Source organism: Streptomyces sp. NPDC004647, assembly GCF_040609575.1.
GTDB lineage: Bacteria > Actinomycetota > Actinomycetes > Streptomycetales > Streptomycetaceae > Streptomyces.
On record NZ_JBEXKU010000001.1, the window covers coordinates 173,015 to 229,470 of the forward strand.

Sequence of the window (56,456 nt, forward strand, 5' to 3'; positions counted from 1 at the left end):
CCGGCCGCCCCCCGACAGGAGAGCGGCGGCCGGCCCACAAACCCACTCGCCCCGTACAGCGACGAAAGGCTCCCCACAGTGCACACAACGGAAGCGCCGCCGATATGCGCGGGGAGCCTCGGCCAACGGATCGCGCCGGAGCTCTGGGACACCTGGGCAAATGAAGGCCGCGTATCCCACCTGATCACTGACAGGGAAGTGGACTTCTTCCTCCGTCACATCACTGATCGTCGAGGCCGGACTGCGATCGACGCCGGATGTGGCATCGGGAAGTTCAGCCGCCAACTGCGCGCCTTCGGATACAACGTGACCGGGCTCGACTTCTCCAAAGTCTCGCTGGACGTGGCCCGCCGCATCGGCCACGGACCTGGCCTCGCTTACTTGCACCACGACCTTGACGCCGGTGCTCCGCCCGGCCTGCCCGTCCGCGGGATCGACCTGGTGGTGGCCCGCACGGTCATCCCGTTCCTCTCCGACCCCGTGGAGTGGCTGCAACAGGTTCGTACGCACTGGCTCAAGCCCGCCGGCCACCTGTACCTCGTTGTGCCCATCGGCGACGAACACCGCTTTCAACGGGGGCAAATGACGCGGATCGACATTGCTCGACTCTGCGATGGATGGGAGTCAGTCGTGCACACCGATACGGGTTCCTTGGCCTGCATCATCCTGCGCAACTCCACCCACTAACCCCGCCTCCAACGCCCTTGACGAGGACTGCCAATGTGCCAGCACAAGCCAGCATGCCCGACATCCGACTCAGCCGACCGGGAGGCGGCGCGCCTCGTGGCGCACCACCCGGAGCAGGGCTTTGTGCTGTGCAACGGCGTCCTGCTCTTCGAGGACACCGGCGAGCTGCTGCCGGACGGGCAGATCGTCGCCCCTCACCGCCCCGCCGTGTCGACGGGGACAGCTGCATGACCGCCACCGCCAACCGCCTGATCCCGTACATCACGGCCCGCGAGGGGGAGGAAGCCGACTCGCTCCTGGCTCTGCGCGCGAGCTTCGGCACCGACGGCCGCTCCTGCCTCGGCTACTGGGACGAGACGCGAGAAGACCGGGACCTGCGGGGCGCCCTGTGGGGTCGGTGCTCCCAGTCGATCGGCCTCGATGGGATGCCGGAGGGGTCGCCGCGGTGGCGGCTGGTACACCCTGCCCGGCAGCGGGAGACGATGAAGATGCTCCGCTGCCAGGTCTGCGTCGGACCGGCCAAGACGCCCGACGGATATCTGTTCCTGGAGAGCGCCAAGGACGGAGCGCCCCGGCCGGGCGCGACCGTCCGCACGGCGCAGCCCCCGGTCTGCCTGCCGCACGCCCGCTACGCAGCCGAGCATTGCCCGCACCTCGACCGGCACGGACACGTCGCCCTAATGGTGCGGAGCGCGCCGCTCTACGGCGTCATCGGCACCCCGTACCAGGGGAGCAGCGACGGGGTACAGGCCCTGGCCGGTGACGACACACCCGTGCCGTACGGCGACACCGCCTTGCGCTGGTTCCTCGCCTCCCAACTTGTCCGCACGCTACGGGACTTCATGGTCGTCAACCTGGACGACCTGGTGGCCGCCGCCTAGCCGGCCGACTGGCCGTCTCCGCCCGCCGGGCCGAGACACCGGAAGCCTCATTTACCGAACCAGGAAGGCCAGCCGTGTACGAGATGCGCCCCACAACAGTCGACGACCGTCCTGCGATCACTGAGCTGATCCAGTCCCGGGTCGCCTGGATGCGTGAGTACGGGATCGACCCCACCGGCACCGACGACGGTGCAGTGAGAGATCTCGCTGGCGAGAGCGAGGATGGGCGGCCCTTTTCGTGGGTCTTCTGCGAGGACGGTGCGGTGCTCGGCTGCACGGCGTTCCTGCGCACGACGCCCGAATGGGGGTGGACGAATCAGCAGCGTGACGAGTCGACTCTCCTCATCACGGGCACCTACACGCACCCGGCATACCGCGGGGACAAGTTGGGCCGGCTCATGGCCTGGTGGACGCTCGACTAGTGACCTGGTCCGGAGATCCTGTCGCAGTAGTGGCGGATGCGGTCGATGATCTGGTCAGGGGTTTTGGTCCATTTGAAGGGCTGGGCCTCTTCGTTCCAGATCTTGATCCAGTCCTCGAGCGCCGTCTTGAGGTCGTCGAGTGAGCAGAAGACGCCGCGTTCGAGGCAGCGCCGTTGCAGTTCCGCGAACCACCGCTCGACCTGGTTGATCCACGACGAGTACGTCGGGGTGAAGTGCAGCTCGAAGCGGGGGTGCGCCAGCAGCCACTTGTGCACGACGGGCGCCTTATGGGCGGAGAGGTTGTCGCAGATCACGTGGACCGCCAGGCCGGGTTCGGTCTGTAGGTCGATCTCGGCGAGGAAGTCACGGAAGTCCACCGCCCGGTGCCGGGCGGACAGCTTCCCGATCACTTTCCCGGTGGTGGTGTTCAGCGCGGCGAACAGATCGACGGTGCCGTGCCGGTGGTAGTCGAAACTGCGCCGCTCGGGCACCCCCGGCAGCATCGGCAGCACTGGTGCGGTCCGGGCGAGCGCCTGGATCTGCGGCTTCTCGTCCACCGCGAACACCACCGCGTTCGTCGGCGGGGCGAGGTAGAGGCCGACCACATCCCGGATCTTGTCGATCAGCAGCGGGTCGGGGGAGATCTTGAACGTCTCGGTCCGCCACGGCTCAAGGCCGAAGGCACGCCAGATCCGCAGCACGCTCGTCGGCGAGATCCCCACCCGCTTGGCCAGCTCCCGCTTGGACCAGTGCGTCGCCCCCGCAGGCGTCTCCTCCAGAGTGCGCACCACCACCTCCTCCACCTGGGCATCGGTGATGGTGCGCGGAACCCCGGGCCGGGGCTCGTCGGACAGTCCCGCCAGACGCCCCCGCAGGAACCTCGTGCGCCATCTCGCCACCGTCTTGCGATCGGTGTCCAGCCGCGCGGCCACCGCGATGTTGCTCAGCCCGTCGGCACAGGCCAGCACGATCCGCGCCCGCTTCGCCAAGCCCTGCGCGGTCACACGCCGCTTGGCCCAGTTCTGCAACGTCAGCCGCTCAGCCTCGGATAAGACCAACGGCTCCAGCCTGGTATCGCCCATTTCCCAAGCACAGCGCGGAGAGACGAGCCAAGTCTCCGAAAGCCCAAGATCTGAAACGGAACACGCCTCATGAGGCGACCCGAGAACTCAAGACCAGGTCACTAGGCCGCACGCCACGCTGACGTGCAATGGGTGCGGCGCGTCACGTTCGCCACCCGGCTGATGCGCTATTACCGCGATGACCAAGGGTGGGATCTCGTGGACATGGTGGTACGCCGAGGAAGGCACGCTCACCTCATGCAGCGCCGCCCGGAGGAGATACAGGGACTCCGCGCCCTCGTCACTGGCCCTGACGAACTCGCGGCGGTAGCCCGGTGATCGCGCCTGGACACAAAACGCAAGCTCTCAGCCACCCTTGGCACGCAGCCCTCCCGAAGGGCAACCCGATGAATAGCCTCCTCCACGTGGACGCCGCACGGCACCAGCGCGGTGCGCAGATAGGGCCTTTTGGCCGCACCCGAGGGACACGGGTTGCGCGACGCCGACCTGCCCGCCCAGTGCGGCTGGCATCCTCCCCGCGGCGAGCGCCAGGGCGCGCGACTACCGCCGCCGAGGTGCCGCGACCTTCCGGTACCTGCCGACCGCCCCGCCCCCTGCCCCAGGGGACCGTGCCTAAGCGACACGGCACCGCCACGGTCACCTGGCACTAAAGCGCCGGGACCCGGCCGGGTCCCGGAACCCTGCACCGCCAGCCACTACCAAGGAGGCATGCATGACCGTCCACCTGGAGCAGCCGGTTGCTCCCGCGCAGCCGACCGCCGCCGACGCCGACGACCCGTTCCAGCTCGACATCACCTTCGTCGAGAACACGCCGGCGACCGAGACGGTGCTGATGTGCAGTACCGGCGACAACTGCGGGAGCTCCTGCCCGAGCGCCTGCACCACCTCGTAACGAGGTCAGTCCGGTGGTGCGGGCTGGACGGAGCTGTCCGTCCAGCCCGCGCCCCTCCTGCCAAGAACGGAGTGTGGGTGATGACGCGCTTACGACACAGCCTGTACCGGGGTGCCAGCGAAGGGATGCTGCGCGCCGCGGTGAACCTCACCGGGCCGGACATACCGCCCTGGCCGGGGCCCGCCGCTCCGCTCGAACACTGGCGTTCGTGGCTGACCACCGTGTGGGCCGATGACACGTTTCGACAGGCTGTCTCCAGCGCCAGCCCAGACCTGGCCCGCCAGGTCCAGGCGATCCTCGACGGGCGGTCTCCGAAAGTACGCAGGGTACGACGGGCGGCACTGGCCATCGCCCGGTATGCAATCCGGTACACGCGCCGCTCCACCCCGTACGGCCTGTTCGCGGGCGTCGCGCCGATCGAGTTCGGCGACACGGCCGTGGCACGCATCGGGGACCGGCACCAGGCTGTTACCCGGCCGGACCCGGCGGCGCTGGACGCGGCGATCAGCGCCTGGGAGGCGGACGGCGAGCAGATGGCCGACGTCGACGTATGCGTCAACAACCTTGCTCAGCAGCGAAGCGGGCGCATCTTCGTCCCGTCCGAGGGGGCCTCGGAGTTCTCGCTCGCGCTGACGCCTGCGGTCACACTGGTGCTCGACGCGGCCCGCTTACCCATCCGGTACTCGATCTTGGCAGACAAGCTCGCCGCCGAGTTCCCGAACACGGCCGAACACCACCGGGCCCGGCTGCTCGCGCAGCTCTTACGGGTGCGGCTGCTGCGGTCCTCGCTGCGCGCGCCCGCCACTGTGGTCGATCCGACCGAACCCCTGCCGCCCGCCCTGCGGGAGTCCACCCGGAACAACTCGGCGGCACCGGATTTGCGGCTGGACGCCACGGTGCGGCTGCCCAAGGCGATCTTGACGGAGGCGGAGACCGCTGCGACGCTCCTGACCCGGCTCGCCACCCATCCGACGGGAATTCCGGCATGGCGCCACTACGCCGAGCAATTCGCCGACCGCTACGGTGAGGGCGTCGAGGTGCCGTTGGAGCTGGTGACGGATACCGAGAAGGGCTTGGGCTTTCCCGACGGGTTCGGTCAGGTGTCCGAGCCTCCCCGCCCGATGACCCGACGAGACCGGCTGCTACTGGAGCTGGCCGGCACCGCGGCCGTCGAGGGCAGCAGAGCGGTGATCCTGTCCGGCGCAACCATCGAGCGGCTGGAGGCCGCCGCGGGTAAGCCCGCGGTCACCCCGCCCCACCTCGAACTGGGCGTACAGGTTCAAGCCAACTCGACGCGTGCTCTGGACCGCGGGGACTTCCGCCTTCAGGTGTCCACCGTCTCCCGCGCGGTCGGCTCGATGACGGGCCGGTTCTGGCACCTGTTCCCGGACGCCGGTGCGGCCTACGCCGACCTGCCCACGGTCGAGCCGGGCGCGGAGCTGGCCCAGCTCTCCTTCCACGCCGGTCGTGTCCCCGCCGAACTGCTCACCCGGGCCCCGCACGTGCTGCCCCGGCTGGTCAGCGTCGGCGAGTTCCGGCACCGCACCAAGGAGGTGCTCTTCCCATCCGACCTGGCCGTCGGCATCCGCGACGGCCGCCTCTACCTCACCGAGGCGGCCACCGGCACGCACCTGGAACTGCTCGCACCGACCGCGCTCAACTTCCTGTGGAACAACTACACCCCTCCCCTGGCCCGGTTCCTGGCCGAGATCATCCGGGCCGCAGCGCCGCAGGTGACATGGTTCGACTGGGGCGCGGCCTGGACGCTGCCGTTCACCCCGGCGCTGCACTACCGCCGTTCGATCCTGGTGTCCGCGCGATGGAAGGCGAGGGCCCGCGATCTGCCCGACCGCACCGCGACACTGGATGAGTGGGCTGGGCAGTTGCACGCCTGGATGGGCCGGTTTCGAGTGCCGGACCGCGTGCTCCTGGCCGAGGACGACCAGCAGCTTCCCCTCGATCTGCTCCAGGACATGCACCTGGACCTGCTGCGTGCCCACCTTGACGCCAGCCCGACCGGAGTCGCGACGCTGCACGACGCGCCCCCGCCGGACGCCGACGGCTGGATCGACGGCCGGGCCCACAACCTCGTCCTCCCGCTGAAGGCCCGCTCATGACGGCAACGACGACCCTGCCCAGGACGCAGGATCTCTCCGAGGGCGCGCTCGGGACGGCGCTGCTGCACATCGAGCGCGGTGACCTGCCCACCGCGCGACGCCACCTGGCGCAGGCAGTTGCAGGCGGCGTCAGCGCCGGAGGCAACGCGTCCCTGTTCCACGGCGCCCCGGCACTGGAGTTCGTGCTCAGCCGTGCCGGACATGCCGGCCGCGACGTCCGCGAAACCGTCGACCGTGTCGTGGACGCCCGGCTGGCCGCAGTACGTCGACGGCAGGCATCTGGGGAACTGCCGCACCTCGCGGAGTTCGACCTCATCCGGGGCCTGACCGGGCTGGGCGCGCTGCTGCTGACTCGCGGCGCGGCCTCGCCGCGGCTGGAGGAGGTGCTGACCTACCTAGTCTCCCTCTCGCGGCCGGTCCGCGTCGAGGACCGGGAGCTACCGGGATGGTGGTCCGAGGTCGGGCCCGGTGGCGAGGAGATGGACGGCGGGCATGGCAACAACGGCGTCGCGCACGGCATCGCCGGTGTCCTGGCGGTGCTGTCCCTCGCCGCCCGGTACCAGGTCCAGGTGCCGGGGCAGCATGACGCCATCGAGGTGTTCGCGCGCTGGCTGGACACGTACGGAGGCTGCTACTGGACCACCCACGACCAACTGTCCGCCCCAGCGCCGCCCGAGCCGGAGCCCGCGCGCCAGTCCTGGTGCTACGGCCAACCCGGCATCGCCCGCGCCCAACAACTCGCCGCGCTCGTCCTGGGCGACCCCGCCCGCCGGCGCACGGCAGAGGACACCGTCTTGCGCGTGCTGACCGACCCGGTCCACCTTGGGCGGATCACCGACGCCTCGCTGTGCCACGGCTGGGCTGGCCTTGTGACAATCGCCCGCGCCGTTGCCGACGACAGCCCTGCTGCGGACCGCTTCACGCTGTTGATCGAAGACCTGAACAGACGCCTGGCCGCCGACCTGGACCGGCTGCCCAAGCCCGGATTCATGGAAGGCCGCGGCGGCGCGCAACTGGCTCTGGACGGCACGAACACCACGGCCTGGACCAGCGCCCTGCTGATCACCTGACCCCTGCCTGCACCCCGAACCGAGCCTCACCGACGAGGAGAGCTACGACCATGGACGACGAGAACCTTCCGATCACCGCCGAGACGGGCTGGTGGCATGCCAGTGTGTCGTTTCCGGGCGGTGCAGTGAGCACCGAGGCCGCCCAGGCGCTGTCGTCCGCGCTGCACGACCAGCGGTTCCACTTCCTGCGCAAGGGCGGGAGGCTGCGCCTGCGCACCGAGCGCCCCGCTGCCGACCTGCTGAACAGTCTCGTCGCCAACGAGCAGGCCAGCGGCTGGGTCAGCGGCATCTACGAGCCGGAGACCGAGGCATTCGGCGGACCGGAAGGCATGGACGTCGCGCACGACGTGTTCTGTGCGGACAGCCGCGGCGCCCTGGCTGATATCAACAGCCCTGGTGCCCGAGAGCGCTGCGTCCTGTTGCTCTCCGCCATGATCCGCTCGGCCGGGCTGGACCCGTTCGAGGCCGGCGACGTCTGGGCGAAGCTCAGCGCCCTGCGGCCCCCCGTCACCCCGCCCACTGGCCCCGCACGCGACCAGGCGGTCACCGCCATGCGGCGCCTGATGAACGCCGACGCAGCCCGGCTGCCGGACGCCGAGCCCGGCTGGGCCGAGCGCGTCGCCGCCTTCGAGAACGGCGGCCGCCAGCTCCGCAAGCTCGCCGCTGATGGGCGGCTGATACGGGGCTTGCGCGCCGTCCTCGCCCATCACGCGATCTTCGCCTTCAACCGCGCCGGCGTGTCTGCCAGTGAGCAGGCCGCCACCGCGTGGCTGGGGCGCCAAGTCGCCTTCGCCGCAGGCGAAGCAGCCGACGTGTCTACTCGCCGGTCCACCCCTGCAGACCCTAACCTCGCCCGAATGGAGACCACCGTGACACCCGTCGCCGACCCCGCCGAACTGCGTGAAGCACTCGTGAACCGCCTCGTCGAAGGCGGCCACCTGCGCACGCCCGAAGTCATCGCCGCCTTCCGCAACACCGAACGCCACCGGTTCCTCCCCGGCGTCGACCTTCAGAAGGCGTACATCGAGGACGCGGTGCCCACCAAGAACGACGAGAACGGCGAGATGATCTCCTGCATCTCCGCACCCTCGATCGTCGCCACCCAACTGGAGCAGTTGGGCGCCAAGCCCGGCCACAAGGTCCTGGAAGCCGGGGCCGCCACCGGCTACAACGCCCGCCTGCTCGGAGAACTCGTGGCCCCCGGCGGCCACGTGTGGACTGTGGACGTCGACCAGGACCTCGTCGACGGCGCCCAGAAGAACCTCGCGGAGGCCGGGGCCTCGAACGTGACCGCCGTGCTGGGCGACGGCGCTGCCGGCCTGCCGGAGCACGCCCCTTTCGACGGCATCCAGTTCACCGTCGGCGCCGGCGACGTTCCGGTGAAGATTCTCGACCAGCTCGCCCCCGGCGGACGCCTGGTCCTCCCGATGCGGATTCGCGGCAGCATCTCGCGATCCTTCGCTTTCGAGCGCGACGGTGACACCTGGAAGACCGTCTCGTGTGAGATGGCGACGTTCGTGCCACTGCGCAAGGGCGTCTGCGACGACATCTACACCCTCGTGCCCATGGACGGTGAGGGCAACGTCCGCCTGGAGACTTTCAGTGAGCAGGAGGTGGACCGCGAAGCGATGCGCACCGTCCTGGACCAGACGCAGGCCAAGGTGTACTCCGGCGTGAAGTTCCGCCAGGGCGACCCCTGGGAGTGGCTGTACCTGTATCTGGCCTCCGTGCTGCCCAACGGCCTGTCCCGCATGCCCGGCCAGCGCCCCGGCTTCACCCCGCACTTCGGCTGGGGCTCCATGGCCGCGCTCGACGGCGACAGCCTGGCCTACCTGACCATCCGCGAGGGCGAGGACGACAAGGGCCGGTACTGGGAGATCGGCGTCATCGGCCACGGCTCCCGCGCCACTGAGCTGGCCGACCAGGTCGCGGGCGAGATCCGCGACTGGGACGAGGGCTGGGGCAACACCGCGCCCGAGCCGGGCTTCCGCATGGCTGTCGGTGACGCCCGCGACCAGCTCACGGTCGCTGAGCCGCGTTTCGTCATCGACAAGACGTACAGCCGTCTCGTCGTCGACTGGCCGCGCAAGAGCTGAGCCGATGATCCCATCGATAGCCAGCCGTATCCCGCTCGTCCGCCGACCCAAGGCGCCTGCGTTACCACTGGACGAACGCATCACCCACCTCACCGGGCTGGCTGTCGAGCCCGCTGGTGCGAGCCACCGCGATCTGGTGGCCCGCGCCAGCGGGGTCCTCAACTACGCAGCGCTGATTGCCTCCGACGTCGGGATGCCCGACCTGGCAGCCACGCTGTGCTGGAGGCAGCACCGGGTATTCGCCGACGCTGGAAACCTCACGGGGGACATCGCCGTGATGTCGCTCATGCCCCTGATCAACATCTCCCGGCTGCTGACCCGCGAGGGCGATGGCGAAGGCGCCTACGACGTACTCAGGCGGCTGTACCGCGCCGCCCAGCGCCGCGGAACAGCCGAAATCCGTGGCAACAACGTCGATCTGTCGGTGTTGATCGGCACGGAGGCGGACCACCGGAAGGTCTGCGAGGAGCTGTGGGTCACCGTCCTCATCGACGGCGCCAGGGCCCTGGCGCGGATCGGCCGCTGGACCGAGGCCGCCGAAGCCATGACCGCGCACCGTGGCGTCGGCAACCGTCTCCTCGACGGCCGCCAAATCATGATCATGTCGCTGATGGAACGTGGCCTCGACCAGCAGGCTCGCGCCACGATCGAGTCCACCACCCCTACAGAACCTTGGGAGAACGCCATCGCGGCCCTCCTGCGCATCTATTGCCGGCCCGCGACCTCACCCACGCCGCAGCCGGAGCTGGATCTTGCTCTGCAGCAGGCACTCGCGTTGATCGCCCCGCCCGACCCCGCGACCGCGGCATTCCAGGCCCGAGTCGGACTGACCGCGCTCGATCTGACCCGCGACCGAACCAGCCCCCGCGCCGCCCTTCTTCAGGACGTCGTCGTCGACGTGGCCATTCTCGACGCCTACGCCGCCCGCGACGTTCTGAACCACCACCTGGCGCGCTCCCACCTGACCAGTGAGCAGAGACAGAAACTCGACGCCGTCCTCACCGCATCAGGGCTCGGCGCAGGGAACCTCTCAACAGCCCACATGCAAGCCCTCACTGAGGCCGTGGACAAAGCCGAAGTCGCGCTCTGCGGGCTTCTGTAGCCCGCTCGTGGACAACCATCCGCCCGACGCGGGGACACTTGCACAATTGGGCAAGAATGATCTTGGTTGCGCGACCCGCCGAGCCGCCCCAGGACCTCTCGCTACACCTGGGTCGTCGCCGCCGAGATCGTAGTCGAGGCCGCCGTCGGAGCGCCGCGCTCCCGCGCTGCGTCCGGCGCGCTGACCGCTCGCGCAATGCGGTGCCCAACCAGGCGCTCGGCCACGGCGAGCGGGTACCAGCCAGCACCAGTGACCTCGGACTCCTGAATGGACCCCACATCCCCATGTGCCGTCGTGAACGAGTACCCGATGTCGAGGTGGTAGTGATCCGGCTCGCCCTTCTCCGGCCGCGCCGGAACCAGGCCGTACTCGATGTAGACGGGGGTCTGCGACGCTGGGAAGACCTTGCCGGGGTCAACACCGGTCTCCTCGGTCAACTCGCGCACTGCCGCGTCGATCAGTGTGGCATCGGTCGGCTCAAGGTGGCCTCCTGGCTGCAACGTGATCCCGTACGCGCGGTGCTCGACAAGCAAGATCTCGGCGTCCCCGCGGACCAGCAGCGCACCCACAGTCACGTGCATCGGAAAGTTCCGCCGTGAAGCAAAGTTCCTTCCCTGAGAGAGCAGTTGCGCTGGCTTAGACAGAAGCTCGGCCTCGTCCGGGTAGCGACTGAGGTATGCGGATAGCGCGCTCGAAATGTCTGAGTCACTGATCGCCACGGGGCACCCCCACACCAGCCCGAAAGCAAAGCTCTCCGTGACCGACTGCTCGGATGTGAGCGACGAGCACTGACACAGTCAGCTCCATAGAAAGAGCGTGGCGTACGAGGGGGTTCGCACCCTACAGGTTGGGCCCGACCGGTGCGCGCATTCCACGCCGAGCAAGGGGCGGCGTCGCAGGCTGAATGATCACCTGAAGCCCCGTGCCGACGGATGGCGCCAGGCGATGCGCGCCAGCCCCAGGTGTAACGGAAAGCGAGGTCACTCCGTCCATAGAGCTGACCGGGCGTTGACGCTCGGTATGGGGCTCGTGTATCGCCGGGAGGAACCACAACGTGCCGACACCTGTACTCGATCAGCTCGAATTTTCACTCTTCTCCACCGTCACCGCCGAGCCGGAGTCGGCTCCGGAACCCGAATCCCTCGCACACGCGTGGGTCGTCGCCGCTTGTACCACGTCGGTGCCGATGACCGGGAGCACCACGGTGCGCGATTCCCGGCTGGTGCTGAGCAGACGCGTGCACTTGCCCAACCGGCCGTCGGGTAAGCGCACCGTGTCCTTCACCAGCATTCGGTTTGCGTCCATGTAGACGACGTCGCCCGGTGTCATAGGCAACCGCAGGATCTCGATCGCGCCGCCACCGGGCGGACTGGTGAACAGGCCTGGGTCTGCATCGCGGAGCAGCGCGTACGCGGACTGCGGGTCGTCGGCCACCAGATCGCCTGACGTTGCAGCGGCGAGGTCGAAGAGAGACCGGGGGAGCGGGACGGCGGGGGTCACGCGGCGACCCGGCCGGCGGAGACGGGCGTCCACGCATGCCCGAGCGAACTCATCCAGGCCCACAGCAACAGGGCGGCGCGTACACCCTCGATGTCCAGGACGCGCGGTTCCCCCGGCGCAGGGCTAAACGCACCTGGGGGAGTGGCGTCATCGCCCTCGCGGTCTGATGGCAGCACCCCAATGCGCAGGTCGCCTTCGGGTATCAGTGTCAGGTTCGTACTCACGTCGCTGGCTCCATGGCGTCGGTGTCACGCACTGCGAGCCCATCCGTGCGCATCCGCCGTCCTCAGTTGGCCGACTCGGGGGAGACGCGCCCGCCGGACGGGAAGAACACCTCTGCGTTCCCTTCCTGTATTTCGTCCTGCGGAACCGTTCCCAGGCGCGCGCCGGTCAGGATTGGCTGCCGCGACGTGCGAGTCCTGCGCCAAACCGCATCGGCATTAGCAGCCAGCGAGGCCAGTCGATCCCCGCGGCCCGCGGCGGTCCCCTGTCGCTCGTGTCCAGCCCCGCCGGCCGCCGGTGCCTCGCTTCTGCGGCTTCCTCGTGATCTGTGGGGCCAGGTGATGCCAAGCAGGCGCCGCGTCGGACCCTCCAAGCGCCTGTGTGTGGTGTCCACATCCCGCACGGAAGGACAGATCCCGTGTGGCGGGACGGCACGAGAAGTCGCGGGATCCGCAGGCGGGACCTTGTCCGGGAGGGCATTGCTGAGCCTCATTCCAGCTGCGCAGGCTTCAAAGCGCGCATCCATTCGGCGCTCCAACTGCCCTGACCTCAAGGACGGTACGTCATGAAGTCCCTCCGCCGACTCGCCACGGTAACTCTCTCCCTGTCGCTCCTCACCGGCACCGCGGCGGTCCTGGCACCGACCGCCTCCGCTGCCAACTCCTCCGCGTGCAGCTACAACCTGTCGGACTTTCGCGCGGTTGTGGATGGTAATGGAGTGAACTACCGCCACGGGCCCGGAACCTCTTATTCGTCAAAGGGAAGGCTCTACGACGGGGACGACCTCCGGGTATTCTGCGGAAAGGGTAACTGGTATTACAGCAAGCTGATCCACCGTTCCAGGGGAGGCCTCGCCAAGAACACCCACGGATGGATACGCAAGGACATGCTGCTCTCCCTCGCTGGCTGATTAGCGGAGCAGATATCGCCTGTCCTGCCGGTTTCTAATTTCTCGTGTCAGATTCCCGTTTGGTGAGGCTCGAGCCAGGTCGGATGTGACATGGAAACGGGTGCTATTCCAGGGATCACCGAAACGGCACCGGTTCGCGGACGCGACGGGGCGTTCCAAGTCAGGCTTCAGGCCCTCGCTGTGAACCGCCCGTTGGTCGCCAGCGCGCGCCGCGGTGCCTTGTTCGCGGACCGACAACCACGGGTGGCGCATCCGCTGATCGTGGGTCTGCCTAGGAGCTGTGATGATCACACTCATCGCCCTCGGCCTGCTGGCAATCCTTGCCTGGGGACTTGAGCGCAACTACGGCCGTCAGCCGTATCCGCGGACATCGCTGAACGGCAGCACAGAAGTCCGCGACAGGGACGCCGAGCGCGTCCGTGACGAGCTGCGGGCCGCGGCCGACCGGGAATGCCTCCCGTAATGACCGGATGTGGTGGGTGCCGAAGGCCCGCGCGGACTGAATCCGGTGTGCCAGGGTCAGTACGCGGTTGGCGCGGAATCGGATATCACGCCAGTCGCAGGTCACGGTTGTGCCCCTTCGAAGCGCAGCGGTTCCGGAGCAGCTCGGCGGTCTGCGTCCCGATCCCCGCTGGAGCGACGGCCTGGCGGGCCATGACGGCCTGCTGGAACAGGTCCGCGCTGCAGAGCGCGCCGGTGACTGGTCCGGGGCCCAGGCCGCGGCCGCACGGCTGGCCAACCACTTTGCGGCCGAGTCCACTGACCACCTCTACGCCGTCATGGCCAGTGAGCTCTCGGGCTACTTCGCCGCGCGGCGTGGCCGCCGCGATACACCCGACGCGAGCCCCACCCGGTGTCAGCACTATGGAGGAGAAGGCATGACCACCCCGCCCCACCCAGGACATTCCCAGTTCGTGCCGCAGCCCGGCATGCCCCATCAGCAGCCCGGCTGCCGATTCTGCGGAGCCGTCCCGGCCGCCGAGACCACGTTCCGTAGCCACCAGGGCTTCCTGGTCATGATGCGCTCTCAGTCCCTCCGTGGCCCCTACTGCCGCATATGCGGCATCGCCATCTTCCGCGAGATGACCACCAGCTCACTGTGGCAGGGCTGGTGGGGGCCTCTCTCCCTGGTGCTGGCCAATCCGATCACGATCGCCCTCAACCTCGTGTCCCGCGCGCGGATCAAAAAGCTCGGCCCGCCGGTGCCCGGCCACCCCCGTCCGCAGGTGCCGCTCGGACGGCCAGTAACGCGTCGGCCAGCGGCCTTCGTGGCCGTGATCCCGCTGATCTGGGCGCTGTGGGTGATCTCCAACATCATCCGCGACGTCACATAGCCCTTCGACGTGACAGGAGACAAGCACATGGCCTATCCGTCTCACCATCAGATGCCCTATGCCCCGCCCACACCGCCACCCCCGCAGCCTCGCCGCAGAAGGACCGGCAGGATCGTCACCATCACCATCGGTAGCGTGGTGCTGGCCTTGGTGGCCCTCATCCTCGCGAAGCATTTCACCTCGAGCCCGCAGTACACCGACGAGGAGATATACGCAGGCAGTACGCAGAAAGTCTTCAACGACCTTGGCAAGGCACTGAAAGCCAAGGACGAAGCTGCTTTTGTCGCACCCTTCACCGGAGAGGCCAAGGAGCAGCAGCGTCAACTCTTCAGAAACCTGGTGAAGGTGCCTTTCACCGTCGCACGCTGGGAGCCCCTCCATCAGGGGGTCTACGGCAAGAGCGACATTCACGTGGGTTTTGTGCACCAGATCAAGGGCATTGATGTGGCGCCGGTCTACGAGCAGTACACCTTCACGTTCGCCAACCTCGGCGCCGACGGCCCGAAGAAGGTCTCAAAGATCACGGCCAGCGAGAAGCCCGAGGCCGGCCTGCCCGGGACGAACTACCCCGCTCCGTGGGACGTCTACGAGGACATGACCGTCGCGCGCAAGGGCCGGGTGCTGGTCGTGGGAGACAAGCGCCATGGTCAGGACATCAACCGCTTTGCTCCGCACGTGGCCCAGGGTGCGGATGACATCGTCACGGCGTGGGATGCCAACAGGCCCACCGGTGCCAAGGTGGCGGAGAACGCCCTGGTGATTCTGGAGCCGGACCGCAAGATTTTCAGCGCCTTCTACTCGGGCCGAACCGACGGCGGGGACCCCAACTCCTTCGAAGCGGGATACAGCCAGCCTCTCGCCGCTTTCAAGGCCGATTACGAGGACAAGATCCAAAGCGGCGGTTCTCGCATCGTGATGGACAGCTCACTCAGCCGGTTCAAGGGACCGGATTGGAAGTCCGGCGTCGAAGAGATCACACGGCACGAATTCGCGCACAGTCTCGTGTCGCCCCTGAACACTGCCCGCGGCGCGCTGCGGATAGAGCCTTCCATGTGGATCGTCGAAGGATTCGCCGACTACATGGAAGGGCGCGGCAATCAGGGGAGGAACCGCGCCGAGGAGAAAGCCGTCCTCGACGGCTACTCCTTCGGGGGAATCCTGCCCCCGAACGACGAGGAGCTCTTCTACAGCACCAAGACACGCGACCGCAGCGCCAACTACGTGCTCTCCCGCCTGGTCATGGAGTACCTGGTGAAAAAACACGGGGAGCGCGCGACCTTCGACTTCGTGGTCGACAGCTACGTCGATCCGGGCAACGACCGGCAGCTCATAGAGGAGCTCACCGGCCAGGACCGGCAGGCGTTCAGCGCAGGGTGGGAGCGGTACGTCCGGGACAGGGTCCCCGGCATCGGCACCTGGTAACCAGCCCTTCATTCACAACCGGGTCGGGCCAGGACACTGCTCCTTGTGGGTCGGGTGGTCGGTGCCGTCGAGTGCGAAGGAGTGAAGAGCGGTGAACTGGGCCTCGATGCGGTTGAGCCAGGAGCTGTTGGTGGGGGTGTAGGCGACCTCGACGTTGTTGGCCGTGGCCCAGTCGCCGACCCGGGTATCGCGTCTGGTGGTCAGGTGCGGGGAGAAGTTGTCGACCACGAGTGCGATGCGGACCTGGGGAGGATAGAGGCTGCGCAGGTAGCGGCAGAACTCCAGGACTTCCTGCGTGTCTTGGTCTGCTTCACGTGCCCGTAGAGCTTGTCCTTGGCCAGGTCGTAGGCGGCGAACAGATGACGGACTCCGTGCGGGCGGGTGTAGGTCGTCCGCCGCCGGGGGCGGGGTTCGCGGTCGGGGTCCTTGTGCTTGCCGCCGCGCTCGGCCCACTGTCTGCCGGGGTGAGGCTGGAGGTTGAGCGGACCGAACTCATCGACGCATAAGACCACGCCGGGTTCACCGGGCTCGGGCACCACATCGCCGTCGGCGGTCACAGTGGAGGCGGGCGACCCGGATCCGGTCGCGCTGCGCCGGGCCGGGTGGGCGTGGACGCTGCGGGTGGGAGAGCGGGTGCCACAGCGTGTGCTGGACCGGCTGGGAGCCGAGGAAGGCGCTGTGGTCCAACGAGCTGCCGCTGAGGTGGGCGCTGCCCTCTCCGCGGCCTTTCTTGACCAAGTGCTCAAGGACCAGGGCACCTCGGGGCTGGTGACGAAGACGCTGCGCGCGCGCTGGCAGGCGGGTGCGCCTGTATGACGTGCTGTGGATGCCGAACCAGGAAGACCAGTTCCTGCGCAATCACATCTCCTGGCAGGAGATGACGGGCCTGTGGGCCGATCGGGTGGAGCGCATCACGGTGTGGTCTTACGGGCTGCCCGGTCGCATCAACATCGTCTTTTGGCTCCACGGCGGCGGTTCCATCGAGACCAACGTCAACGCCCCCAAGGTTCAACACACCGCCCCGGTATGCCAGCAGTGCAGCCTCAAGGACGCCTGCGCCGAAGGGTGGATGGGCTGCGGAATCCGTGTGACAGCAGACCGCAAGGTCACTCCCTGCGTGCTGCGGCCGGATCTCGCCCTCCCGTTGCTACGTGGCGGTAATCAGTACGTTGAGCCCGCGGTACTGAACCCGTACCTGTCGGGGCATCTCGACACCATCCCTACGCACTAGAGCGAGGACGCGCATGCCACTACTTGAGGGCAAACGCCTGGTCATCTCCGGCGTCCTGACCGAGGACTCCATCGCTTACGCGGTAGCGGCCATGGCCATGCGGCAGGGGGCGGAGATCATCCTGACCAACGCCCCGGGCCGCCCGTCTTCGATCATGGGCAGGATCGCCAAACGCCTGCCCGCTGAGCCGGTCGACCTGGTCCCGGTCGACGTCACCAGCGAGGACGACATCCGCCAGCTCCACGACACCGTGGCCGGGCAGTGGGGCCACGTGGACGGCGTGCTGCACGCCATCGCCTACGCCCCGGAAGCGGCTCTCGGCGGGAACTTCCTCAACACTGCGTGGGAGGACGTCGCCACCGCTATGCATGTCTCAGCGTTCTCGTTGAAGGCGATGACCGTCGGCCTGCAGCCGCTCCTGGAGAAGGCACCCACCGGCGGGTCGGTCGTCAGCCTGGACTTCGACGCCACGGTGGCCTGGCCGGTCTACGATTGGATGGGTGTCGCCAAGGCAGCTCTCGAATCCACGACGCGCTACCTCGCCCGCGACCTCGGACCTGTAGGGATCCGTGTGAACACGGTGAACGCCGGCCCCATCCGGTCGATGGCAGGCAAGTCCATTCCGGGCTTCGACGGCCTGGCGGACAACTGGGATAAGCAGGCCCCCCTCGGGTGGGACACCAAAGATGCGGAGCCGGTAGCGGGCCCGGTCGCATTCCTCTTCTCCGAGCTGTCCCGCGGCATCACCGGCACCGTGCTCCACGTCGACGGCGGATACCACGCACTCGGCGCCCCGATCCGGTAGCAGGAGCATTTCCCAACGTGGGGCCCGCCGGTCTCGCCGGCGGGCCCCACAGCGTCTCCTCCCGGATGAGGGCGAACCCGATATGGCTTGATCCACCGGTTCCGCTCCCGGTCGTGCTTGCGGATCGCCGGTCAGTTGCTGGTGCGACGGACACGGGCGCCACCATCATGCCGCCGGCACCTGCCTTAACCACCCGCACCACCTCGCTCGACGAGGTGGTCACCCAGACGGTCGGCCGCGCACTCGACCACCTGCGCCTGCCACACCTGGTCACGGCGCGATGGGGACGGGACTGGAGGGGCAGGAACTGAGCGTCCGCTCTGCGTCAGGAACGGGGCGAGGGTCTCCGTGCAGCTGGGGTAGCAGGGGGGCTCCGGGGTCGAGGTGGGCTCGTAGCCCGGGCAGGGCAAGGGCTTCCTGCCGTAGCACGATTCCGGCCGTCAGCATCTGCTGGACCGGCTCTGCGAGGTGTGCCGGCAGCCAGGAGACCGCGGCACGCACGTCGCCCGGGGCCGCCGGAGACAGACGGCGCGGGCGTCGTCCCAGCAGTGCCTGGTACAGGCCGGCCGCCGCGGTCAACGGGGGGAGACCCGCGGCGCGCGCTCTGGCGTTGGCCTGCTGGGCGCATTGCAGGCCGTCGAGGTCCAGATCCCCGTACAGAAGTAGGTCGGTCACGGGGTGGTCGCGTTCCCGGAAGGAATCGGCCGCCGTGGGTAGGGAGGCCACCAGCTGGTCTCCCGAGCCGTAGCCGAGCCATCCGACCTGGGCATGGTCGGGCCATGCCGCGAAGATCTGGCGCAGGCTGGCGAAGGTCGCACTGTTCTCCACGACGAGCAGCCAGGGGGCCGGGCCGAGTTCGAGCATGGCCAGTGGGGCGGGTGTCCCTCTGGCCCGCAGGTGGTTGGTGATGTTGAGGAGCCCGGCGGTCACCAGGTGGTGGTGTTCGATGCGGCTGAGGCGTTTTTCGTCGCCGTACAGCTCGTAGGAGCGCTCGGCGAGCGGGATGATCTCCGCGTCCGGGTGGTCCCGCAGGTGTGCGTTGACCGGGCCGAGTAGCGCGTGGTCGGCTGCGGACAGCTGGAGTGTGGTGGCGAAGGACAGCTGCGGCACCCAGGCTCGTGGGCCGGGCCTGGGGCGGGGGGAGCGGGGCCTGGGCATGCGCTGGATCCAGCGCGGCAGGGGCGGGTGGGCACTGTAGTCCCATCCGCCGGGCCCGCCGGGCAGGCGGGCAAGGCCCCGCCGGGCCAGTTCGTGCGCCGCGTCAGCCAGGACCCGGCGGCGGGCCGGGGAGGTGGGAAGACTGGAGTCGCCCTGGTCGGCGGCCCGCGCCAGAGCATCGAACTCGACGCGCTGGCGGGCCTGCTGGGCCAGATGGGCGGCCATGCGGTCGGCTGCCGTCATACCGCATCCCCGGCGTCCGGCGCGGCCTGCGGGACCGCTGCCTCGCTGCTTGGTGGGCGGCGCAGAAGGCGGGCGGAGACGATGCCGTCGGCCCGGGCGTGGGCCACCCCCGCCGCGACCACGTCGCCGTACCGTTCTTCGACCTGTACGAACCGGCGCCGGGTGCGCAGATCGACCCCGTTGCGCAGCCGGATGATGAGCGGGAAGCGGCCCAGCGCCGGGAGGTCGTTGGTTCCCGTGGTGTACACCAGCTGGATGCCGTGGGCCCCTGCCACGCGGCGCTGCAGTTGGACGAACGGCCCGTAGTTGGCCTTGCCGAAGGGATTGTCCAGGACCAGTGTGCCGACGCCGCCGGGGAGACGCCGGTCGCGTCTGGCGGCGCGCATCCGGGCCAGGGTGCAGTACAGCAGGACGGAGACGGTCAGAAGTTCACCGCCGCTGAACTTCTGGATCTCGGTGACCGATTCCCGTTCGATGGTGTCCAGGTTCTGCGTCGGCTTGATGATCTTCGCGACGATGCTGCCGCGCCCCCCGAGGGCGGCCAGAACCAGCCGCTTGGCCAGCGCCATGGCTTCCGGCAGGGCGCTGGCCTTCCCCGCGGCGCCCGGGGACAGCGCGGTGGTCATCCGGTCAACTTCGGCGGCCAGCCGGCGCTCCAGTTCCTCGCCGCCCGCCCGATGGCGCACCTCCAGCGACAAGAATCGCTCCTCGGACCAGTTCCCCAGTCCTTTGGGAAGCCTGGAGTGCCGGGCGACCTCGTCGAGGTCGTCCAGCACCGCCTCGACCAGACTTGCGCAGGTCCGCACGACCATGGCCTGGTCTTCGGCGAGTTCACCGAGAACGGCGGTGACTTCCCGCTCGCGGTCCTCCACATCCCCCAGGAGCTCGGCCAGCCGTCTGGGCTGCGTCAGGTCCTGCTGGAGGCGTGCCCGCAGCCGTCCGTCGACGACCGGAGCGTACTGAGGCTGCTGTGCCAGGCGTTCCACTTGGCGCACGGCCTTCTCCAGCGTTCTCCCCCCGCGCGCGTGAGTGCGGGCCGCCTCCTCCAGCTGCTCGGTGATCTCGCCACTGATCCGGTCCGCGTCCGCCGGCTGCAGGCCGTGGACGATCGTGGCGGAGAGGCCGTGTTCTTCAAGGAGCAGCCCATCGGTGCTGAGTTGCTCGGTTTCCTGCCGGTCCTCAGCGCCGGCTGCTTCCTGATGGCGGTTAGCGGCAGTGTGCAGGGTCTTCACCGCCTGCACCAGCCGCGCGGCGTCGCTGCTCGCTTTGTCCGCGTCTCGTCCAATGGTCGCAGCGTCCAGCCGCCGCGCGTGCACGGTTTCCTGCGTCTGCCCGAGGAACCGCCGCGCCGTGTCCAGCTGCTTCCGGGCTTCGTGCACGGTGCTGAAGGCGAGCCGCTGGATGGCCGGGGTGAATTCTTCCAGGGCAGCGGCGGCGTCCTCGTGGTCCTTCTGCGCCTGACGGTGAAGCAGCGATGCCTCGGTCGCGGCCTTCTGGGCGGCGGTGTGACAACGGTCGGCGTCGGCGAGGCGGGCCGCGAGACGTCCGGCATCTGCCGCGTCCGTGCCGCCGGCCAGGGCTCGTGCCCGCTCCCTCGCTTCGGGACTGAGCTCGGTCAGCTGCCGGCTGAGGTGGTTGATGGCGTTCTGGCAGGTGGTCAACCGCTGCTGCAGGGTGATGTCGCTGATGCCGTTGCGCCAGTCCTGCCGGGACTGCGTCCAGCGCGTGTGCAGTGCGTCCAGGCTGCTGGAAGGCACCTCGCCGGTAAGCGCAGCGTCGAGGATCTCCTGAGGCAGTTCCCGGCGCAGCGTCTGCGTCTCCAGGGTCCGGCGTTTCCTGTCCTCCGCGCACTGCTTCATCTCGGCTGCGGCCGATCTTTCCCGTCTCTGGGCCTCCTGCCACACGGTCTTGAAGCGCTTGGCGGCAGCTTGGTGCTCGCGCTCTTCGGTGCGGGCCTGGCGTGCCTGGTGCTCCCAGTCCTTCAGGTCACGGGCTGCGGCGGCCAGTGTGCGCACGCGGGGCAGCACCCCGGCGAGCGTGATCATGCGGTCTGTGTTCTCACTGATCCGGCGCTCTGCCCGACGGGAGGTCTCTTCGAAGTCCGCTGCCTGCCGGGTGAGGTCGTTCGCGCGCTCGGTGAGCGTGTTCACTTCCTCATCGAGCTGGTTCATTCTCTTCTCCAGCTCGGCGCGAGCGCGTCCGCTGAAGTCGTCCAGATGCGAGCGCAGGCGCTGGGCCAGGGCGCGGTCGGCTTCGCGGCCCCCGGCGATGTGCTGCAACCGGTCTTCCAGGGTGTCCAGCCGGTCGGTGACCTGCCGCAGCTCTTCCTCGCCAGCGTCGGCGTCGAGCGCCGCCGGGTGCAGGGGCAGCACCGTGACCTCGGTGGCGCCCGTAGCGGAGCTGAGGGCACGGGCCTGGCCATCCGTGCCCACGGCAACGATGCCATGCAAGGACAGGTCCGCACGGCGTGCCAGGGCGGCCAGGTCACCGCCTGGCACCGGCCCGCAGACCACCACGCCGCCGATGAGATGGGGAATGGCGGCGATGACGTCATCGCGCCGGTGCGCGGGGACGGTCTCCCGCAGGAACTGCAGCCCTGCCACTGCGGGGGCGCCGAGGGCGCGCAGCGCGGCGACAGCCTGCTCGACCTCGCTGGGCGGCGGACAAAAGCCGTCACGCTCCAGCGCCTCGCGTACGCGCTGATCCTCCAGAGCCCGGGCCTGCTGCCGAGCCAGCGACGCGTCGGCCTCGGTCACCTGGGCGTCCAGCAGCCCGATGAGGTCCGCTCCTACCGCGTCCAGGTCGAGGCCGCCTTCCTCCACGCCCATTCCTGCCAGCTCCCGCAGGCGAGGTTCCCCCTCCAGGGAACGGCGCTGTTGCTGGAGGGTGTTCAACCGCTCCCACATCACTTCGTGCCGCTGGCGTACCTCGGCCAGTGTGCTGTCGCACCGGGCGCGCTCCGAGGCGACCTCGCCGCGCCGTACCCGGGCGAATTCCTGCTGGCTCCTGGCGTGCTCCAGCTCTTCTCGTGCTGTGCTCTCTTCGTGGGTGAGCCGCTCCATGGCGCGTGGCGGGTCTTCGCGCTCTTGCAGCAGGCCTTCACCGCGAGCGGCTTCGAGGGCGGCCCGTGTCTCGTTCATCCGGGCGTCTGCCAACTCCGCACGAACCTGAGCGTCTTTAGCCGAAGTCACCGCATTCAGGCGGTCGGTGTCGGCCGCACGCCCCTCCTTTTCGGCTTCGGCGTGCCGCCTCCGGGCACGCGACGCCTCGCCTTCGAGCTGGCGCAGCTCGCTGTCGAGCTTCAACAACCAGGCCGCGCCGGCTCGCTCCATCGCCTCCCGAAGGGGCGCCTGCTCCTCGCTGAGGCGGGCAAGGAGGGAGTTCACCTGCTGCAGCTCTTCCTCCTGGGCCAACAGCTCCAATACGGAAGGAACGGCCTTCCAGGAGCGGCTGTCCAGTTCCGCCCGCGAGGCCTCCTCCCTGCAGCCGGCTTCGTCGCGGGCCCGGTCGGCCACCAGGGCACGCCGGGCCGCCTCCTCGACGGCGGCCACCCGGCGCTGCTGCTCCTCGACCCGCTCGGCGGCCCGGTGCGCATCCTGCTGGGCGGCGGCCGCGCGACCGGCCAGGACGATGGAATCGTGCTCCAACCGCTCAGCCTGCGACCGGATGTGCTCACACGCCCGCTGCGCAACCCCTACCTTCTGGCTGAGCGTGTGCTGGGCGGCAGCCACGTGCGCCGCTGCCTTCTGCACCGGCCTCAGCCGCAGCACGGCCTCCGCCAGGAACCGCCCCTCCAGCTCGCGCGCGGGCCGCGCGGCGAGCTTGTCCGCGTGCGCATTCAGCGTCGCGCGTGTGGCGGACGGAGCCGCCTCGTCGACGACCATGTCGATGAGAAAGTCTACGAAGTCCTCGCACGAGGGGAACTTGAACAGCTCGGTGATGCCGCCCTCCTCCCGGTTCATGTCACGCTGAATCTTGAAGACCTGCGGGTCCAGGCCGTGGCTGGCCAGCTGCTCGGCCCATACGAACTGCTCGTCGGCGACGACCAGCTGCGCCCGCCGCTCCGCTTTGTGCGCCGCCTCCAATGCCCGCACATACGAGGTCAGACTGAGCTGGCCGCCCTCTCCCCGGACGGGAAGCACATCCAACTCCAGAGCTCCCGGGAGCGGCCTGAACAGGTACCAGCGTCGCTCGAGGCGTTCCCATCCGGCAGCGAGGTCCGCGGGACGCTGCCCGCCGCGCCACTGGTAGACACCACCGCTCACCAGCGCGGCGCCGGCGTCCGGCCGCTCGGAGTCCTCCCACTCGGCGATCACATGGGAAACCTGCCCGTCGGGCACGTAATCAGCCAAGGACTTGTTCTTCGTGTGGCCGATGAAGTCGACCTTGGCGGGCAGCAGGAGACTGAACAGCAGGGACATCAGCGTCGACTTGCCGCCGCCATTGCGCAGCCACAGGATCACATCAACAGACGACAGGGGCCTGCCGCTGACCGTGCTCGGGCCACCGGTCAGGTCCAGGACAAGGGAGGTGAACCCGGCCGCACGGTGGCCGATGTTCTCCAGACGCAGGCGTCGCAAACGGTACATCGCTCAGTCCTCCTCGATGAGCTGGGCACGGCGGATGTCACACAGCGCGGCGAACGCAGCCATCGCGGCGGTTTCACGGACTTGCAGGCGGAAGCGGTGAGCGAGCCGGTAGCACCCCACCCCCAGCTCGGGGGCGCGGTTGGCCAGCCCCTGTTCCACCAGCCACTCAAGGGCTTCCTTGATCACTCGGTGCGTGCTCGACTCCGACAGGCGTCCCGTCGTGGTGGGCCTGGCAGGTGGGAGCTTGGAGTACACCCGCCATGCGGCATCCAGCTCGGCATGCGGCACAGCCAACCCGTCCGCGTCCACGGCAGCTTCGCGCAGCCGTTCCGTCAGACTGCGCAGAAAGTCGTCGACCTCGGCCAGAGAAACCCGCTTGACGGTCTCCTCCTCCAGGTCCGCCGGGGTGGGGTAGGCACGCGCGGCGATGGCCACATGCGCGAGCCCCAGCACGAGACGGTCCTTGACACCCAGCCGGGGATGGTCCTTGAGCCGGTAGGCAAGCCACGACCCCTCCCGGGGGTGCAACACCAGCCCCTCGATCGGATGCGCCTCGATCAAGTCCATGTCCAGACCTTCGGCGACCGCGTCGACCGCGTCACGGAACGCCCCGTCCAGGCGGTACCGCTGCAGCAGATCCCAGTACCTGGGAAGGGCGAGCGGCCGCAGACGCGGCTGGCAGCCAAGGCTCACCAAACAGGCAGCGTCCGTCAGCTCCGACGCGGAGTAGGTGCAGGCAGCGGTGGTCATACCAAGGCCTCCAGGTAGTCCCCGGCGTATGCGGGGTCGGGAATCAACGGCTGGGCGGGAACGAGCAGCAGGTCACTCCCGCCCAGCGCTCCGAGATCGAAGACAGCGCCGTCATCGAGGACCACCAGACGCTCCCCAAGGAGGTCCTCCAGTTCCGCCACGGCACCCCCCTCGTCCTCCTCCGGGTCCGGAGCGAAGGCCCGCAGTACCGAAACGGCCAGCAGACCGGCCGCTCCCACTCCCTGAGTCAGCGCCTGCTCCAACAGGTCCGACAGACGCACGGGAGCACTCAGCGCGCCCTCGAGCAGAGCCCGGGCAACGGCGACGTCCTCCTCGCTGTGCAGGCCGCTCTCGCACTCCTCGTCAGCGACCAGCTCCACGTCCTGGTCCGGGAACGCTTCCCGCACCTCTCGCACTGGCGCCAGCAGCAGACCCCACCAGTCCCGCAGCCGCGGCCGACGAGCGACCACTGGTCCGCCGACCGCGTCCGCGAACAGACCCGCAACCCCTTCCGCCTGCTCAACCGTCAGCGCCAGCACCGGCTCGAGGACGTCCTCCTGCACCCCCACCACCGCCAGGCGGGGCGATGGCCTGAACCTCTGCTCGGCCTGGGAACGCAAGAACGCCGGGCGGGCATCGATCACCCGCTCCAGCAACTGCGTATGCCGCAGATGCGCCCGCTCCAGCAAATGCAGGATCCGCGCGCACGTACGCCGGACGTCCACGTCGTCGACGGCGTTGCGCGCCTGCCGCATCCACTCCATCAGCTCTCGCTCGACTTGCTGCCGCTCCCCGAGATGATCACGCGCCGTCCTGAGCAGCTCCGGGACCCGCCGCTCCCAGTCCACCGCCCGCACGTCCCGCTCGGTCTCCTCCAGCACCGCGCGCACGCGCTCGCTGTAGAGCAGGGACATCTTCAAACTGTCCGCCGCGCTCTCCTCCGCCCGCCCCCACCGGCCGGTGCTCACCTGGCGCCGCAGCATCGCGTCCTTCGCCGCCTGCTCGTCCTCCAGGTCGTACTCCAGACCCGCCAGCAGCAAATTGATCGCCGGAGCTGTAGCCTTCAGCACCGCTTGGCCACGGCGCCCGAATCCCTCCTCCAGCATCCGCAGCGACAAGGGCACCCGACGGTGACCAGCGCGATAGTCGCTGTAGGGGATGGCGAACTCCTCCCCTCCCTGAGAGTCGTTCAGCAGCTCCCGCACCACGAACCGGGCGACCGCCACATGCTCCGACCCGTCCCGCGCCGGCGCCGCTGCGTGCGCCAAGGAGGAGAGAAACTCGACCACTTCCTCTGTGGTGGCCTCCAGCTCCATCCCCTGCCGGCTCACGACCGCTTCCAGCGCTGCCAAAGCAAGGGTGCGCGGGTCATAGAGATCTCCAGGGAACTGCTGCCATGCTTGCCGCTGATCGATGCGATGCAACGGAGCCGCGCGTGCCAGCACCGAACTGCGTCGCACGAACCCGGGCTCGGCCACCAACCCGAGCCATGTTTCGACCCCGTCGGTGGCCTCCGGGGCCGCGGCCAGAAGCCGCCGCTCCTCCCGATCCAGCAGGGCCTGCAGCACCTGGTCGGTCTCGTCCACCTCCACAGGGCTCGGACTGCTGAGAGACACACATGTTTCTGTCATGTCATCAGTTCAGCAGCCAACTCTGACAAACAACTCCAAATACTGTATGTCGACTACCCAATCGGATGTCAGCCAACAGTGGGAACATATCCTGCGCCTACCGCTCCCACCAGCAGTCTTAGTGTGAGGAGCGAGCCATCGGGATGTCCCAGAACGCCACTGTGAGGTGCCACGGGACTGTCCCGGTCGAGTGCTGTCTCTGGGCATCGTCAATTACGACCCCACTGCGCGGAACTACGCAGTTCCGTCGAAGAATTTCATCAAGGCACGGAGGCCCGGCAGGCGCAACTGCCACGCACACCCCAGCCCGACCGCCCCCGCACCACGCCTGCTTCCGGACTACGTCATGCCGTCGGCCGGAACTCGGCAGCGATTCATGTCGGAACCTCACCCGCCCCGAATCGGCGCACCCGTCGGGTATCAGAGGGCGTTATGAGGCTCGGCGCCCGTCTTGGTGTCGCCCGGACGAGTGGATTCGAGGTGTTCATGTCGGTCGGTGGGCTTGAGCCTGCTGGGGTAGCGGTGTGAGTGAACGCAAGCCGTACCCGAGCGATTTGTCCGACGACCGCTGGGCACTGATCGAGCCGGTGATCACCGCCTGGAAGGCCGCGCACCCCTCGCCGCGGTCTGGCTCGCCCGCCGGGCTGCCCGCATGAAGGTTCTCGATGCGATCAGCACGCCGTAGCGGGTGAGCCGTCAGGCGGATTGGGGCCAGTCGTCCATGGTCTGGTGGTCGCGCACCGCCTCTTCCAGCGCCCGTATCCCGAGGTCGATAAGCGGGTTCCGCCGGCTGCCCCGGCGCACGCAGGTGAGGATCCGCCGCGTCGGCATGTTCTCGCTCGACACCGGCACCCGCACCACCGCCTGGCCCGCCGGGCCCTCGGCCAGCCGCGGGATCAGCGAGATGCCCAGCCCGTTCCCGACCAGCGACCAGACCGCCGACCAGTGGGTAGCGGCGTGCACGATCCGCGGCGAGAACCCGGCCGCCGCGCACAGCACCCGCACCCGCTGGGCGTGGTCGCAGGTGCCCGGGTCGGCGACGATCCAGTCCTCGGCCGCCGCGTCCTCCAGCCGCACCGACACCGCCCGCGCCAGCGGGTGGTCGGCGGGCACCAGCATGATGTACGGCTCCTCCAGCAGGGGGCTCTGCTCGAACCGCGCGTCATCCGGCGGCGGCCCGCCCTCGATGGGCTCCACGACCGCGAGATCCACCTCGCCCGCCACCAGCAGGTCCATGCTCTCCACGGTGTCGCACTCGCGCACCTGCACCAGGAGGTCGGGATGGCTGTGCCGCAGCCGCCCGGCCGCGGGGGCGATCAGGCCGCTGATCGCGGTGGTGAAGCCCGCGATGCGCAGCGGTCCGCTCATGCCCGCCCGGTAGGACTCCAGCTCCGCCTGCGCCTCCTCCCACCGGGCCAGCAGCGCGTCGGCGTGGTCGATGAGCAGGAGCCCGGCCGGGGTCAGCCGGACGCCGCGGCCCTGCGGCTCCAGGAGCGGGACCTTGAGCTGGCGCGCGAGCTCGCGCATGTGGTGGGAGACCGCCGACGGGGTGAGGTGCAGGGCCGCGGCGGCCGCGGTGACCGTGCCCTGCTGGCGCACCACGCGGAGCATGTGAAGCCGGCGCAGGTCAATCATGAAATCATTTTGCACACACCACCCGCAAAACGTGCAATAGACCGCAACGGTCGTCCGGGGTCATCCTGCTGCCATGAACACCAACACGAAAACCATCGTTTCCCGGCACCCCACCAGCGAGGGCGTCGTGGTCTGGAGCCGCTGCGCCTGCGGACGGCTTCAGATGGTCCTGGTTCCAAACGGCATCGACGGCAAGGGACTCGCCGCGGGCGGACACGACATCCAGTGCCCCCACTGCGGCCGTTAGTGCTGCTCGGCGTCAGAACGAACGGCATGGCGCTGGGGTGGGAGATGCGGTCACGGCTCCACGTGGCCCCACTCGGAGAACACGCGACGGCCTCCGTCGGCCCCACTTCAAGCAATAAGCGACGAGAAAGTGCCGGTTGCAGGCGGGGCCATTGCGGACCAACACGGTTCCCACGTGGTGGAGGTGGGGCCAAACCAGGCCGTCCTGGTGGGGCCACTCCAGACCGTCAGGGCCAGCATTCCGGCTTCGACGTGACGCGCGGCCTCCTCCATGCCCCTCGCCGCTACGCACCTTCGCATCGAGGCCGGGCGCTCCCGGCGCTCTGATTCACGGGTCGCCCCGGACGTTCTAGGAACGATCCATCGGTGCGCCGAGACCGGAGCTCTCCTCCTACTGCCCGCACCCCACGTTCGACACGCTGCTGCGCAGGACGAAGGCGAAATGACTTCCACTCCCCGTATCACTCGCCGTAGGCGCGTTCCACCACCCACCGCTTGGCCGGCGGGACGAACCCCTTGTCTGCGGGGCTGCGCTCGACGATCCCGACCTCGATGCCCACGCGTGCTCCGTGCTCGACGACCGCGGTCTTGAACCCCTGGTCCACCAGCGACTTCTTGACCGTGCCGGTCTGCTCGGCGACCTTGTTCAGCAGGCGGGTGCCGATCGTGTTCTCGTGGGCCGAGGCGGCGGCCACCACCACCGCGATCACCAGTCCCAGAACATCAACGGCCAGGCCCCGCTTGCGCCCCGCACCCTCTTCGCGGCATCCCGGCCCGTCCTGTCGGCCGGCCCCCCGGCCGCCGCGTGGATGCTCTGGGTCTCGAGCACGACCAGGCTGGGGTCGGCTAATCGGCGCCGCTGTTCGCGCGTGTACCAGCGCAGCAGATCGTGGATCCTCTGGTCGGTTCCGTCGTCGCGCCAGGCGGCGAAGTAGTAGTAGTAGGCCGCCCCCTTCGGGGGCAGGTCGTGCGGCCGGAAGTCCCACCGGCAGCCGGTGCGGTTCTGGTACAGGATCGCGTTGACGATCTCCCGCATCTCGTAGGCGCCCTGGTGGCCGGTGGCCGAGGGGTGCGCGGCCTTCCAGGCGGTGATCACCGGCTCGATCAGTGCCCAGCGTTTGTTCGACAAGTCGCTCGGGTACGGCTTGCGTTCACTCACACCGCTACCCCAGCAGGCTCAAGCCCACCGACCGGCATGAACACCTCAAAGCCACTCGTCCGGGCGACACCAAGACGGGCGCCGAGCCTCATAACGCCCTCTCAGAGCGCAACGGGTTTGCGCTCAACTGCTCTGGAACTGCACATGGGTTCATGAGTCCAGGGGGCCTCGAAGGGATCCGTTGGGACAGCGACACACGGTGGCCCACCTCTGAGTGGACAGCTCGCATCCGCAGAGCATCTCGTGGAAAACCCTCCTGGATCCGGAGTCTTCATCGTCCTTCCCGAAGAGGGCCACAACTTCGCTGATCACGGTTACCCGACACCAATCTCATGAGGACGCACATCTAGCGCCCACCACCTCAGCTCATCCCAAGGAACGTCGTCATCCGTGAATCAACGGGCGGCCCACCGGTCGACGATGTCACGGCGCAGCCGCCCTTCAAGTAGCGACGAAGTGCGCCTCGATCTCATCCAGGCCTGTGTGATTGCCACTGATCACGCGTCGACCGTACCGCCGCCCACAGCCGTCGGTGACCTGGCGAGCAGTGCGTACAGCAAAGGGACACGCGGGTCCTCGTCCGGAAGCCGCCACCAGCCGGAACCCGTGCGGATCATACGGGGCCAGCGAGGCCAGGGCAGTTCATCGCTCTCGCGGAGGCTGGCGACCTGGAGACCTGCTCCCAGCAGGGCATTGATCACCTCGCCGAGCCCATGCATCCACTCGAAGGACTCCGTGGCGCCCTGTACTGCCGGTCCGTCGGTGTACGTGTGGGTCGAGTTGCGTTGGACGGGGCCGCGGCCTTCGAGGTAGTCGTGGCGCAGGAGGAGTCGGGATCCCTCGTCCTCGGCGGGGGTGGGGCCGAGAGCGCACAGCATTGGGTGGAACTCGACAACGTACAGGCGGCCGCCGGGCCGTAGCAGCCGAGCGATCAGTTCGGCCCAACGGTCGAGGTCAGGCAGGTAGCAGAGGGCTCCCTTCCCCGTGTAGATCACGTCGAACGTCCGACCGTCGAGCGCTTCGACGGCGTCGTAGACGTTGGCCTGCACGTAGTCGACGGTGACTTCGGCTTCTGCGGCGATCTTGCGGGCGGCCTCCACCGACGCACCGGAGATGTCCAGCCCGACGGTGCGTGCTCCGCGTCGGGCGAATTCGATCGTCTCGGTACCAAGGTGGCACTGCAGATGCAGGACGTCACGCCCGGCGAGGTCGCCGAGATCCTCCCATTCGTAGAAGGCGAACCAGCGGGCGGAGTCCCGCGCTTCGCTCAGGCCGTAGAACTGGCTGGCCGTATGCACTGGGGTTCTTGCGTCCCAGTTGGACTGGTTCGTCCGCATCATCTTTTGGACGGTGGGGTCGAATCGCTTGGAATCCTCCATGCAGCCATCCAACCCTGACGCCTGCCGTCGGGGAATACCGTCCGGGGGACCCGGCCGGATTCAGCGCCCCGGACACCTCATCTGACCGGGAGTCACACGGTCTCTAAGCGCGATCGCTGCCTCCAGGTGGGACTTCAAGGAACCGAGAATCAGGCCCTCTAAGCACCCCAGAACGCAGTACGCAGCGGCGGGACGCGGTCGAAGGGCGGGTGGCTGGCTGCCCCGTCGTTGGCGGTGCGCCCGCTGGCCGAACGCGGCACCGTGTGCGATTCCACGGTGCACCGGGGCCTATTGCCCGTCCGGCCGATGCTCAGCCGCCAGGGTCCGGTATGGCCGAGAAGTCGTTGCCTGGTGGCAGGATGAACGGGCAACTCGCCATGCCGTCAGAGGGAGTGCGCCGTCATGCCCGAGCAGCAGCCACCGAGAGCCATTCACCTCGTGAAAATGGCCGAGCAGCCTGATGTCCCACAGAACGCCGACGACACGAAGGTCGCCGAGTGGCACCGGAAGATCGCCGAGCAGCTGGGCGTCGACCCATCCGAGATCGAGGACGCCGTCATGGCCGTCTCCACCGACATCGTGCCCAGTGGCCCGATCACCACCGATGTCCTGACCGACGAGCCGCTGACCGATGCCGAGGCGATCGCGCTCCTGGCCGCTCACGATCACAACCCCCAGGCCCGCGAGCTGTAAGAACAGGGCGGGGAAGCGCCGCACCGTGGTGCTCAGCGGTCTCCCTTACGGTTGCCGCTTCGCCGGTCCCGTCTACGCCCGCAGCGTTTCACCGGAGCCTTGGATGGTGCGGTGGCTGCAGCGCAGCACGCTGCGCGGGATCCTCCGCCCGGGCGGCGGCGCGGCTTGGCCGGAGGACTGCCTCCGGCGGGTTGCCGGCCCCAGAAGGCCTGGCCGTCTCCGTGTAGCTGGCTTCCCGGGCTTGTGTCAGGCACTGAGCGAGCAGCGCGTGGGATGCCTCGTCGACGGCGGCCTGCTTCTCTTGGCGGACCAGGTCCGGGTACGCCTCGTACAGGGGCTGCAGCGCCTGGTGCTGCGATACCCGCTCGGCCGCGCGCATGAAGTCGTAGGCCGCCACGGGTTGCGCTCTCAGATGGCCTGGGAGGACGGCGAACAGCCGGGGCAGGGAGCCGCCGGGTGCGTGGGCGGGATCGGCGACCATGCGGAAGACCTCCGACATCTCCGTACGCCCTTGCTCCCGGGTCCAGAACCACGCCTGAGCAGATGACTGCCGCAAGCGCGTGTCCGGATCGCCCGGCTGGGGCGGGGCCGGCGCATCGGGGTCGGCGGCGACCAGCTGGTCGACCACCTTCCGCGCCGGCGGACCGGCCTCGGGTATCGACACCGCGGCGGCGGCCAGCACCTGCCAATGGCCTCGCAGTGTCCCCTCACGCGGCCCCCAGCCCTGAGCGTCAAGCCCCGGCTCGAGCTCGGCCGCAAGGAGAGCACGTTCCATCTCGGCCGCAGCCTCTTTGACCGCGGCGCCTTCCTCGGGCCCCAGCCTCTCCAGCACAGAAGGCGGCACGGGATCACCCACCCGCAGGGCCCACGCCCACCCGGCACGGCGCAGGGCGGCAGGATCCCGCTCCACCACCTGGGCTGGGACAGCCACCTCCTGCCGGTTGCGGTCGATCCATGCGGCCAGGGCCCCGGCCAGCCGCTCCCCCCCACCCCGCTGCAGGGCCCGCCGCACCAGCCCCGTGACCGTGAGGTCCTGCAAACCGGGAACCTCCGCGACCCCGGTGGTCACCACGTGCTCATGGTGCGGACGGTCCAGCTGCGCCCACTGCACCATGGCTTCCACCGGGTCGCCCGTCAGGGTGCCCAGGGAAGTCGCGTCTCCCTCCACGGAGATGTTGTACCAGCGACGCTCTGCGCCCTGCTCGGGCGCCGCCCCCTCCACGACAGTGAAAAGCTCGTCCCACAACGGGGCTGCCGCCTCCGCGTACTCCTCCTCGGTAAGCGGGCCGGCCCAGAGGCCCTGCTCGAGCTCGATCAACTCGAGCCGAAGCGGCAGCGACCGCTCCCACTGCTCCATCCGCACCCCCTCCTCCTCGGCCCGCCCGTGAGCGAAACGCTCGTCCCTATCCGCCATGCTTCGCCTCCTCATGCAGCCTGCGGCCGGAGCCTTCAGCGTGCCCGACTGCCCACCTCCCAGGGCTGCGGATGCGAAGTCGGCGCCACCGCTCCCGCCCGCTGCAACACAACGTCGGTTTCCATCCCGCCTCGTGGGCGTTGCGACTTCTCAGTTCGATGCCACCACGAGCTCTCGTTGGGGTGTCTTCAGTTCTGGCTGATCGGGGCCCGGGTCTGATCACATCAGGTGAGAGGGCTCTGCAACACCGGATGAGAAACAAACTCCAGCGCATCGAAATGAGAAGTCGCATAAGCGCCCTCCAGCGGCACGCCGCCGTCCCGGCGGTCGCCGACTGGCTGGAGGAGTACCGCACCACCACCGGCGTCAGCTAGGAGGAGACGGTGACCATTGCTGGAACGCCTCACCGACCACGTCGGCCGGGAAGCCGCTCACGCCGCGGAGGCCGATGAACTGTCGTGGGAGACGATCGACCCCCGGGACGTTGAAACGGACTTCTTGAGCCCGCCGGCGACGCTTGCGCCCGGCTGGCCGAGCCCCATGTTCGCCTGTCCAGGCCCCAGGTGCCGTCACCGGTGGCTCCGGGAGCGAAGCCGTCAGCTGGGGTGGGCGGGGGTCTTGAGGACCCAGGAGCGGCCGGTGCAGGCACTGGGGAGAGGCGGGAAGGTCTTGCCTTCCACATCGGTGCTGGTGAACTCGTGGCTCTCGCTGCACTGGCACTGGTAGATGCCGCTGTGGGACCTTCTCGCCCCGGGTGGTAGGTCTTCTCCTTCATGATCCCGCTGTACTGCCGTCGGCGTGCTGGGCGACCGGAGCCCAGCATGTGTTCAGCCATCTGCCGTAACACCCGTCGCACTTCGTAACCCTCCTGCGGCGTGCAATGCAACGTTATCTGGACGGTGCCGCCTTCAATCGCTGTGACGGCGCCCGGCTGAGCGCCGTGTCAGCCCACGCGTGATGCGGACTGGTAGGCCCCAGACGCGCGGCGTCGCTCACAGCACCCACCGTGCCCCCTTGTGGCCCCACCAAGAGGCGCCGGAGCGTGGGACCCGGCCGGAGACCGCACCGCCAATGTCCACCCCATACCCGCGCAAGCGCCCCCATCGATGCAGCGAGACCCCCCGCGGCCCGCAGCAGCCGGAAGGCCTTCACCAAATCCGCGACGCCCTCCCGCCCGCGCCAGATGCACGCACTGTGCCGCCCGCTCCGCGCTCAGCGGGTGACACGGTGCCACAGGAGTTGCTGGCACTGATCACCCACCACTGCCGCTGGGTCAACACCTACCTCGCCCGCGCCCAGAGCCTGGAAACCCACCACCGGGACTCCATGCACGAGTGGCAGCGCCTGGTCCTCTACGCCCTGACCGACGCCCTGGCCCACAACCACCTCCTGGTCGGCGCGATCGCCGCCTACCTCCAGCGGTCCGTTCCTTGCGGACGTCGGTGACACCGGCCCTGACGTCGACCAGTTCCTCGACGTCGTCGATGAGGGAGCCGCAGCTATTGCGGTAGGTCACTGGTGTTCGGTGCTTGTGTGGTCTTCGTGCTGTGTGGTGGGGGCGGGGGTGGTGCGGTTGGTGGTGGGGAGGGTGAAGGCGGCGGTGTGGACGGTTCCTTGGTGCTTGAAGTCGAGGAAGAGGCGGTAGGAGCCGTGGGTGGGGGCGGTGGCCATGAAGGAGGTGGCGGGGCCGGGCCGGGTGGTGCCGTCGCCGGGTTCGCCTTCGGGGTGGACGTGGAGGTAGGCGAGGTCTCCGGCGCGCAGGGCGACGAGGTGGCCGTAGGCGCCGAGGTAGGGCTCAAGGTCGGTGACGGGCTTGCCGTCTTTCGCCACGCTCAGCGTCAGGCCGGTCATCTTGCCGGCTGCGAGGGTGCCGTCGAGGGTGACGGTGTAGCCGTCGACTTCGGCCGTGGCCTGCTGCGCGGGCAGATCTTGGGGCTGGTAGGTGCCGGCGACGGCGAGGTCTGCGCCCAGGGTGAGGGGCTTGGCGCCCTGCTTGGCGGGGGTGAAATCGGCGAAGACACGGTAATCACCGGCCGCGGGCAGGTAGAGGGGGGTGCTCCAGGTCCCGTCGGCGTCGCGGGTGGGGTGCAGATGGCGGAAGGTGTTCAGGTCGCGTGAGGCGACGATGAGGTGCAGTTCCTTGTCGTGGGCCTTGGCGTAGTCGGTGACGGCTTTGCCGGCCTCGTCCTTGATGGCGAAGCGCAGGGGGGTTTCCTGGCCGGCGGGCAGGCGGGGGGTCAGCAGGTCGAGGGTGTAGCCGTCCTGGGAGATCTGCAGTCCGCCCGGGAGGGGCGGCGTCTGTCCGGTGTGTTGGTCGCCGTTGTTCACCGCGTTGCTCTCCTGGTGTGCGGCGTGCGGGGCGGCGGGGGTATTGCCGGTGAGCGGGTCGGCCACCGCTCCTATGCCGTAGGCGCCGGTGAAGGTCACTGCGAGGGCTGCGCCGTAGAGGCCGATCTTGGCTGCGGTGTTCATGGTGGTCTCCCGTGTCGTGCGTGAGCCGGAGCGGCGCGCTGGAGGTTTCGATGGATCGAAGCATACCCCCCCGGGGTATATACCCAACGGGCTGCGAGGGTTTGCTTTTCATACGGGGTAGGGGTATACCTGACCCGCAGATACCCCCAGGGGGTATCAAGGTCCCGCCTACGGTTGGAGAACCACATGACTTCGTCCTGCTGCTCCCCGAACAACACATGCTCCACCGCGTCGGTGGCCGTGGAAGGCGCGGTCCGCACCGTCTACGCGGTGGCGGGTATGACCTGCGGTCACTGCAAGGACACGATCACCAAGGCGGTCGGCGCAGTCGACGGCGTCAGCCGCGTCGAGGTGGACCTCGCCTCCGGGCAGGTCACCGTGGTCAGCGCCGCCGATCTCGACGACCGGGTGATCGCCGCCGTCGTGGACGACGTCGGCTACGAGGTCACCGGCCGCGCGGCCTGACCCGCTCTTCCCCCTCTTTCTCTCTCCGGGCCGCCGGGGCCGTCAGGGCCCCGGCCGTCCGCCGCCACCAGGAGCACGCATGAACACTGCCACCACCACCGTCGCCACCGTCGGCGCCGCCGAGGTCGAGCTCGCCATCGGCGGCATGACCTGCGCCTCGTGCGCGGCCCGGATCGAGAAGAAGCTCAACCGCATGGACGGTGTGAGCGCGACGGTCAACTACGCCACCGAGAAGGCCAAGGTCACCTTCGACGCCTCGGTCTCGGTCGCGGATCTGATCGGCACGGTCGAGGCCACCGGCTACACCGCCCGCGAACCCGAACCGCCCCGGCCGGATTCCGGCGCGAGCGACACAAGGCCGGGCGACGACGGGCAGCGGCCGCTGCGCCAGCGGTTGATCACCGCGGTGCTGCTTTCCGTACCGGTCATCGCGATGGCGATGATCCCGGCCCTGCAGTTCGACTACTGGCAGTGGCTCTCCCTGACCCTGGCCGCGCCCGTGGTCGCCTACGCCGCCTGGCCCTTTCACAAGGCCGCCTTCACCAATGCCCGGCACGGCGCCGCCACCATGGACACCCTGATCTCTCTCGGCACGTCGGCGGCGTTCCTGTGGTCGCTGTGGGCGCTGTTCTTCGGCACCGCGGGCATGCCCGGGATGAGGCACCCGTTCGAGCTCTCCATCGCCCGCAGCGACGGGTCCGGGAACATCTACCTGGAGGCCGCCGCCGGTGTGACGGCGTTCATCCTGGCGGGCCGCTACTTCGAGGCCCGCTCCAAGCGGAAGGCCGGCGCTGCCCTGAAGGCGCTGCTGGAGCTGGGCGCGAAGGACGTCACCGTCCTGCGCGGCGGCCGTGAGGAGCGCATACCGACCGGCGAACTGCGGGCGGGGGACCGCTTTGTGGTGCGGCCGGGCGAGAAGATCGCCACCGACGGCATCGTGATCGAGGGTTTCTCCGCGGTGGACGCCTCGATGCTGACGGGCGAATCCGTACCCGTCGAGGTGAGCGCCGGTGACACGGTCACCGGCGCCACCCTCAACGCCGGCGGCCGCCTCGTCGTCGAAGCCACCCGCGTCGGCGCCGACACCCAACTCGCCCGGATGGCGAAGCTGGTCGAGGACGCGCAGAACGGCAAGGCCGCCGCCCAGCGCCTCGCCGACAAGATCTCCGCCGTGTTCGTCCCCGTCGTCATCGCCCTGGCGCTCGGCACCCTCGGCTTCTGGCTGGGCAACGGCGCGGGCTGGACCGCCGCCTTCACCGCCGCCGTCGCCGTACTGATCATCGCCTGCCCCTGCGCCCTGGGCCTCGCCACGCCCACCGCGCTGATGGTCGGCACCGGACGCGGCGCCCAGCTCGGCATCCTCATCAAGGGGCCCGAGGTCCTGGAGTCGACCCGCAGGGTCGACACCATCGTCCTGGACAAGACCGGCACCGTCACCACCGGCAAAATGACGCTCCTGGCCGTCCACACCGCCGACGGCGAGAGCGAGACCGAGGTCTTGCGCCTGGCGGGCGCGCTGGAGCACGCCTCGGAGCACCCCATCGCCCAGGCCGTCGCCCAGGGTGCCGCCGCCAAGGTCGGCTCCCTGCCCACCCCGGAAGACTTCGCCAACATCGCCGGACTCGGCGTCCAGGGCATCGTCGACGGCCACGCCGTCCTGGTCGGCCGCGAGAAGCTGCTCGCCGAATGGGCCATCACCCTGCCCGACGCCCTGAAGGAGGCCAAGGCCGCGGCCGAGGCCGCCGGGCGGACCGTCATCGCGGTGGCCTGGGACGGCGAGGCCCGCGCGGTCCTGGAGGTCGCCGACGCTGTCAAGGACACCAGCGCCGAGGCCATCACCCGCCTCAAGGCCCTGGGACTCACGCCGCTCCTGCTGACCGGCGACAACCAGGTCGTTGCCGACGCGGTGGCCGCCGAGGTCGGCATCGAGCAGGTCATCGGCGAGGTGATGCCTGAGGACAAGGTCGACGTCGTCAAGCGTCTCCAGGCCGAAGGCCGCTCGGTCGCCATGGTCGGCGACGGGGTCAACGACGCGGCTGCCCTTGCCCAGGCCGACCTCGGCCTGGCGATGGGCACCGGCACCGACGCGGCCATCGAAGCCGGCGACCTGACCCTCGTACGCGGTGACCTGCGGGCGGCGGCCGACGCGATCCGCCTGTCCCGCAAGACGCTGGGCACCATCAAGTCCAACCTCTTCTGGGCTTTCGGCTACAACGTCGCCGCCCTCCCCCTGGCTGCTGCTGGCCTGCTCAACCCGATGATCGCCGGAGCGGCCATGGCCCTCTCCTCGGTCTTCGTCGTCGGAAACAGCCTGCGCCTGCGCTCCTTCCGCGCAGGCAGCTGAGCCCCGCCGCAGACGGCCCCGTCCGGCCGGTCCGGGCGGGCGGGGCCGACACATCCGGCCCGGCGCCGACGGAACACATCAGCGCACCCCGTCGTTACACCTATACCCTCCCGGGGTAACCAGTGGAAGGGAAGGGATCGCCGTGCACGGCTACACCGCCAACAAGGACGACGTCCTCAAACGACTGCGCCGCATCGAAGGCCAGGTACGGGGCTTGCAGCGCCTGGTCGAGGAGGACACCTACTGCATCGACGTCCTCACCCAGGTCAGCGCCACCACCAAGGCGCTGCAGTCCTTCGCCCTGACGATGCTGGATGACCACCTCCAGTCCTGCGTTGCCGGTGCCATCGCGCAAGGCGGCGACCAGGCCCAGGACAAGATCGCGGAAGCGTCCCAGGCGATCGCTCGCATGGTCCGCTCCTGAGCGGCGGCAACGGACCGATTCAAGCGGCTGTCAGTGCCGTGCGGCCCCGCTGCGTAGGGCGGTGACCAGCCAGGAGCTGCTGCGCAGCCACACCGCGCAGTCCGCCTCGTGCCCCCTCCTGGAGGCTGCGGCCATCTCGGAAACCGATCAGGTGCTGGACATCGGCTGCGGGGCAGGCCGCATCACCCGCCTCGCGGCCCGGCGCGCTGGCCGCGTACCCGGACGCGGAGAGGACGCGAAAGGGCGGCTGCTGGCCGTTCTGCTTCGTAGCTGACTCCGGGAAGTGCCCTGTGTTCGTGTGGCCCGGCCGGTGCACGGTGGTCCATGTGCGCCTGCCGTCCTTGGACTCGTAGACAGCGTCGTTGGTGTCGGCGGCCAGGAGATGGGTGGGGGTTGCCGCGGTCAGTACGGCGGGCTGGGCGCCTTGGGGGAGGCGGCCGTGCTCGGTCCAGGATTTCCCGTCGCTGCCGGACAGGACCTTGCCGTCGGCGGCGAGGGCGATCAGCTGGTTCGGGGCGGGCCGCTCCACGGAGGCCAGGGCCGGTGCGCCGGGGACCGGCTGGAAGGTCGTACCTCCGTCGGTGCTGTGCAGCAGTCCGTCGCGGGTGGTCGCCCACACCTCTTGCGGTGCGCCGACGTGGGCGGCGAGGTCGCCGGCCGGGATCTTCGCGCGCCGTTCCCAGGTGGCGCCGGCGTCCTTGCTGGCCCAGATCTGGGATGTCTGGCTGTCGAGGCCGTAGAGGGTCTGGCCGGCCTGCTGGAGGGAGTGGAAGTCGGCTTCGCCTCCGGCGGAGACGGTGGTCCAGGTCTGTCCGGCGTCGGTGCTGCGGATCAGCCCCAGATGGGGTGAGGTCGCGGTGGGGTCGGTGGGGAGGGGTGGCCGCCCATCGTGTCCTGGTAGCGGTCGGCGATCCGTACGGCGCCGGTGGGGCCCAGGCGGAAGACGCCAAGGTGTCCGGCGGCGTAGAGGGTGCCGTCGGTGGGGTCCACGCCGAGACCGTGAAGGTGCCCCGTTCCTGGGTCGGGGTTGCCGGCGTTGGTCGCAGCGGGCTTGGTGTCGGTGGTCGAGCAGGCGGTCAGCAGCAGGGCGCCGGCCGCCGCGACGACCGCGAGCGCGGGTATCCGGAAGCGGATGGTCATGTGTGAGGTCCGAAACGCTTGAGAAGAGGCTGGTCGGCAGGGGTGCGGGCAGCCGTTGCCGGTTGCCCGCACCGGGGTGTGCTGATGCAGGTCAGCTCTTGCCGAGGAGGGTGTTCATCCGGGCTATCTCGGCGCTCTGGGAGGTGTTGATCGCTGCGGCCATGTCCTTGGCGGGCTGGTACTTGCCGTCGGACTGCTCGGTCTTGGCCATGGCGACGGCGCCTCCGTGGTGCTTGACCATCAGCTGGAGGAAGGCGGTGTCGAACGCCTTGCCCGAGGAGGATTCCAGCTGCTTCATCTCCTCGGCCGTCATCATCCCGGACATGTCGTGCCGGCCGTGGCCTGCGCCCTCGGCCGGGACCTGCTCGCCCCAGGACGTCAGCCAGCCGGAGAGGGTCTTGATCTCCGGGTCCTGGGCATTCTTGATCTCGTCGGCCAGCTTCTTGACCTCGGCGGACTCGGCGCGGGTCGCGGCGAGGTCGGCCATCTCGATGGCCTGGCGGTGGTGGGGGATCATCCCCTGGGCGAAGGCGGTGTCGGCGGCGTTGTGGACGCCCTGCACGGCCGGTGCGCTGGCGGAGGGCGAGGCGGCGGTGTTGTGGCCGTTGTGGGCGGAGCCGCTGTCGCCGTTTGCGCCGCAGGCGGCGAGGACGGGGGCGGCGGTTGTGGCGGCGGCCGCGGCGGTGGTGCGGCGGATCAGGGAACTCTTGGTGGTCATGGTGGTGCAACTCCTGCTGTGGGGCACGCGCGTCTGCGGGCGTGCGGAGGTAGGGCGGGGTCGTCTGATGGCCGGGCATGCCGGGGCCGCCCTATATGCGCAGGAGTTGCAGTTCGCTCAGTGACGGTGGTGCCCGTCCGCAGGTGCCAGCGTCGGGCACGATCCCGTACGCGAGGACCGCCTGGGTGTCGGTGCTGCCGGGCAGGACGGGGCGGGCAGGGCGGGGGCCCCGGCTGTGCCGGCGGCGGCGCAGGTCGCATCGGCGTGCTGAGCGTGTCCGCCGCGTCCGCTGCCGGCCGGGTCGTCGGCGTGGACGCACCCGCTCTGGCACGGGGCGCCGGAGGCGGTCGCCTGCTCGTGGCCGGCGGCCGGCGCGTGGTGGGAAGTGGCCACTGCGTGTGCGCCGACCGGGACGGCGGCACCCGGCCCCAGGCCGTGCATGGCCACCAGCCCTGCAAGTACGGCGAGGACGAGGAGCAGGTACGAGCGCAGCCCGAAGGGCTTCACCGCTCGCAACACCTGGCCGTGGTCCGCATCGTAAGCGGCCTTCTTCGCGGGTGGCGAGGCGAGGCCGGATGACTGCCCGTTGAGGAATACCCCCTAGGGGTATAACGTTTCGTGCAGTCGAAGTCATACCCCCTAGGGGTATGAGGGGATTCTGTCTTTGGGAGCGGTCATGCCAACCGTCAATCCGCGTCGCTGGTGGGCCCTCGGGGTGCTCGCCGCCGCACAGTTCATGGTCGTGTTCGTCCTCATTCAGCGGTCCGCGCAGTCACCGCTGATGCCGCTCGGCATCTGGCGCACTCCGGGGCTCGGCGTCTCCAACCTGGCGATGGCACTGCTGGGGGCGGCCTGGATCCCGATGTGGTACTTCCTCAACCTCTACCTCCAGCAGGTCCTGGGCTACGGCGCCTTCGCCTCCGGAGCAGCCCTGCTGCCGATGACCGGCCTGCTGATGGTCTTCATGACCACCGCCAGCGCCCGCCTGCTCGGCCGCTTCGGCCCCAAGCCGCTCATCGCCGGGGGTCTGCTGGTCCTGGCCGCGGGCCTGGTGTGGCTGTCGGCGGCCCGCCCGACCGGATCCTTCGTCATCGACGTCCTGCCCGCCTCGCTGGTGGCAGCCCTGGGTATGGCGCTCGCCTACATCCCGACCCTGATGGCGGCCATGTCCGCCGCTCCGCAGGAACAGGCCGGTCTCGCCTCGGGAATCGTCAACACCACCTACCAGGTCGGCTCCGCCCTCGGCCTCGCCGCCCTGACCGCCCTCGCCACCTCCCAGGGGGCGGGCGCACTCGGTGACCTGCCCGCCCTCACCGACGGGTTCAGCGCCGCGTTCCTCGCCGCCGCCGGCATCGCCACCGCGGGCGCCCTGGCCACCCTCGCCCTCATGCGAGGCAAGCCACAGAGCCCGCCGACCGAAGCCCCCGCCGACGACCGGGCCGCACAGCGTCAGCACGCCCCCAACTGACCCAACAGGAAAAACAAGAGGGCCCGCCGATACCCATCGGCGGGCCTTCCCCATGGCGCGCTCAAGCGGAGAGGCGGGGCAGAGGCCCTGCGCGCCCGCCTGCGCCACCCGTAGCGGGTGAGGCCCCTCGGCTCGAACACCGACAGCACCATCGCCGCCCCCAGGGCCAGCAGCGCCAGAACGGAATGGAACAGCGGCACAACTCCCCGGCGCGCCCTCCTGGACGTACATCCGTACGCGGCCCGTACCGCCACGGAGGTCGTCTCATGCCCCAGGGGCTCCCAGGCCGAACGAACCGACCAGGAGGTGTGGCGCGTCAGACAGCGAGATGCCGTGGCCCCGGTGAAAGCTCTTGGCTAATACCCAGGGGGGGTAAATGTTGTGAGTCGCCGGACCCACACCGGACGAGGCGAGGAAGAGGCGAACAGTAATGGACCACACCGCTCACCACACCGAAACGTCCGCTCACGACCACGCCGGGCATGCCCACCACGCGGACCACGGACACGCCCACGGCGGCGGTACGACATGGGCGACCGCGGCGAAGGCCACCCTGCACTGCCTGACCGGGTGCGCCATTGGCGAGATTCTCGGCATGGTCATCGGCACCGCCCTGCTGTGGGGCAACGTGGCCACCATGGTCCTGGCGATCAGCCTCGCGTTCGTCTTCGGCTACTCCTTCACCCTGTTCGCGGTCCGCAGGGCCGGGCTGGACTTCAAGTCCGCTCTCAAGGTGGCGCTGGCCGCGGACACCGTCTCGATCGCGGTGATGGAGATCGTCGACAACGGCATCATCGCCCTGACGCCCGGGGCGATGGACGCCCACCTGTCGGACGCGCTGTTCTGGACGGCGCTGCTGGGCGGCTTCGCCGTGGCCTTCGTGATCACGACGCCGGTCAACAAGTGGATGATCGGCCGCGGCAAGGGCCACGCCGTCGTCCACGCCTACCACTGACCACAGCAGCTCGGCACCTGTTCTCCCCGAAGACGTGGCCGCTGCGGTCCGAAAGCTGCTTGCTTCCCTTGAAGCCGCAGAAGGAAGGTAGCGCTCCGGCCCTCCGCGCGGCACGGACGGCTGACAGACCGGTACCCAGCGCCTCGGCGGAGCGCCGCCCCAACCTCTGCTGTCAGCGGGGCGTCCTGCATGCGTGCAATGAGGCTGGGGTGGTCGGTCTGAGCCTGCCGACGGCTGTCCGATAGGGCCACCTGGGTGTCCCCCGCCACGAGCTCGGTCGGCAGGACGGCAGGGTCGTCGACATCGTCTACCAGGGGCGCCGACGGGCGCCGGGCCCGGGTGGTGCGCACGGGCCGTGCCCGAACTGGCCGAGGCCCCCTCGCGCAAGGCGCCGACTGGTCTTGCAGGCGCGCGAGCGGCTGCGGCAGTCGGCGGATGCCTGGCCGCCCGGAGAACGGGCGGCGGTGGGCAGCTCCTCCAGGCCAGATCGCCCAGCAGCAGAACCGGCGACAGCTCCGATAGCTACGGGAGCATCTGACCGCAGCCCTGGACGACCGCGCATGCCAGGAGTTCGATATCCAGCGCCACCAGCACGGCCAGTGGGTTCCGGCGACCGGACCCGCCTCGGGCGGCGAGCGGGTGCTCGCGGTGTGTACCACTCTTCGCGGCGGCCTCCTCGCACTACACCACAGCGACCGGCCCGCGCGCGCCGCGCCTGGTCACCCTGGACGAGGCGCTCGCGGGCGTGGACGACGACTCTCGCGCCAGTGCCTCGGGCTGCTGCACGCCTTCGACTTGGACGTGGCGTACTACCCGCAGGTGCCGGGCATCGCGAACGCACAGCTGTCGCGGATCGACGAGCTGGCCGCGGCCCGGTGTGCTGCATGAACTCCAGCGCGAGCCAGACCTCGCACGGCTATTCGAGCGGTCGTCCAAGTGGACGCGGTGGGCTGTGCGAATCGCGCCTGGGTCCACTGGGGCGAGGGTGACGGGGCGGATGCGTCCGGCGATGCGGTCGGCGGCGGCCTTGATGTCGCCGAACGTGAGCTGGTGCACGTTGCTGCTTCTGCAGGGGGCTATGACCAGGCGGTGCTGCCGGACGGGACGCTGGTCGATGACTTCGTCACCACGGAGTCCCCCGACGTGATCCACGTCCTGAACGCCCCGTCCCCCGCGGCGACCGGATCCCTCCCGATCGGCCGCGAAATCGCCCGCCGAGCACTCGCAGCGCTGGGTAGAGAGCAGCCGTGACCGCATCGGCACGGGGGTGGCGCCGCAGCTCACCGTGAACTCGGCAAGCAGGGCTACCACATTCGGTATGCGGAAGCTCCTGTTGTCCGGGCCCTTCGGGCAGACGGCCACGACAGCGCAGCCGCTTCGGGAACGAAGGTCTCGACGATCCCGTCTTTGCACCGCACCATCGCCTGTCCGGCATCTGTGCGCCGACAGGGTTTCCTGACGGTACGCGCACCATCATCGGCGCAGAGCCGGGGAGCACCCACCACGAACACGGACGGCAAGGACGTCGAGGCGCTGCGAACTTCGCCAACCTGAAGCTGCTGTGTGGAGTGCACCACGACCTGGGAACTGACGCTGGCACACTCGACCCGACCACCGGGGAGCTGCGCACGCCCTGGCCGCCCGACACTGCGGACCGAACTGTGGCTGTGCCTCAAGCGCGGTCGGTCAGCTCGAGCTGAGTTGGGCGAGTTCCCTGCGGGAGCTGACGCCGAGTTTTGGGTAGGCGCTGGACAGGTGACTCTCGACGGTTCGGGGGCTTAGGTAGAGTTTGTCAGCTATCTGTCGGCTGGTGTGTCCTTTCGCGGCCAGCCGCACCACTGTGAGCTCTTGGGGAGTCAGCCGGTTTTCAAGGTCTGAATCGGAAAGGTGGAGCGTGCCGGGCTCGCCGGCCGCCCGCAGTTCGGCCAGGGTTCGCTTCACCCATGGGCCTGCGGACAGCCGCTCGAAGACATCGAGTGCCGATCGAAGAATTTCGCGTGCGTCAGCGCGTCGGCGCGCCCGGCGTAGCCATTGGCCGTAAAGGAGTTCGGTGCGTGCCCGCTCGAAGGGTCGAATGCCGATGGGGTGCACGTCAAGTGAGCGGACGAAGTCTTGTTCCGCGAGGGTGTTCTCCCCGGATTGTGCTCTGACCAGTGCTCGGCATCGCAGGGCGACGGCGTGGGCCCAAGGTCGGTCGGCGGCTTGTGCCCAAGTGGTGAATCTGGTCAGTGACTCCTGGGCACGGCTGGTTTGCTCAAGGCGGATGGCCGCTTCGACTTCGTCGGAGGCGCTGGTGATGAGCAGGGCGGTGTGGCGCCAGGGGCCGGGAGGGGTTGCGGCGAAGTTGCGCAGTGCGGCGTTGTAGTCGCCGTGGGCGAGTTCGAGTAGTCCGAGGGCGCTGTGGTAGCCCGCGTGAGCCGTGTACCGGGGTGAGTGCGCGAGGTGACGGATCTGGTCTTGATCGCCTTCGATGGCTGGGATTCGGATGTGGGCGAGGTCGAGCAGCACGGGGTAGGGAGGGGTGGCGGCGTTCGGCGCGAGGTCAGCTGCTTCGGATAGTGCGGCGCGGGCGTCGCCGTGTGAGCCGTTGAGCATGTGGATGTGAGCCAGTGCCGTGAGCAGCTCGGGCATTCCGCCGATCAGGCCGTGCTGGCGGCGGCGCATGACCTCCGCCTCGGCCAGGCGTCGGGAGGCGTCATCGTCGCCGAGGATCAGGGCGCTGTAGAGCATGCGCATGAGCTCGCCTGTGTCTTCGGCCGCGCACCTCATGGAGGGTGTTTTTGCGAGGAAGGCGGCGAGCGAGGGCAGGCCGCGGGTGTAGTCGTCTTCGGCGAGGTAGGCCAGTCCCTGGACTATGTCATCGGGTTGATCCATCTCCTGGAGCTCCTTGTGGGCGAAGACCGTCAGCGTCGGGTCGCCGGAGAGCCAGGCATAGGTGGCTGCGGTGCGGAGCATGGTGGCGGCCTGGGCCGGGGGAGCTGCCGTGGCGTGGTCGGTCAGCAGGCGGGCGGCGTGCAGGGGATGGCCGTGTTCGAGATCGACGGTTGCACGCAGAAGGGCGAAGGTGGATGGGTTGTTGGATTCGGTGTTGGAGTGCTCGGCCCGCTCTATCAGTTCCGCTGCGCAGGCGGCGTTGCCGGCGGACAGGGCGGATCGTGACGCTTCTCCGAGCCAGTGGGCCTGATCCCGTGGTTTCGTCGCGAGCTGGGCAGCCTGCTCCAACAGCGTTGCGGCCTTGGTGAAACAGGAGGTGCGTCGGGCGCGGTCGGCTGCCTGGACGAGCATGGCGGCAACGTTGTCGTCTGGTGTGGTGGCTGCAGCCGCCAGGTGCTGGACGCGGCGGTCGGCATCGCCTGATGCGTCGGCCAGGGACTGGTGGACGCGTACCCGCCGTGCCAGGACCGCTCCGTGATATGCGGCTGGGGCCAGCAGGGGGTGCCGAAAGCCGACGGTCTGGCCGCCTGTTACGTGGAGCAGTCCGGCCTGCTCGGCCGGTGCGAGGTCCTCGAGGCCGACGCCCAAGCGTCGGGCGGCGTCGAGCACCGCAGAAGTCTGGTCTCCGGCTGCTGCTGCAATGACCATCATCAGCTTGGTGCGGTCAGGCAATACGCTGATCTGAGACCGCAGCGGGGCGAGGATGTGGTCAGCCACGGGCAGCGGCACACGCCGGATGAGGTCGGCGTACGTGGCCTCCACAAAGGCGTTCAGCGCAAGCGGGTTGCCTGCCGCGTCCTCGATCACCCGAGCGCGCCCGGCGGGCCCAAGGCCGCGCTCGGCGAGCAGCTGCGCGGCGTCATCGCGATGCAACCGTGCCAGGTGCCGTTCGGGAAGCCCGGCGGCGGTGAATCCCTGGTCGCGTGCTGTGAACACCATGGCCACCGGTTCATCGGTGACCCGCCGTGCAGCGAACAGCAGCGCGTCGGCCGTGGCCTGGTCGAGCCACTGGGCATCATCGACCAGACACACCACGGGGGACTCACGGGCCAGATCGGCGAGGATGGTCAGGACCGCCAGGCCGGTAAGAGACCGGTCGGGATGGGGCGAGGCAGAGCCGTCCAGGGCGGCATGAAACGCCGCGGCTTGCGGCGGCGGCAGCGCGCTCACCCGCTCTTGAATGGGGCACAGCAACTGGATCAGGCCTGCGTGCGCCAACCCCTCCTCGGCCTGGAACCCCGTCACCCGCAGCACGCGCACCCCCAGGGACGGCGCTGACTCCGCGAGCCAGTCCAGGAGCGCGGACCGGCCGATGCCCATCTCTCCTCGGAGCACCAGCGCGCCGCCGCGCCCGGCCCTCGTGCTGGTCAGCAGCTGCGTGAGGCGGGTTTGCTCTTCTGCCTGTCCGTGGAGCATGAGGTCGCCCCTTCCGCTCTCGGTACTCCCTCTGCGGTAGGTGAACCATAAACCTTACGTAATGAATTCCGAAGCCTTACGGATCCGCACCATCCGGGCCGCCGCATAGCCTCTTGACCAGCTGATTCACCTGATTGGGAGGATGTCGTGGAGGAACTGTTCCAGCCACTGACCGTGGGGAAGCTCGAGCTGCCCAACCGTCTGATCATGGCGCCGATGACGCGCGCTCGCGCGTCTGAGAACGAGGGGCTCGTCAACGCTCTGACGGCCGAGTACTACGCGCAGCGGGCCGACGCGGGCCTGATCATCGCCGAGGGCACCCAGCCCAGCATCGTCGGCCAGGGCTACGTCAATACGCCGGGTCTGCACTCACCGGAGCAGGTCGAGGCATGGCGCCAGGTGACCGATGCCGTCCATGGCCGGGGCGGCCGGATCTTCGCCCAGCTGATGCACTGCGGCCGGGTCGGCCACCCCACTCTCTACCCGGACCGCAGGCTCCCCGAGGCCCCCTCCGAGATCCCCTCCGGCGAGCAAATGTTCAACGGCACCACGATGCTCGATCACCCGACTCCGCGCGCCATGACCCTCGACGACATCGCTCGGACGATCGACGACCACGTGCTCGCCGCCAGGAATGCCATCGATGCCGGCTTCGACGGGGTGGAACTGCACGGCGCCTTCGGCTACCTCATTCACCAGTTCCTGTCCGACAACTCCAACCAGCGCACCGACCCGTACGGCGGTTCCATCTCCAACCGGATCCGCTTCGCCGTCGAGGTCTCGCGGGCGGTCGCCGATGCAATCGGCGCGGAGAGGGTGGGGCTGCGGATCTCACCGACCAACGGGAACAACGGCATCCAGGAGAGCGATTCTGCCGACCTTTACACGGCGCTGGTCCACGCCTTGGCTCCCTACGGCCTGGGCTACCTGCATGTCGTCGAGTTCGGCAATCGGGACCTCACGCGTCAGATCCGGGCCGCGTGGCCGGGAACCTTGATCCTCAACCCACACCAGACCCCCGAGGAAACCCTGACGCCCGAGTCCGCCCGGGCCGTGCTCCAAGCGGGGATAGCCGACGCAGTGAGCCTGGCGAAGATGTGGCTCGCCAACCCCGACCTGCTCCCCCGGATCCGGGCCGGCGGCCCCTACAACACCGACGACCGGGACACGTGGTACGGCGGGGACCATCGCGGCTACACCGATTACCCAACCGTTGCGAGGGCATAGTCATGTCTCAGCAATCCGTGCGTTTCCACATGGAAGGCCCTTAACGGTGTCACCACAGACCGAGTTGGGTCGGGGTGTCCTGATGAAGGTCTCGCGCTTCCTTCCGACTGTGGGTTGGTTTTGCGCCACCTGCCCGCCCCGCCCTGGCCTTGTGGCTGGGGCGGGTGGTGCGGGTCTTCTGGTCGGCTCCACGCGGTTTCGGCACTCGCCGACCACTGAAAAAGGCTCATGGAATCTTCCGAAGGCGGAGGAGTCAAGGCGCCGATGGGATGTCGAGTTCGAACCACGTCGTCTTCCCGCGACCGCTCGGCGAGCTTCCCCAGGTCGAGGCCACGGCCTCGACGATGAGGAGCCCTCGCCCAGACTCGGCCTCCTGGTTCCCCGGTTGGTCCGGGCCGACGAAAACGACGGGTACGGGCGGGTGCGGGTCGCTGTCCCGTACCTCTACGCGAAGGCGGTCGCGATACTCCCGGACTCTGACGTCAACCTCGCTGTGGGCGTGGATCAACGCGTTGGTCACCACCTCTGAGGCGAGAAGCTCCACTTCATCAAGGAGGGGCAGGAGCTGCCAGTCGCGAAGCTTGCTGTGCAGAAAGCGCCGGACCTCGCTGACCTGTTGGAGCCCGTGGCGCTGCACGAAGATGCGGGCGACGCGCTGATGCGCTCGGTCCTGTGCTCCCTCGTAGCGCAGGAGCAGCAGCGCTGCATCGTCCTGGCGTGGTGCCTCCGCGGGGGAATCATCGATGAGTTGGTCGGCGATGGTCTCCAGATTCTGCGCGTGGCCGTCGGCCAGGCAGCGGGACAGTCTCTCGATGTCGGCGACGGCCCCGGTGCGTCGGGTGTCGAATAGCCCGTCGGTGAAGAGGGCAATGATGCCGCCTACCGGTGGTTCGATCTCCGTCTGGAGGTAGACGATTTGGGGATCGATGCCCAGAGGGGGGCCGACGGGCAGCGGGGGGACGGTGACCTGACCGGCCCGGTCGCTGATCACGGGAGGGTGGTGACCAGCGGTGGCTACCAGGGCGGCGCCGGCGTCCAGGTCCAGCCAGAGGCAGCAGCACGTGGCGAAGAGGTGGGTGTCCAGCTCGGCTATCAGGCGGTTGCTGCGGGTCAGCACGGTGGCGGGATCGTGTCCCTCGGCTGCGTAGGAGCGCACGGCGGTGCGTATCTGTCCCATGACTCCTGCCGCCTCGAGACTGTGTCCCTCGACGTCACCGATGACGAAGCCGATGCCCCCGTCGGGCAGGGGGATCACGTCGTACCAGTCGCCTCCCACGTCGGCGCCCTCGTTAGCCGGTATATAACGGGCGGTGATGTCGATCTCGGCCAGGTGCGGGAGAGTCCGAGGCAGCAGTCCCTGCTGCAGGCCCTGTGCCAGCGTCTGCTGGACCTCGTACGCGCGGGCCCGCTCGAGCGACTGCCCTACCTGGCCCAGCATGATCATCAGAAGGGTGCGTGCTTCGAATCCCAGCCGGTGATCTGGGTCGAAGGCCAGGACGCAACACCCCAACGCCCGCCCGTTCGCGATCAGCGGCAGGAAGGACCAAGCGCGCTCTTCGGCCCATTCGACGCCGGGATAGGCGGCGTGCAACTCCTGGGCCGTGGCAAAGAAGATGGGCTCGATCTTGGTCACGGTATCGGTCTCCGGCGTGCGCGCGGAGAGCGGAATGCCGTCCACGCGGCGCACGGAGTCCTTGGGGACGCCGGCCGATCCCACGACGCGTAGCCGGGCGTTCTCGGCCAGGCAGAGCATCACCGCTGTCCCGCCGAGGGGGCGTGCCACCTTGGTCCACGCGGCTGCGACGACGTCGCGCGGGGTCTTCGCCGTGGTCAGGTCGGACGCGAGGTCGAGCAGCTGGTAGAGGAGGGTGCTGCCAGGGGCCGGAGAGTCGATCGTGTTTCTCTGGTTGTCCAGTGGCTCCGTCAGCGGCTCCGAGGCCGGGGCCTGGGGCGCGTCGTACGCCGGGATGAAGAGCGGCACGAAGGGCGCCTCCATCGAGATGCCCTGCGCGGCGAGCGACTCCAGGTCATGGGCCAGCTCCTTAGACACCTCGGTCAGGAAGTCCAGGGCCTGGTCGTTGATCGGACGCGGAGGCGTCCAGCGCAAGGTCACGGCGCCGAAGCTGCGGTCGGGGGTTTGGAGCGGAGCTGAGACCACGAGCATGGGCCACGGTGTGTGCACGACCAGTTCCGGATGCTTGTGGACCAGCTCTGGTATGTCCGTGTCGCGCAGGACTACCAGCCTCCTGGTGTGGTGCGCTCGCGACGAGGCATGCCAGAGATCATCCGAGGGCATTTCTGGGATCACGGTGAAGGCCAGGGGGCCGTCCACGGACATCCCAGCGGCCAGGGCCTGCCCGTCGCCGGTCAGGAGGTAGATGGTGCTCGTGCTCGCCTGCAGGTGGGTGTGCAACTGCCGCAGTGCCGCGGCCATGGCCTCGTCGCGCCGTGCCTGCAGCGGTCCCCTGGGTCCAGACGCGCCCGGCTGGGTTGGGTTCCCCATCGCATCCACCTTCTGTGCGTCCATGGCGGCATCTAAGGCGCCGACGAGGATGCGCCCGCCATCTCGGATTGTTCCGTATCATGCTTGTTTCTCCCATTTCATGGAAGCACTCCGACGCCGCGACGGCGCACGGTGCAGACCCTGCTTCGACGGCCCGTCCGGACATGCCATGCCCTCGGTGTCCGGATGCCGCACGTCGTCGCCATGCCGTCTGATGATTGCGATTCTGATTTACATCAGGTAGTTGATCGATGACTCACTGTGTGAAGTGTGCGCGGTGTGGTGGGCCGACCACCCCGGGGGCCGAGCCCGAGTGAGGGGCAGCACATCGAAATTCACGATGTCCCGGTAGCGATGGAGCAGGTGGCCGTTCGGATACGCGAGCGCTGAGGGCAAGCAGGCGGTGTTCGCCCGGGTAGCGGTGAGACCGGTTGACTTCTGACCGCCTGTGGCACGCCCGAAGGCCCGCCGGTGCGCGACGCTCCAAGGCGGGGCGGCCTGGTGGCCACGCCTGGCGCGCCCTCGGGGCGTTGTCGTTTCTCCAGGTCGTCGGCATAGTTGACGCCTGGCTGCCGTGACTACTCTTCCATGTTGCTCCGGCCGTTCGGCCGCGGGGCAGCACCGCTGAGGCGGTTGCGCGCCGGGATGTGGCGGCGGAATACCCAGGGATGCGGGACTTCCCGCGGTGCGCGAAAGCCTGCATCTCGCGTTCCTCTCCAGGAGAGGCACGTCCCGTCCGGGACGGAACTGAACCGAAATCGAGGGGAATTCGGCATGAGCGACACCAGGGAACCAGGGTCCGTCACCGTCTGGTCCGACATAGGCTGCCCCTGGGCGAGCCTGGTCCTGCACACCCTCCGCGGCGCGGCGCGCGAGCGCGAGCAGGAGATCCTGATCGACCACCGGGCGTTCCCGCTGGAGCTGTTCAACAGCCAGCCCACGCCCAAGTTCATCGTGGAGCCCGAGGTCATCGTGATCGCCGCACGCCGCCCCGAGCTGGGATGGCGCCTCTGGTCGGGGCGGGAGTCGGACTACCCCTCGACCATGCTGCCCGCGATGGAGGCCGTCCAGGCCGCGAAGGACCCGGCCATCGGCGGCCTCCGCGGCAGCGACGAGCTGGATACGGCGCTGCGCCGTGCCTTCTATGCCGAGAGCCGGTGCATCAGCATCCCCTCGGAGATCCTCGACATCGCCGCTGACTGCGCGCACGTGGACGCCGCGGCACTGGCCGGGGCGATGGAGCGCGGCACGGGGCGGGCCGAGGTGTACGAGCAGTGGCGCACCGCCCAGGGGCCGGAAATCCAGGGCAGCCCGCAACTGTTCGCCTCCGGCGGCTACGCCGCCCACAATCCCGGCGTAACCGCCCGCTGGACCGGCGACCCGGACCACGGCGGCCTTCCGCATCTGGAGGACTACGACGCCTCATGGGCTGAGGACCTGCTGGGTGTGGTGGCAGCGCCATGACTGGCAAGGGTCCACGGCCAGGGTGGCGGGTCGGTCGGACGTACGGTTGGTCTCCTGCGGCCCGTCGCAGGGGCCGGTAGCGAGGGAGGGCTGCCTTGCACGGTGAGTACCAGGTGCGGGTTGGGAAGCTCGCCGTCGTCGATCTCGACGTCGAGGACGGTACCCCGCGGCGCATGCGGCATTTTCCTGGAGCCCGACGACACCCTCACCGCGATCTCCTCCCTCCAGGTGGGCGCGGGCGGCCAGCTAGAGGCCGTACCACGGTCACTTCGCCGAGACGAACAAGCTGACCGGGCGATCAGTCGCCTTCCACCGTCTTGCTCCGGAGGCGTCCGGGTTGGCGTCGGCGGTCAGCTCCTGCTGTATCTCCAGGAGGCAAGAGATCAGCTTTGTCGCCCCGGTCTTGGACATGCCGGTGCAGCCGACGCCGAGGCCCTCGGGACCTTGAGGAAGGCGACGCCCTGCGAGCACATCAGCCACTTGACGGCGGACGGCCACGGTGCGGTCGAAGTCGTCGGCGCTGCGGAAGCCAGCCTGCCATCTGGGAGGCGTCGACGTCTGAGGCTCTTCTCCATACCGTTCCTAAACAGTGTCCAGGAGTGGGTCTTGGACCCACGTCCCGGAACTGCACGCATCCCGAACGGTGTTGGATGCGCTGGTTCCCCGTGTTCTCTTTGTCCCCGTCCGGCGACGTGCATCGTGTGCACGCTCCGTGACGGGTGGGCGGGGTTCCTCACGCCCTGGGACACCACGGTCGGCCTGGACGGTCCGATGCCCACGACGATCACTCTGGTCGTCGTGGGGCGGTGCCGTCCGTCGCCGGATCGGGTGCCCGAGGGCGCGCCTGCCGATCGCGACCGAGGCCGCGTCGTGGCGAGTCATTTGACGGGTCTTGCTGGTCAGGGGCTTACGCCAGTGCTGATCGCCCCACATGGAGGTGTACGCCGGATCGACCGCGACGATCGACAGTCCCTGCTCGGCAGCCATGGACACGATGCGGGCCTTGAGCTTGCCGGTCGGCATGCCGGAGATGAGTTGCCGGAACCGTTTGCGTCGGCCGTGCTTCTCGCGGGTCGTCTCGGCAGCGAAGTCCAGGTTCTCGATACCGATCGCCTCAGCCCCGCACTGCTTCGTCCAGTGCAGCAGCCGGGTGAGCGCGTGGCGGATCTGGGCGTCGCGGTGGTCGGCCGGCCCGGACAGGTCGTAGCAGAACCGTTTGGGGTCGCCGACGGGGTTGCCGTGCCGGTCGAGGCGGTAGGCGGCGAAGTGGTCCGCGTTCGTATCGACACCGACCATGCCGCCTGCGCGGGCGGTTTCCAGCGGAACGGTCTTCACCGTGGGCCGGGTCCACGACGCGGTGAGATACCAGCGGCCACGGGCCACATCGAGGCGGATGCGGTAGGCGACGGCCCGGTTCTGCTCTATGCGGTCGCGCCACTCGTCGCCCCGGTGCTGGAACTGCACCTTGGAGGCCAGCACGTACCGGCCGTGCTCCGCGTTCGCGTGGTGCGCGAGCGGTGCGGGCAGCTTGATGCTGACCTCGCCGTCCGGCGTGACGCGGATCGTCTCATTGCCGAACCGCTTCCCCGACTCGCCGTCGGCGGCGAGGAACCAGCGCTCGGCTTCCCAACGCTGGCGCCATTGGGCCTCGGTGAGCTGCGCGGCTTTTAGGTTGTGACGGTTCCTGAGCAGCCGCCGACCGCCCCGCACCACACGCACACGGCCGGTCTGCCAGTCGTGGCGGGCGGCTTCGAGCCGGTGTTCCAGGGTGGCCAGCCGACGCGACTTTTGGAACCACTCGCCCTTCGACCGGTAGCCGCCCGGCGCCCGCTTGCTGCCCTTCTCCCCAATGGGGAGCGACAGGCGGTGCATCAGCGTGCGGATACCGGCCTCAAGGTTCTGGATGTGCGCCATGAGGCAGCGGCGGGCCAGGCCGTGCTGGTCGTGGGTGGCCTTCGTGATCGTCCCCGCGATCCGGGAGGAAGACCGCTCGGTCAGCTCCCGTTTGCGGGCCGCCCACGCGTCGTTGTCGTGGTCGTGCCCGGCCTCGCAGCGGGCCTTGAGATCAGCCGAGGCCAAGCGGCCCTGATGCTCGCCGACCAGGCGCAACACCTTCTCGTCCTCGGTCGTGAGGTGCTTGAGCCGGTCGCGTATCGCCACACCGGACGGACCGAGGGCGGCGAACGGTGCGTCGATGGTGCGGAGCTGCTTGTTCTTGTCAGCCATCGGCAGCCGCCGCCTCAAGGGCTTTCTTCGCCCGGTTCTTCGCTGAGCGGCGCCCGTACAGACCGGCACAGAACGAGGTCAGGACCTCCACCATGTCGCGGACCAGGTCGTCTTCGACCTCACCGTCATCGAGGACGACCAGGCGACGGCCGGTCGCGGACAGGGTGGCTTCGATGAGTTCGACATTCATGCGCCCGAGGCGGTCTTTGTGCTCCACCACCAGCGTGGTCACCGCCGGGTCGGCCAGCAGGCGACGGGCCTTGGTGCGGGCGCCGTTCATGCCGGATGCGATCTCAGACTCGACGCGGACGACCTTGTGTCCGGCCTTGGCTGCCCACGCCGACAAACGAGCGGTCTGCCGCTCCAGGTCGGCCTTCTGATCCTGGGAGGAGACACGGGCGTACAAACCCACACCTCCGGTCACGGATGGTGAGGTGTTCGCGTCGATGTTGACCAGGATCGTGCGCGGCCCCACTCGCTCCGCAGGGACCGGCAACGTGCCCTCGCGGAACCAGCGGTACGCAGTACGCGGGGCGATCCCCTGTGCGCGCGCCCATTCCGTCAGGTTCATGCACAAGATCATACAGCACTCGTGACATCTAAAGGACACTCGTGGACACCTATCCGAGAGCAGTTTCCAACCCTTCAATGAGCCTTTTCAGGGTGCCCACTGATCGGGTGATTGCGTCGGTGTCCGCAACGCACGGGGCTCCTGTGCCGCTGGGTGAGGTGTTCGAAGTCTCAACCCACCGGCGCAGGAGCCTCGTTGGTTCCCTGATCCTGCCGCACTCGACCTGCCTCACGCCCTGGTCGAGTGGGTCACCATGCTCATCGTCACCCGCGAGGGTGGCCGCCGCTGCAATCTCCCACCGCACCAGCGTGCCCTGGTCGCACTGGTCTACCTCCGCCAGCACACCACCCTCGTGCAGATCGCGGCCGGCTTCGGCCACTCCGTCGCGGCACCGCACACGCCTACACGACAGCCGTCGTCGACCTGCTCGGCGACCGCGCACCCGGCCTGCTGCGCTCCTTGCGTGAGTCTGGTCCCGGCCACGTCCTGCTCGACGGCACGCTCGTGGAGTGCGACCGGGTCGGCGACAGTCGGGCCGACTACTCCCACAAACACCGCCGGCACGGAGTGAACGTGCAGGTGGTGACTGACCCGGCCGGGCGGCTGCTGTGGATCTCGCCCGCACTGCCCGGCCGGGCCCACGACCTGACCGCGGCCCGCACCCACCGAATCATCCGGATCTGCGAGCGCCAGGGCATCCCCGTCCTCGCCGACCGTGCCTACATGGGCGCCGGACCATGGGTGACCACACCCCTGCGACGCACACCCGGCCGCGACCTGTCACCGACCCAGCGAACGACCAACCGCGCGCTCTCCCGGGCACGAGCACCGGTGGAGCGGGGCACGGCCCGCTTGAAGTCCTGGCGGGTCTTCCGCAAAGCCCGGTGCAGCCGAACCGAATGTCGTCAATCGCCGCAGCTGTCCTCACCCTGGAGCGGTAACGCTGAAAAGCTCAGTGACCAATCACAGCACGTCTGTGAGTTCCTGGAGCAGACGGCGCTTGGGCCTGGCCCCGGTCATGGACTTCACCGGCTCACCGTCGCGGAAGACGATGAGTGTGGGCGTCGCGAGCACGCCGTAGGCGATGGTTGTTTCAGGGCTGGTGTCCACGTCGATCTGTACAACCTTCAGCCGGTCGCCTTCCTCAGCGGCGATCGCAGTGAGCACCGGGCCGAGCTGGCGGCACGGACCGCACCAGTCCGCGGTGAACTTCACCAACACCGGAAGACCGGACTTCAGCACCACCTCCGCGAAGTCCGAGTCCGTCACCTCGTCCACGCCTACCGTTTTGATCATTGTCATCCCCTCAGTTCGCACCGCGGCTCGGGGCCGCCCGCCTGTTCCGCTTCGGCACGCAAGAGCTGGGAACTCACCTGGTCCCGCACCGCGAGCAAGTCGCCGATCACTGCGTCAAGTTCGGCGAGCTTCCTGCGGTACGTCTCGAGCGAGGCCGGGCAGG

Annotated in this window: 48 protein-coding genes and 7 pseudogenes (1 of these 55 cut by a window edge); 31 read left to right on the plus strand and 24 right to left on the minus strand. The window is 68.9% G+C overall.

What is annotated here, in order from left to right:
* Positions 1-198: 198 nt before the first annotated feature.
* From ABZW18_RS00565 to ABZW18_RS00580, 4 genes are all read left to right on the plus strand, one after another.
* Entirely contained in the window at positions 199-687 is a 489-nt protein-coding gene (locus tag ABZW18_RS00565) for a class I SAM-dependent methyltransferase (RefSeq protein ID WP_356179995.1), read from the plus strand.
* Positions 688-720: 33 nt separating this feature from the next.
* Positions 721-918, plus strand: a complete 198-nt coding sequence (locus tag ABZW18_RS00570) for a DUF5999 family protein (RefSeq protein WP_356179997.1) — start codon at positions 721-723, stop codon at positions 916-918.
* On the plus strand, positions 915-1,568 hold the full coding sequence (locus ABZW18_RS00575) for a hypothetical protein (RefSeq protein WP_356180000.1): 654 nt from the start codon (positions 915-917) through the stop codon (positions 1,566-1,568). The genes ABZW18_RS00570 and ABZW18_RS00575 overlap by 4 nt, the downstream gene beginning before the upstream one ends.
* 83 nt (positions 1,569-1,651) lie before the next feature.
* Positions 1,652-1,990, plus strand: coding sequence for a GNAT family N-acetyltransferase (locus ABZW18_RS00580; RefSeq protein ID WP_356180119.1), 339 nt, complete (start codon positions 1,652-1,654; stop codon positions 1,988-1,990).
* Here ABZW18_RS00580 and ABZW18_RS00585 read toward each other — a convergent pair.
* Positions 1,987-3,072 carry an IS630 family transposase gene (locus ABZW18_RS00585; protein ID WP_356180003.1) on the minus strand — a complete coding sequence of 362 codons (1,086 nt, stop codon included), beginning with the start codon at positions 3,070-3,072 and terminating at the stop codon, positions 1,987-1,989. The genes ABZW18_RS00580 and ABZW18_RS00585 overlap by 4 nt on opposite strands.
* Positions 3,073-3,784: 712 nt before the next feature.
* On the opposite strand from ABZW18_RS00585, the gene ABZW18_RS00590 reads away from it, so the two are divergent.
* The 5 genes from ABZW18_RS00590 (at position 3,785) to ABZW18_RS00610 (ending at position 10,349) form a co-directional block, all read left to right on the plus strand.
* Entirely contained in the window at positions 3,785-3,964 is a 180-nt protein-coding gene (locus ABZW18_RS00590; RefSeq protein ID WP_356180005.1) for an FxLD family lanthipeptide, read from the plus strand.
* Positions 3,965-4,044: 80 nt separating this feature from the next.
* A complete protein-coding gene (locus ABZW18_RS00595; protein ID WP_356180007.1) occupies positions 4,045-6,081 on the plus strand; it encodes a lantibiotic dehydratase family protein in 2,037 nt (678 codons plus the stop codon).
* The gene (locus ABZW18_RS00600) at positions 6,078-7,151 is read left to right on the plus strand and encodes a lanthionine synthetase C family protein (protein WP_356180009.1); all 1,074 of its coding nucleotides are present in this window, start codon (positions 6,078-6,080) and stop codon (positions 7,149-7,151) included. Before ABZW18_RS00595 ends, ABZW18_RS00600 begins: the two co-directional genes overlap by 4 nt.
* A 50-nt stretch (positions 7,152-7,201) precedes the next feature.
* Positions 7,202-9,247: a methyltransferase, FxLD system gene (gene fxlM, locus ABZW18_RS00605; RefSeq protein ID WP_356180011.1), complete on the plus strand. Its 2,046-nt coding sequence runs from the start codon at positions 7,202-7,204 to the stop codon at positions 9,245-9,247.
* 4 nt (positions 9,248-9,251) lie between these two features.
* Positions 9,252-10,349: a hypothetical protein gene (locus tag ABZW18_RS00610; RefSeq protein WP_356180013.1), complete on the plus strand. Its 1,098-nt coding sequence runs from the start codon at positions 9,252-9,254 to the stop codon at positions 10,347-10,349.
* Positions 10,350-10,450: 101 nt separating this feature from the next.
* Here ABZW18_RS00610 and ABZW18_RS00615 read toward each other — a convergent pair whose 3' ends face one another.
* From ABZW18_RS00615 to ABZW18_RS00625, 3 genes are all read right to left on the minus strand, one after another.
* Positions 10,451-10,930 (minus strand): NUDIX domain-containing protein, encoded by a 480-nt coding sequence (locus ABZW18_RS00615; RefSeq protein WP_356180016.1) that lies wholly within the window; start codon positions 10,928-10,930, stop codon positions 10,451-10,453.
* A gap of 493 nt (positions 10,931-11,423) precedes the next feature.
* A complete protein-coding gene (locus ABZW18_RS00620; RefSeq protein ID WP_356180018.1) occupies positions 11,424-11,849 on the minus strand; it encodes a hypothetical protein in 426 nt (141 codons plus the stop codon).
* Positions 11,846-12,073 carry a hypothetical protein gene (locus tag ABZW18_RS00625; protein WP_356180021.1) on the minus strand — a complete coding sequence of 76 codons (228 nt, stop codon included), beginning with the start codon at positions 12,071-12,073 and terminating at the stop codon, positions 11,846-11,848. Before ABZW18_RS00625 ends, ABZW18_RS00620 begins: the two co-directional genes overlap by 4 nt.
* Positions 12,074-12,636: 563 nt before the next feature.
* Here ABZW18_RS00625 and ABZW18_RS00630 point away from each other — a divergent pair.
* The 4 genes from ABZW18_RS00630 to ABZW18_RS00645 all read left to right on the plus strand — a co-directional run bounded on the left by ABZW18_RS00630 (position 12,637) and on the right by ABZW18_RS00645 (position 15,737).
* A complete protein-coding gene (locus ABZW18_RS00630; protein ID WP_356180024.1) occupies positions 12,637-12,981 on the plus strand; it encodes a hypothetical protein in 345 nt (114 codons plus the stop codon).
* A 283-nt stretch (positions 12,982-13,264) separates the two neighbouring features.
* Positions 13,265-13,444, plus strand: a complete 180-nt coding sequence (locus ABZW18_RS00635; protein WP_356180027.1) for a hypothetical protein — start codon at positions 13,265-13,267, stop codon at positions 13,442-13,444.
* A gap of 109 nt (positions 13,445-13,553) precedes the next feature.
* Entirely contained in the window at positions 13,554-14,315 is a 762-nt protein-coding gene (locus ABZW18_RS00640) for a hypothetical protein (RefSeq protein ID WP_356180030.1), read from the plus strand.
* 27 nt (positions 14,316-14,342) lie between these two features.
* Positions 14,343-15,737 carry a hypothetical protein gene (locus tag ABZW18_RS00645; protein ID WP_356180033.1) on the plus strand — a complete coding sequence of 465 codons (1,395 nt, stop codon included), beginning with the start codon at positions 14,343-14,345 and terminating at the stop codon, positions 15,735-15,737.
* Between the two features lie 36 nt (positions 15,738-15,773).
* Here the strand turns inward: ABZW18_RS00645 and ABZW18_RS00650 are convergent.
* Positions 15,774-16,288: pseudogene (locus ABZW18_RS00650) on the minus strand (transposase); the annotation flags it as partial.
* An 82-nt stretch (positions 16,289-16,370) separates the two neighbouring features.
* On the opposite strand from ABZW18_RS00650, the gene ABZW18_RS00655 reads away from it, so the two are divergent.
* Genes ABZW18_RS00655 through fabI form a run of 3 tightly spaced genes read left to right on the plus strand, consistent with a single transcriptional unit; the run spans position 16,371 to position 17,773 of the window.
* Positions 16,371-16,553, plus strand: coding sequence for a hypothetical protein (locus ABZW18_RS00655; RefSeq protein ID WP_356180036.1), 183 nt, complete (start codon positions 16,371-16,373; stop codon positions 16,551-16,553).
* Positions 16,540-16,968 (plus strand): hypothetical protein, encoded by a 429-nt coding sequence (locus tag ABZW18_RS00660; RefSeq protein ID WP_356180039.1) that lies wholly within the window; start codon positions 16,540-16,542, stop codon positions 16,966-16,968. The genes ABZW18_RS00655 and ABZW18_RS00660 overlap by 14 nt, the downstream gene beginning before the upstream one ends.
* 13 nt (positions 16,969-16,981) lie before the next feature.
* On the plus strand, positions 16,982-17,773 hold the full coding sequence (gene fabI / locus ABZW18_RS00665) for an enoyl-ACP reductase FabI (RefSeq protein ID WP_356180041.1): 792 nt from the start codon (positions 16,982-16,984) through the stop codon (positions 17,771-17,773).
* Between the two features lie 270 nt (positions 17,774-18,043).
* Here the strand turns inward: fabI and ABZW18_RS00670 are convergent, their stop codons facing one another.
* From ABZW18_RS00670 to ABZW18_RS00685, 4 genes are read right to left on the minus strand one after another with little or no spacing between them, the layout of a single operon-like run.
* Positions 18,044-19,174: a hypothetical protein gene (locus tag ABZW18_RS00670; RefSeq protein WP_356180044.1), complete on the minus strand. Its 1,131-nt coding sequence runs from the start codon at positions 19,172-19,174 to the stop codon at positions 18,044-18,046.
* Positions 19,171-23,763 (minus strand): hypothetical protein, encoded by a 4,593-nt coding sequence (locus ABZW18_RS00675; RefSeq protein WP_356180047.1) that lies wholly within the window; start codon positions 23,761-23,763, stop codon positions 19,171-19,173. Before ABZW18_RS00675 ends, ABZW18_RS00670 begins: the two co-directional genes overlap by 4 nt.
* 3 nt (positions 23,764-23,766) lie before the next feature.
* The gene (locus ABZW18_RS00680) at positions 23,767-24,513 is read right to left on the minus strand and encodes a hypothetical protein (protein WP_356180050.1); all 747 of its coding nucleotides are present in this window, start codon (positions 24,511-24,513) and stop codon (positions 23,767-23,769) included.
* Positions 24,510-26,129: a hypothetical protein gene (locus ABZW18_RS00685; protein ID WP_356180053.1), complete on the minus strand. Its 1,620-nt coding sequence runs from the start codon at positions 26,127-26,129 to the stop codon at positions 24,510-24,512. The genes ABZW18_RS00680 and ABZW18_RS00685 overlap by 4 nt, the downstream gene beginning before the upstream one ends.
* Before the next feature lie 539 nt (positions 26,130-26,668).
* Between ABZW18_RS00685 and ABZW18_RS00690 the strand changes: the two are divergent.
* Positions 26,669-26,755 (plus strand): annotated as a pseudogene (locus ABZW18_RS00690) (IS5/IS1182 family transposase); the annotation flags it as partial.
* Positions 26,756-26,840: 85 nt separating this feature from the next.
* On the opposite strand, the gene ABZW18_RS00695 reads toward ABZW18_RS00690, so the two are convergent.
* A complete protein-coding gene (locus tag ABZW18_RS00695; protein WP_356180056.1) occupies positions 26,841-27,779 on the minus strand; it encodes a LysR family transcriptional regulator in 939 nt (312 codons plus the stop codon).
* Between the two features lie 73 nt (positions 27,780-27,852).
* Between ABZW18_RS00695 and ABZW18_RS00700 the strand changes: the two genes are divergently transcribed.
* Positions 27,853-28,026 carry a hypothetical protein gene (locus ABZW18_RS00700; RefSeq protein ID WP_356180059.1) on the plus strand — a complete coding sequence of 58 codons (174 nt, stop codon included), beginning with the start codon at positions 27,853-27,855 and terminating at the stop codon, positions 28,024-28,026.
* Positions 28,027-28,492: 466 nt separating this feature from the next.
* On the opposite strand, the pseudogene ABZW18_RS00705 reads toward ABZW18_RS00700, so the two are convergent.
* Positions 28,493-29,184 (minus strand): annotated as a pseudogene (locus ABZW18_RS00705) (IS5 family transposase); the annotation flags it as partial.
* Positions 29,185-29,681: 497 nt separating this feature from the next.
* Positions 29,682-30,563 (minus strand): class I SAM-dependent methyltransferase, encoded by an 882-nt coding sequence (locus ABZW18_RS00710; RefSeq protein WP_356180062.1) that lies wholly within the window; start codon positions 30,561-30,563, stop codon positions 29,682-29,684.
* 402 nt (positions 30,564-30,965) lie between these two features.
* On the opposite strand from ABZW18_RS00710, the gene ABZW18_RS00715 reads away from it, so the two are divergent.
* On the plus strand, positions 30,966-31,256 hold the full coding sequence (locus ABZW18_RS00715) for a hypothetical protein (protein WP_356180064.1): 291 nt from the start codon (positions 30,966-30,968) through the stop codon (positions 31,254-31,256).
* An 88-nt stretch (positions 31,257-31,344) separates the two neighbouring features.
* Here ABZW18_RS00715 and ABZW18_RS00720 read toward each other — a convergent pair whose 3' ends face one another.
* Positions 31,345-32,670, minus strand: coding sequence for a hypothetical protein (locus ABZW18_RS00720; protein WP_356180066.1), 1,326 nt, complete (start codon positions 32,668-32,670; stop codon positions 31,345-31,347).
* A 1,227-nt stretch (positions 32,671-33,897) separates the two neighbouring features.
* On the opposite strand from ABZW18_RS00720, the gene ABZW18_RS00725 reads away from it, so the two are divergent.
* On the plus strand, positions 33,898-34,116 hold the full coding sequence (locus tag ABZW18_RS00725; RefSeq protein ID WP_356180068.1) for a hypothetical protein: 219 nt from the start codon (positions 33,898-33,900) through the stop codon (positions 34,114-34,116).
* Positions 34,117-34,182: 66 nt separating this feature from the next.
* Here ABZW18_RS00725 and ABZW18_RS00730 read toward each other — a convergent pair whose 3' ends face one another.
* Positions 34,183-35,142 (minus strand): hypothetical protein, encoded by a 960-nt coding sequence (locus ABZW18_RS00730; RefSeq protein ID WP_356180070.1) that lies wholly within the window; start codon positions 35,140-35,142, stop codon positions 34,183-34,185.
* Positions 35,143-35,328: 186 nt separating this feature from the next.
* On the opposite strand from ABZW18_RS00730, the gene ABZW18_RS00735 reads away from it, so the two are divergent.
* From ABZW18_RS00735 to ABZW18_RS00745, 3 genes are all read left to right on the plus strand, one after another.
* A complete protein-coding gene (locus ABZW18_RS00735; RefSeq protein ID WP_356180073.1) occupies positions 35,329-35,607 on the plus strand; it encodes a cation transporter in 279 nt (92 codons plus the stop codon).
* A gap of 79 nt (positions 35,608-35,686) precedes the next feature.
* Positions 35,687-37,951 (plus strand): heavy metal translocating P-type ATPase, encoded by a 2,265-nt coding sequence (locus ABZW18_RS00740; protein WP_356180076.1) that lies wholly within the window; start codon positions 35,687-35,689, stop codon positions 37,949-37,951.
* A 136-nt stretch (positions 37,952-38,087) separates the two neighbouring features.
* Complete coding sequence (locus tag ABZW18_RS00745; RefSeq protein ID WP_356180122.1) at positions 38,088-38,375, plus strand: metal-sensitive transcriptional regulator; 288 nt, start codon at positions 38,088-38,090, stop codon at positions 38,373-38,375.
* A gap of 19 nt (positions 38,376-38,394) precedes the next feature.
* Here ABZW18_RS00745 and ABZW18_RS00750 read toward each other — a convergent pair whose 3' ends face one another.
* The 4 genes from ABZW18_RS00750 to ABZW18_RS00765 form a co-directional block, all read right to left on the minus strand.
* Positions 38,395-38,994, minus strand: coding sequence for a hypothetical protein (locus tag ABZW18_RS00750; RefSeq protein WP_356180127.1), 600 nt, complete (start codon positions 38,992-38,994; stop codon positions 38,395-38,397).
* 212 nt (positions 38,995-39,206) lie between these two features.
* Positions 39,207-39,515: a hypothetical protein gene (locus ABZW18_RS00755; protein ID WP_356180079.1), complete on the minus strand. Its 309-nt coding sequence runs from the start codon at positions 39,513-39,515 to the stop codon at positions 39,207-39,209.
* Positions 39,516-39,606: 91 nt separating this feature from the next.
* Entirely contained in the window at positions 39,607-40,233 is a 627-nt protein-coding gene (locus tag ABZW18_RS00760; protein ID WP_356180081.1) for a DUF305 domain-containing protein, read from the minus strand.
* Positions 40,234-40,350: 117 nt separating this feature from the next.
* On the minus strand, positions 40,351-40,752 hold the full coding sequence (locus ABZW18_RS00765; protein ID WP_356180083.1) for a DUF6153 family protein: 402 nt from the start codon (positions 40,750-40,752) through the stop codon (positions 40,351-40,353).
* Between the two features lie 205 nt (positions 40,753-40,957).
* Here ABZW18_RS00765 and ABZW18_RS00770 point away from each other — a divergent pair.
* The 4 genes and pseudogenes from ABZW18_RS00770 to ABZW18_RS00785 all read left to right on the plus strand — a co-directional run.
* A pseudogene (locus tag ABZW18_RS00770) lies at positions 40,958-41,701 on the plus strand (MFS transporter); the annotation flags it as partial.
* Positions 41,702-42,131: 430 nt separating this feature from the next.
* Positions 42,132-42,656: a DUF4396 domain-containing protein gene (locus ABZW18_RS00775; protein WP_356180086.1), complete on the plus strand. Its 525-nt coding sequence runs from the start codon at positions 42,132-42,134 to the stop codon at positions 42,654-42,656.
* Between the two features lie 574 nt (positions 42,657-43,230).
* A complete protein-coding gene (locus ABZW18_RS00780) occupies positions 43,231-43,803 on the plus strand; it encodes an SbcC/MukB-like Walker B domain-containing protein (protein ID WP_356180124.1) in 573 nt (190 codons plus the stop codon).
* Positions 43,740-43,907, plus strand: a pseudogene (locus tag ABZW18_RS00785) (L-2-hydroxyglutarate oxidase); the annotation flags it as partial. The gene ABZW18_RS00780 and the pseudogene ABZW18_RS00785, both read left to right, overlap by 64 nt.
* Positions 43,908-44,342: 435 nt before the next feature.
* Here the strand turns inward: ABZW18_RS00785 and ABZW18_RS00790 are convergent.
* Entirely contained in the window at positions 44,343-47,006 is a 2,664-nt protein-coding gene (locus ABZW18_RS00790) for an AAA family ATPase (RefSeq protein WP_356180087.1), read from the minus strand.
* A gap of 147 nt (positions 47,007-47,153) precedes the next feature.
* Here ABZW18_RS00790 and ABZW18_RS00795 point away from each other — a divergent pair, with 147 nt between their 5' ends.
* Complete coding sequence (locus tag ABZW18_RS00795) at positions 47,154-48,233, plus strand: alkene reductase (RefSeq protein WP_356180089.1); 1,080 nt, start codon at positions 47,154-47,156, stop codon at positions 48,231-48,233.
* Between the two features lie 253 nt (positions 48,234-48,486).
* Here the strand turns inward: ABZW18_RS00795 and ABZW18_RS00800 are convergent, their stop codons facing one another.
* Entirely contained in the window at positions 48,487-50,736 is a 2,250-nt protein-coding gene (locus ABZW18_RS00800; RefSeq protein WP_356180092.1) for a SpoIIE family protein phosphatase, read from the minus strand.
* A 774-nt stretch (positions 50,737-51,510) separates the two neighbouring features.
* Here ABZW18_RS00800 and ABZW18_RS00805 point away from each other — a divergent pair.
* Entirely contained in the window at positions 51,511-52,200 is a 690-nt protein-coding gene (locus ABZW18_RS00805; protein WP_356180094.1) for a DsbA family protein, read from the plus strand.
* A 95-nt stretch (positions 52,201-52,295) separates the two neighbouring features.
* A pseudogene (locus ABZW18_RS00810) lies at positions 52,296-52,419 on the plus strand (lipoate--protein ligase family protein); the annotation flags it as partial.
* Between the two features lie 363 nt (positions 52,420-52,782).
* On the opposite strand, the gene ABZW18_RS00815 reads toward ABZW18_RS00810, so the two are convergent.
* Together ABZW18_RS00815 and ABZW18_RS00820 are read right to left on the minus strand one after the other, a co-directional pair.
* Positions 52,783-54,426 (minus strand): IS200/IS605 family accessory protein TnpB-related protein, encoded by a 1,644-nt coding sequence (locus ABZW18_RS00815; RefSeq protein ID WP_356180097.1) that lies wholly within the window; start codon positions 54,424-54,426, stop codon positions 52,783-52,785.
* Positions 54,419-54,997 (minus strand): IS607 family transposase, encoded by a 579-nt coding sequence (locus ABZW18_RS00820; RefSeq protein ID WP_356180100.1) that lies wholly within the window; start codon positions 54,995-54,997, stop codon positions 54,419-54,421. Before ABZW18_RS00820 ends, ABZW18_RS00815 begins: the two co-directional genes overlap by 8 nt.
* A gap of 253 nt (positions 54,998-55,250) precedes the next feature.
* On the opposite strand from ABZW18_RS00820, the pseudogene ABZW18_RS00825 reads away from it, so the two are divergent.
* Positions 55,251-55,938, plus strand: a pseudogene (locus ABZW18_RS00825) (transposase family protein).
* Between the two features lie 22 nt (positions 55,939-55,960).
* Here ABZW18_RS00825 and ABZW18_RS00830 read toward each other — a convergent pair.
* Both ABZW18_RS00830 and ABZW18_RS00835 read right to left on the minus strand, forming a co-directional pair.
* Positions 55,961-56,293, minus strand: coding sequence for a thioredoxin domain-containing protein (locus ABZW18_RS00830; RefSeq protein ID WP_356180102.1), 333 nt, complete (start codon positions 56,291-56,293; stop codon positions 55,961-55,963).
* Between the two features lie 2 nt (positions 56,294-56,295).
* Positions 56,296-56,456 carry the 3' portion of a MerR family transcriptional regulator gene (locus ABZW18_RS00835; RefSeq protein WP_356180104.1) on the minus strand. The gene runs 232 nt beyond the window's last position, so only the last 161 of its 393 coding nucleotides appear in the window; its start codon lies beyond the right edge, outside the window; the stop codon is at positions 56,296-56,298.

What these genes read in the sequence shown, in the direction of transcription:
- ABZW18_RS00570 (WP_356179997.1), top strand. Translation starts at nt 721, where the DNA reads ATGTGCCAGCACAAGCCAGCATGCCCGACATCCGACTCAGCCGACCGG.
- ABZW18_RS00575 (WP_356180000.1), top strand. Translation starts at nt 915, where the DNA reads ATGACCGCCACCGCCAACCGCCTGATCCCGTACATCACGGCCCGCGAG.
- ABZW18_RS00580 (WP_356180119.1), top strand. Translation starts at nt 1,652, where the DNA reads ATGCGCCCCACAACAGTCGACGACCGTCCTGCGATCACTGAGCTGATC.
- ABZW18_RS00585 (WP_356180003.1), bottom strand. Translation starts at nt 3,072, where the DNA reads ATGGGCGATACCAGGCTGGAGCCGTTGGTCTTATCCGAGGCTGAGCGG.
- ABZW18_RS00590 (WP_356180005.1), top strand. Translation starts at nt 3,785, where the DNA reads ATGACCGTCCACCTGGAGCAGCCGGTTGCTCCCGCGCAGCCGACCGCC.
- ABZW18_RS00595 (WP_356180007.1), top strand. Translation starts at nt 4,045, where the DNA reads ATGACGCGCTTACGACACAGCCTGTACCGGGGTGCCAGCGAAGGGATG.
- ABZW18_RS00600 (WP_356180009.1), top strand. Translation starts at nt 6,078, where the DNA reads ATGACGGCAACGACGACCCTGCCCAGGACGCAGGATCTCTCCGAGGGC.
- fxlM (WP_356180011.1), top strand. Translation starts at nt 7,202, where the DNA reads ATGGACGACGAGAACCTTCCGATCACCGCCGAGACGGGCTGGTGGCAT.
- ABZW18_RS00610 (WP_356180013.1), top strand. Translation starts at nt 9,252, where the DNA reads ATGATCCCATCGATAGCCAGCCGTATCCCGCTCGTCCGCCGACCCAAG.
- ABZW18_RS00615 (WP_356180016.1), bottom strand. Translation starts at nt 10,930, where the DNA reads ATGCACGTGACTGTGGGTGCGCTGCTGGTCCGCGGGGACGCCGAGATC.
- ABZW18_RS00630 (WP_356180024.1), top strand. Translation starts at nt 12,637, where the DNA reads ATGAAGTCCCTCCGCCGACTCGCCACGGTAACTCTCTCCCTGTCGCTC.
- ABZW18_RS00635 (WP_356180027.1), top strand. Translation starts at nt 13,265, where the DNA reads ATGATCACACTCATCGCCCTCGGCCTGCTGGCAATCCTTGCCTGGGGA.
- ABZW18_RS00645 (WP_356180033.1), top strand. Translation starts at nt 14,343, where the DNA reads ATGGCCTATCCGTCTCACCATCAGATGCCCTATGCCCCGCCCACACCG.
- fabI (WP_356180041.1), top strand. Translation starts at nt 16,982, where the DNA reads ATGCCACTACTTGAGGGCAAACGCCTGGTCATCTCCGGCGTCCTGACC.
- ABZW18_RS00670 (WP_356180044.1), bottom strand. Translation starts at nt 19,174, where the DNA reads ATGACGGCAGCCGACCGCATGGCCGCCCATCTGGCCCAGCAGGCCCGC.
- ABZW18_RS00675 (WP_356180047.1), bottom strand. Translation starts at nt 23,763, where the DNA reads ATGTACCGTTTGCGACGCCTGCGTCTGGAGAACATCGGCCACCGTGCG.
- ABZW18_RS00680 (WP_356180050.1), bottom strand. Translation starts at nt 24,513, where the DNA reads ATGACCACCGCTGCCTGCACCTACTCCGCGTCGGAGCTGACGGACGCT.
- ABZW18_RS00695 (WP_356180056.1), bottom strand. Translation starts at nt 27,779, where the DNA reads ATGATTGACCTGCGCCGGCTTCACATGCTCCGCGTGGTGCGCCAGCAG.
- ABZW18_RS00700 (WP_356180059.1), top strand. Translation starts at nt 27,853, where the DNA reads ATGAACACCAACACGAAAACCATCGTTTCCCGGCACCCCACCAGCGAG.
- ABZW18_RS00710 (WP_356180062.1), bottom strand. Translation starts at nt 30,563, where the DNA reads ATGGAGGATTCCAAGCGATTCGACCCCACCGTCCAAAAGATGATGCGG.
- ABZW18_RS00715 (WP_356180064.1), top strand. Translation starts at nt 30,966, where the DNA reads ATGCCCGAGCAGCAGCCACCGAGAGCCATTCACCTCGTGAAAATGGCC.
- ABZW18_RS00720 (WP_356180066.1), bottom strand. Translation starts at nt 32,670, where the DNA reads ATGGCGGATAGGGACGAGCGTTTCGCTCACGGGCGGGCCGAGGAGGAG.
- ABZW18_RS00730 (WP_356180070.1), bottom strand. Translation starts at nt 35,142, where the DNA reads ATGAACACCGCAGCCAAGATCGGCCTCTACGGCGCAGCCCTCGCAGTG.
- ABZW18_RS00735 (WP_356180073.1), top strand. Translation starts at nt 35,329, where the DNA reads ATGACTTCGTCCTGCTGCTCCCCGAACAACACATGCTCCACCGCGTCG.
- ABZW18_RS00740 (WP_356180076.1), top strand. Translation starts at nt 35,687, where the DNA reads ATGAACACTGCCACCACCACCGTCGCCACCGTCGGCGCCGCCGAGGTC.
- ABZW18_RS00755 (WP_356180079.1), bottom strand. Translation starts at nt 39,515, where the DNA reads ATGACCATCCGCTTCCGGATACCCGCGCTCGCGGTCGTCGCGGCGGCC.
- ABZW18_RS00760 (WP_356180081.1), bottom strand. Translation starts at nt 40,233, where the DNA reads ATGACCACCAAGAGTTCCCTGATCCGCCGCACCACCGCCGCGGCCGCC.
- ABZW18_RS00775 (WP_356180086.1), top strand. Translation starts at nt 42,132, where the DNA reads ATGGACCACACCGCTCACCACACCGAAACGTCCGCTCACGACCACGCC.
- ABZW18_RS00790 (WP_356180087.1), bottom strand. Translation starts at nt 47,006, where the DNA reads ATGCTCCACGGACAGGCAGAAGAGCAAACCCGCCTCACGCAGCTGCTG.
- ABZW18_RS00800 (WP_356180092.1), bottom strand. Translation starts at nt 50,736, where the DNA reads ATGGGGAACCCAACCCAGCCGGGCGCGTCTGGACCCAGGGGACCGCTG.
- ABZW18_RS00805 (WP_356180094.1), top strand. Translation starts at nt 51,511, where the DNA reads ATGAGCGACACCAGGGAACCAGGGTCCGTCACCGTCTGGTCCGACATA.
- ABZW18_RS00815 (WP_356180097.1), bottom strand. Translation starts at nt 54,426, where the DNA reads ATGGCTGACAAGAACAAGCAGCTCCGCACCATCGACGCACCGTTCGCC.
- ABZW18_RS00820 (WP_356180100.1), bottom strand. Translation starts at nt 54,997, where the DNA reads ATGAACCTGACGGAATGGGCGCGCGCACAGGGGATCGCCCCGCGTACT.
- ABZW18_RS00830 (WP_356180102.1), bottom strand. Translation starts at nt 56,293, where the DNA reads ATGATCAAAACGGTAGGCGTGGACGAGGTGACGGACTCGGACTTCGCG.